Here is a 57,671-nt window from a genome sequence, read left to right on the forward strand (position 1 = left end):
CAACGGCGCAACCGGTGGATGGGCATTGGGGAATTCGTTCAGCCCTTTTAATTCGCCGTCCATTTTATGGGTGAGAATCAAGCTCGCCATCTTGGGAATTTCAATTGCGAATTTGTTGGATTGCGTTTCCTTATCGGGGATTGCAAACAGCACCAGCGGCGCGCCTTTTTCGGTGTGCCATACGGCTTCAATCGCGGCGACTTTGGCGGGTTGGTGATGCAGAGAATTTAAGCCGTGCATATCGCCCAGAAAAATTTGGATGGGAATTAAAATCGCTGCAGCAATCGTAGCGGTTTTTAATGCAAGGCGCGGTGCTGGTTTGTGATCGCCTTTAAGAATGCGGTAAGCGGAAATTCCGGCAATTAAAAAGGCAGCAGTTAAGCCCGATGCGACCAGCATGTGCGACAAGCGATAAGGCATGGACGGATTAAAAATAATCGCCAGCCAATCAGTGGGGTAGGCAACACCATCGCGCATTTCAAAACCGGTGGGCGTTTGCATCCAGGAGTTCAACGCAATAATCCAGAAGGCAGACATGCTGGTGCCGAAGGCCACTAAAAACGTGGCGAAGGTATGAATGCGGTTGGATACGCGATCAATCCCAAACAACATAATGCCAAGGAATGTGGCCTCCAGAAAAAAAGCGGTCAGCACTTCATAACCAAGCAAGGGCCCCGCAATATTACCGACGGTTTCCATGTAGCCCGGCCAGTTGGTGCCGAATTGAAAACTCATGGTAATTCCGCTGACCACGCCGAGTGCAAACGTCAGGGCAAAGACCTTGACCCAAAAGCGATAGGCGCGCATCCACACTTCATCGCCGCTGCGGTTGTAGCGAATTTTGAAATAAAACAAAAACCAGCACAGCGCGATGGTAATAGTGGGAAACAAAATGTGAAAGGAAATATTCGCCGCGAATTGGATGCGCGAAAGGATAAATGTGTCGAGCATAGCGGGTACCTCGGTCAATTAGGTCGTGGATTCTTTTTTACCGCCGAGCAGGCGATCTTTCATATCCAACACTTTGCCAATACTGCTGCCGAGCTTGAGTAGCTTGCCGAGGTTGGCTGAGTCCAGACGCTGAATTTCCTGCGTCCAGAGAGTGATCATTTCAATCAGTTCATGCATTTCACGCATGCGTTGCTGGGCATATTCTTCTTCGGGATTAGCTGGCTTTTCGATCAGCAAATTGCGCAAGGTGGACAAGGTTGGGTCGATTTCGCGTTTGCGACGCTGCTCAATCAGGGTTTTGGCTATATCCCAGACATCGCCCGGCGCCGAATAAAATTCTTTGCGCTCACCGGGGCGATGCTGCAACTTCACCAGCTCCCAGGACATTAATTCTTTTAAGCCCATGCTCACATTGGAGCGGGAAATACCCAGCGCTTCAGTCATATCATCCGCGCAGAGCGGTTCTTTACTCAGCACCAGCAGCGCATACATTTGCCCCACGGTACGGTTAATCCCCCAACGGCTTCCCATTTCGCCAAAGTGAAGGATGCAGGATTGGATCATCGGGGTCAGAGCAATGGGCATTTGCGGGATTCCTGTAATTTCAGTAATTACTGAAATTACAGGAATCATTGATGTGGGTCAATATAAATTGTGGTGAGTGTGGTTCGTGAGTGAAGATTCCAGTCTCACGGGAAGATTTGTTGCCCCTGCAATTTATCCATGGAAACAACAACCTTACCCTTGGCTCGACCCTCTTCGAGATAAGCCAGTGCCTCTTTGGTTTGATCAAACGTGAACACCTTGTCGATCACTGGGAGGATTTGCATAGCCTCAATCAGTTTGCCAAGTTCGGCAAGCTGGCGTCCGTCCGGATGTACAAACAGGAATGAATACTCCGCAGCGCGTTGTTTCGCTTGGCGAATTATTTTGCTGCTTAGCAACCCAAACACAAATTTCATCAAAAAGTTCATTCCCCGTGCGTGGGCAAAGGCGATGTCAGGTGGCCCAACCAGCGAAATCACATTGCTGCCGGGTTTTACAATCTGCAGCGATTTTTTGATTTCGTCGCCCCTGAGAGTACCCAGTACCAAATCGTAGCTTTGCAGTACCTTTTCAAAGGCCTGCTTCTTGTAATCAATGATTTCATCCGCCCCCAAGCGTTTAACTAAATCGATATTGGTTGTGCTGGTGGTGGTGCCTACGGTTGCGCCAAGGTATTTGGCGAGTTGAATAGCAAAGGTGCCAATACCGCCGGAACCGGCGGGGATAAATACTTTCTGCCCGGGTTTGATCTGGCCTCGCTCTTTCAGTGCTTGCCATGCGGTAAGTCCGACCATGGGGATCGAGGCTGCTTCTGCAAAATCCAGATTTGTTGGTTTTAAAGCAGCCGCGTGCTCGGCCACCACGGCATATTCCGCAAGGGTTCCATTACCTGAATCAAAGGTGCTTGCAAAGATCGCATCACCCACCTTAAAGCGGGTAACTTGGCTGCCCACTTCCACAACAACACCGGCGACATCGCTACCCATCACTGCCGGTAGCTGGAATTGGAGAATCGGCTTGAACATGCCTTTCGGGATCATGTTGTCTATTGGGTTCAAGCCAACTGCATGAACTCGAACGAGTACTTCGTTGGGCTTGATGCTTGGCTGGGCAATATCGGCAAAGGCGAGCTGATCGGACTTGCCATAGCGTTTGAGGATAAGTGCTTTCATTTTTCTGCCCCTATTCAAGCATCAAGTTGCAAGCTTTTGCGAATGCCAGAATCCAAAAGGCCTGTCGGCGCGAAGCGGCGCATAAACTGCAATTGTGCGGCGGCTTTGCCAGCGGTGTAGCGGCGCCTGGGTTTTTCGGCGCGAATGGCAGTGAGTACTACATCCGCCACTACTGAGGGTTCATCGGCATTTTTCATCGCCTCGCCCACGACCTGTGCCAGGTGTTTGCGCAGTGACTCGTATTCGCCACGCTTGGTATCTGGCTCGATATTGTTCGCCTCGAACTTGGTTTTGGTATAGGCGGGTTCAATCGCCGAGACTCTGATGCCCTGAGTACGCAATTCATGATCCAGCGATTCCGAATAGCCTTCAACCGCATGTTTGCTGGCGACATAGAGCGCCACGTAGGGCATTGGCACCACACCGAGAATAGAACTCATGTTGATAATCCGGCCGCTGCCTTGGCGACGCATTTGCGGTACCACGGCGTGGGTCATGCGTACAACGCCCAGAAAGTTGGTATCGAACAGCGCCTTGGCCTGCTCGATGGAGCTTTCCTCGGCCACCGCTGGTGCAATACCAAAACCGGCGTTGTTTACGAGCACATCAATCCGCCCTTCACGCGCCAACAACTTTTCAACTGCGGTGGCGACGGACGCATCGTCAGTGACATCCAGCTCCAGCATCGGGAAGCGATGCTGGCCAGAGGTGGCGCCGCGTCTGCTGGTGCCGTAGACCTTGTAACCCTCGGCAATCAGTTTGTTGGCGATGGCTTCGCCGATGCCCGACGACGCGCCGGTAATGAGTACGACAGGTTTAAGATTTTTCATAGATGTTATCTGCGCAAATGACAGTGAGAGGTTCTTGTTAATCAGCGTGTTGATAGCGCTCGGCGGCTTTGGCCTGATTGATGTCAGCCAGCAGCGTTTGCCGCGCGCCATCAAGAGCGTCCCAGCGTGCCGCGTTTTGCAGCGGTGGTATGGTGATCCGTTCGCGGCGATCAAAGCCGACTAGTGCCGCATCCACCAAGTCATCTACTTTCATCATTGCTGGGAAGCTGCTGATGTCGATGCCTGCGCGATCCCAAATTTCGGTGTAGGTTCCGGCAGGAAGTACTGCTTGGACATAAACCCCTTTAGCTGACAGTTCCACTTGCAAACCTTGCGATAAAAACAGCACAAAAGCTTTGGTCGCGCCATACACCGACATTTGGAATTCGGGCGCGAGGCCAACCACAGAGCTGATATTGACGATGGCGCCTTTACCTGCTTGTACCAAGCGCGGCGCTATTGCGTTTGAAAGTCGTGTCAGTGCGGTGATATTGAGTGCGATCAACTGCTCAATGGCGTTAGGCGTCTGCTCGATAAAGCCGCCAGACTGGGCGATACCGGCATTATTGATCAGTGTTCCGATGTGTTCGTCATCGCGCAGGCGCGCTTCAACAATGGCCAGATCACCGGCTTTAGTCAGATCGGCAGGCAGGACATCGACCTTAACGCCGTATTGTTCATGCAGGCGATCTGCGAGTGCATCCAGTCGCGCTTGGTCGCGTGCAACCAACACCAGATCATGGCCGCGTTGTGCGAAACGGTCGGCATAGGTGGCACCAATGCCAGTAGAGGCGCCGGTAATCAGAACAGAATTGAGTGTAGTCATGGGATTTGCTCCGGGTTAATTTGCATCTGCAAAGGTTGGGTAATCGATATAGCCTTCCGCGCCGCCGCCAAACAGTGTTGCCGGGTTGGGGCTTGCCAGCGGTGCGCCCGCCTTAAGGCGTTCCACCAAATCGGGGTTGGCAATAAAAGGGCGACCGAAGGCGAACAAATCCGCCTTACCGTCGGTTAGACGAGTGGTTGCCAGCTCAAGGTTGTAACCATTGTTGGCCAGGTAGGTGTGTTTAAAACGCTGGCGCAAGGCGTCGTAGTCAAATGGCGCCACATCGCGCGGACCACCGGTAGCGCCCTCGACTACATGCAGGTAAACAATCCCCAGTGCGTTGAGTTGCTCCGCGATGTAGTTGTATTGCGGTTGTGGGTCGTTGGATGAGATGCCGGAAGCGGGCGATACGGGCGAAATACGCAGGCCGGTGCGCTCTGCGCCAATCTCCTTCACTACTGCGGCGGTCACTTCCAGCAGCAAACGTGCACGGTTTTCGATAGAGCCGCCGTAAGCATCAGTGCGCTGGTTGGCGCCATCTTTAATGAACTGCTCCAACAAATAGCCATTGGCGCCGTGGATTTCTACACCATCAAAACCTGCTGCAATCGCGTTGGTAGCAGCCTGGCGAAAATCATTCACTATGGCGGGAAGTTCGGCGAGTTCCAGTGCGCGGGGTTCGGAGGTATCCGCAAAGCCATTGTTGAGAAAAATCTTGGTCTCCGCGCGAATAGCAGACGGGGCGACTGGTGCAGCACCATCAGGCTGAAAATCCACATGGGACACGCGACCCACATGCCATAACTGGATAAAGATGCGGCCACCTTTGGCATGCACGGCATCGGTGACCTTGCGCCAACCGGCGATTTGCTCGGCAGTGTAAATACCGGGGGTATCCTGATAACCCTGCGCTTGGGCAGATACCTGAGTTGCCTCGGCGATGATCAAGCCTGCTGAAGCGCGCTGGGCGTAGTAGGTCATGGCCAGCTCGTTGGGAACTAAACCGGCACCTGCCCGGCTGCGGGTCAGGGGCGCCATAACGATCCGATTGGCGAGGGTTAGTGAGCCAAGGGTGTAGGGTTGGAACAAGCTATTGTCGGTCATGTTTATTCCCGCATTGATTGATATCTGGTGGGTGATTAGTTGTTGTTTTAATGATGATGATCGTAATCTAAGTTGTCAAGCGGTTTGATTATGGTTGTCATCAATGTATTATGAATGTCATGTTTTGTGGGTTGAGGGTCAGGCAATGAAGGTTTCAAAAGCACAGGTACAAGAGAATCGGGCACGCATCGTTGCGATGGCTGCGATGCTGTTCCGCGAGCGCGGCTATGACGGTGTGGGGGTGGCGGAGTTAATGGCGGCTGCCGGTTTAACCCATGGTGGTTTTTACAAGCATTTCAAATCCAAAGCCGATTTGATGGCGGAGGCAGCGGCTGAGGGGCTGGCGCAATCAGCAGCCAATACGGCTGAGCTGGATGTAGTCGCGTTCGTGAATCAATACCTGTCCCGGCAGCACCGCGACGCGCCCGGTGTTGGTTGCACTATGGCGGCATTGTGTGGTGATGCTGCACGTCAGCCGGAGTCCATTAAGGCGATATTTGCAGCCGGTATTGAGCGTCAACTCGCGGTGCTGGAAACTCATCAGAACGTGGATGAGGATGCAAAAAAACACGCGCGTGCGATGATGATTGAGACTATGGCTCAGGCGGTGGGCGCAATCGTGTTATCGCGCGCTTGTCCGGATGATTCCCCATTAGCGGATGAAATTCTGGAGATTTGTCGAGCGCGGATTCTCGGTCAATATGAGCAGGAGAATGAAATGAAAAAATCATCGGAATAAATTCTGATGCACTGTTTCCCGTGGCTCATCGCCTGCGACAATTTGCCTCATTGTTGTTGTCGTTTCTTTTATCTAACCTTGTCCAAAATTTTTATTATTGATAATGGGCAAGGTTATGGAAAAAATAAATTCTGCAAATATTTTTAAATCGTTGGCAATTAAATTATCACTCGCCTGTATTGCGGGCGCATTGTTAACGGCGTGTGGTGGTTCCAGTTCTGGTTCATCTTCCTCCAATAGCTCATCCAGTTCTTCATCAAGTGTGTCGTCATCAAGTTCAAGTGTGAGCAATGAGCCGGTGGCGATTACTATTCCATTTTCTGCTGTTTCCGGCAGTACGGATATTAATTGTGCCGCCACGCTCGAAGGCTTGGGTACAGTGAGCACTCGCGCAACGATTGCCGATTTCCGTTTCTACGTGCATAACCTGCGCCTCGTAACGTCAACTGGTGAGGAATTGCCAATTACGTTGGATGAAACGGGTGTTCAGGCAGACAATATTGCGCTGCTGGATTTCCGCGATAAGTTGGGCACAGGGGCAACAGCATGTCAGGGCGATGCTAACCCAACCATGAATAAACAAGTAGTGGGCAAGGTATTGATTGGTAATAACACCATTGCCAGTGTGCGTTTTGTATTGGGTGTTCCTGCAACGCATAACCATGCCGATCAAACACTTGCCAAAGAGCCGTTAAAAACGCCGGGGCTTTCTTCCGGTATGCACTGGGGTTGGAATGTAGGTTATAAATTTACAGGCCTTGATGTATTTACAGCGGTGCCCATTACGCGCCCGAGCGATGCTAATTGGACTAACTCGCGCTGGAATATCCATTTGGGTAGCACCGGCTGCACGGGTGATGCCGTGAGCGGTGGTGCAGTGACCTGTACTGCTGGAAATCGTGCAGAAATCACTTTAACGAATTTTGTGGTGGGCGAATCTACCATTCAGTTGGATTACGCCAAGTTGGTTGAACACAGCAACATGGGCGAAGACGGCGGCGGTCCGGCAGGTTGTATGTCGGGTGCCACTGACCCTGAATGCGCCACTATTTTTGCCAGCCTTGGTTTGGCGCACGCGACACAAACAACGGCACCTTCTGCGCAAACTGCATTTTCTATTGTGAATAAATAATCGGGGCAGCGGTTGCTGATGAGCGCTGTGAAAATTATTTATCTGTTAAGCGGCGCCTTGTTGTTGAGCGGTTGTTATGGCGGAAGCCAAACAACCGTGAACGATACCGCTGCTACTGCTACGGAGTTCAACTGGAATTTGCCACCACAAATGGCACTTCCCGTTGAGCCGTTAAATAACCCGGTTACCGAAGCAAAATTTCAATTAGGTCGTCACTTGTTTTATGACAAGCGGCTGTCCGGTGGTGGTGCGATTAGTTGTGCATCCTGCCACGAGCAAAACAAAGCCTTTACCGATGGCAAGGTGCGCCCCCGTGGCGGCGCTGGTGATTTACATCCGCGCAATTCGCAAGGATTGGCAAATGCCGCTTGGTTTGCCACAGTCACCTGGGGCAATCCCTCTCTCACCACACTTGAGCAACAAATCATGTTGCCGCTATTTGGTGTGGATCCTATCGAACACGGTATTAACGAAACCAATCATCCGTCCATTTTACAATCCATCGTTATGGATGATCGCTATCAACAATTATTTGCTGCGGCTTACCCGAATTCCGCGCCGATGGAGTGGTCGCATATTGTTGAATCCCTCGCGACATTTGTACGCGGCATAACGTCTTTTCGCAGTGCTTATGATCGTTACGTTGCAGGTGACCAAAGCGCATTAAGCGATAGCGCAAAACGCGGGCTGCAATTATTTAACAATGAGCGACTGGAATGTTTTCATTGTCACGATGGCCATTTATTTACTGACTCGGTGCGCGACCGTTCCATGCGCGTGGTGGAAACGCCATTTCATAACACGGGTTTGTACAACATAGATGGCCTTGGTGCCTACCCTGAACCCAATACCGGTGCCCACGAAGTGACCGGGCGCGCCGCTGAAATGGGCGCATTTCGTGCCCCGAGTTTACGCAATGTGGCGGTCACTGCGCCCTACATGCACGACGGTAGTATCGCCACCCTGGAGGAGGTTATTCGCACCTATGCGGCGGGCGGGCGAAATATTACTGAAGGCGAATTGAGTGGCGATGGACGGCGCAATCCCTATAAGGATAGTTTTATCGTCGGGTTTAGTATCAGCGAGGAAGAAATCGCCGATGTAATCGCGTTTTTAAACAGCCTGACCGACGAACAACTTCTTATCGACTCTCGTTACGGAAATCCATTTGAATGAGCTGCCCATCGCGTTTGTTAGCCACTGCCTACGGCAGTGCACTCTTGTCTTTCTCGGCGAATCTCTTTGCACACGGTTTAGCAATGGATAGCCCCAGAACAACGGCGCTGGATGCTGCGGTAGTGGGTACTTGGCGCTCGGCAGCTGCGGTGGATGACAATACCGCATGGCGCATGCCCGGGTTTTTAATGGGTGGTGAAAGCTGGCCAGTGGATGAAGGTGTCAGTCTCGATGAGGTGAACCTGAGCGGCCAGTATGCCATCGACCCGAATGTGTATGCCGTTGCTAAAGCGGGTATACACGGTGGAGGCAAGGGCAGTGATCACGGCGACACACTGGAAGTGCAGCACGCCTATTTGGGCTGGCGCAATACCTGCGCACCTTTTTGTATCGCCGTTGAAGCGGGAAAAATGTCGGCATTGTTTTCCCCTGCGATGGCAGAGCATGCATCCACGCGGTTGCTGAGCGAATCCTCTTTGTTGTTGGATACCTTGTTCGGACGCGACTTTCACGATCAGGGGGCGCGTATTTTATGGCAGTCCCCATGGGGAATCAGTGGCGGTGTAGAGCATTGGCGCGGTCAGGCTTTTCCATCAACAGCGACTGACGATGGCGGGAATAACGATATTTTTATTCGCTACGATGTTCACAGCGACACAGTGACCGCTACGCTGGGTGGTTGGGCGATGCGCGCCGATGCGGAAAACCGTATTGATCATCGCTACAGTGCCGACCATTCCCATGGCAATAACACTACGCCTTTGTTTCCGTCGGTAGGTTTTACAGGCGCCACCGATTTGCAGGGGCTGCACGCCAGCGCGCGCTGGAAGTTGTCGCACGCCTGGGCCTTGAGTGTCAGCGGTGAGTGGATGAATGCGGATGCAGATGGTTTTTTACAAAACAATCAGCGCACGGCGAATCTGCGGAGCCAAATTCGTGGCTATTGGGTACAACCGGCTATTCACTGGCGCGCTCATACCCTCGCTCTGCGCAGTGAACAATTGCAGGCAGACAATTATCTGGAAGGGGCTGGTGCACCGGCTCTGACCTTGGATTCAGGCCTATCCACCAATGGCTACACGCCGGAGCGCCTTTCATTAGTCTGGTTGTGGCAGTGGAAGTCTAACCTCGCCCTGCGCGTGGAGGCGGTTGATGATCGCAGCTTGCCGGACGATGCGTCGCGCATGGCCATCGGCATTGTGTGGCGCCAAAACCTATGGCGCGCCAAATAACGCCGTGTGTGTGCAATTGCCCCCATAAAAAAGGGAGAGCCAGTAGATCGGCTCTCCCTTTTTTATTCACCGGCTAACACCGGCAGCAAAGCTTAGTTACAAATTTCGCGGCCACCGCCTGCGCCCTGGCTATTACAGGTCGCGGTGGTAATACAGCTGCGGTTGTTTTCCCAGCCCCAACCGCTGGCGGTATTTTTACAGGTTGGGTAGAGCGTGCCCCACCAGTTGCATTGGCAATTGCTGCCTGTACCACCGGTACTGCTGGCGACACTGCTGCTGGAGCGTGGTGCGCTGCTCGTCGTTGCGGTGCTACTTGCTACTGCAGTGCTACTGGTGCTGCCACCGACGGGTGCCACGGCGCGACCGGTATTGGGGTCAATTCTGCCCGGGCACAGTCCTTTGGCGCGCAGGTTGGCGGCGATTTGGGGGATGGCGGCATTGGTGTTGTTGTAGTTGGCGTCGTGCATCAGGATAACCTGACCGTTTTGCAACCGGTTAACGGCGTTGGCGATTGCTGAGGCGCTGGCGCCATTCCAGTCTTGCGAATCCACATCCCAGGTAATGACACGCATCCCCAGCGCTTGCGCGGCTTGCTGCACATTGTTGTTGCTTTCACCGTAGGGTGGGCGGAACAGTGTTGGTTTGGGGGCGCCGGCATTTTGAATCGCCTGACTGGTGCGATTGAGCTCATCGTAAATCTGTTGATAGCTCATGCTGGTCAAGTGCGGGTGGGTATAGCTGTGGTTTTGCACTTCGCCAACTGTGCGCTCCAGGGCGATTAGCGATGCGTTATTCGCTACGTTCTGGCCTTGGTTGAACCAGGTAACCGGAGTGAGGTTGTGTTGCTTGAGCAGGTTGATCAGTGTGGTGGTGTTATTGCCGGGGCCATCGTCAAAAGTGATACCGACATAACCGCTGCAGCTGGGATTGCCGCCAGTGTTACCGCTACTGCTGGCAACTGAACTGCTGGTGTTGCCGCCGGTATTACCACTGCAATTGCCGCTAAAGCAGTCATAGGTGTAGCCAAACCCTATGGCTCCGTTACAGTGCATAGTTTCGGAGTTTCCACCGCCGCCACAGGAACCGTTGGCATAGAGCCCGGTGTTGTAGGTCATATCCTCCGCTTGACGGATTTCGCCATTGACCTGGATATAGTCCACAAATACATCGCGACCGGTGGCATCGTTATCAAACTGCACCTGGATATCGCCCGAAGCGCTGCCGCTGTAGATGTAGTTTTGATAGCTGGTGCTCAGTGTCCAGTCTGCCACCACAGCGCCACCCACGCGCAGATTGATATGCTCGCTGCCCAAGGCGCCGCGCGCACGAACCACAATGCCGCCGCTAGCGCCAGGGTTGCCACCGCCTGCGTTGCTGCTTGCCGCCGAACTGGTGGCGCCAGTGCTGCTACCAGTGCTGGTGCCTTCACTGACGGTGATATCCGAACTGCCGCGACTTTGATAACCCTCCGTCGCCAATACCATGTAGTCATGGGCGCCCAGGTTCAGGCCTTTGCTGGCCCAAAAGTTAAAGTGGTTGGCAACGGTAATCGTACCCGAGATAGCACCAAAACCTTTTTTGGGATTGCGCACACTAAAGTATTGGTAAAAGGTTTGATTGCCATCGATAGATGGCTGGTTAACCCGCTGGCAGCGGCGCACATTGTAGGTGGCGCCATCGCTTTGGAAACTGCCGTAGTCGGTGCCTCCGCTACAGGATGCCGGGTTGTAGGAGCCGTAGCTTTCAATGACGTAGTATTCAATCAATGGGCTGCGGGTCCAGCCATAAAGGGCGAGGTAGGAATTGTCCTGTGCAGTGATGTTAAAACTGCCCGTGTAATTCACGATCTTGGCACCGCCGGGATTCCACCCTTTACCGCCCACCCAATTGTTGGTGCTATTGGACCATTGGGAGGTATAGCGGCCACCGGCTTGCAGGCCGAAAGAGGCATCGCCAGAGTCTTTCCAAAACGAATAATAAAATCCGTTGTGGGTGCCGGTGGCGTTACTGGTCAGTGTTTGTGCATGCACGGCTGTGCTGCACAGGAGTGTTGCGGTGCAAAACACCGCGGTGTTAATCAGTGCCGAAAAGACACCTTTGCCGACTGTTGTGAATGTCATTATTGATCTCCAGATTAGTCCCTCAACCAATACCGCCTGTAGAGGAGGTGGGCTGCTGTCGTGCGGATCCTGTTTATTGCAAACAGGCGTTTTTTTCGGGCGCTGTACGGCATGTTATTGTTGTAAAAAAGCAGCGCGGTGATTCCGAAGTGCGCTTGTATATATCCCGGATTTACTTATTGTCAATAAAACCATATTAATATGGTCACAATAACTATATGTTGTTTATTGGTGCGACAAATTGCTCACATAAAAGCGCCAGTGAGTAACATTTTTTTGCGGTTAAATCGATTAGCACATTGGCGCGATTATCCTCAGTGCGTGTATATTCGGCGCCGTTTTTCTTCTATTGAGTAATGTTATGGCTGGTCCAAATTGCAATCCGGATGTCGACGTTTTCTTGCATGACCTGCAACAGGCGTTCAAGGCTGGTGCCTTGCAGCGTTTGGTGCTGTCCAAATACAAAGGTGGCGATGCGGATTTGAACCGTATCACCATTCGCCCGGTGCAGATTAAAGAGCAAACATTGTTATCGTTTTTATACGAATATCGCACCAACCATGTGACAAAAAATGTCGCGCTGGAGGAGGTAATAGCCCAGTTGCAAGCCTGGCTGGGCAGCGATTTTCACAATGCCCATTTGATTACCGATGACTGGGAAATCCAGTTAAGTTTCAGCAAAAAAGGCAAGGTGCTGATTAATAAAAATCGCAACAAACAGCCAGTGATCACGAGCGATAGTAAAACAACGCCGCTGGAGTTGGCGCACAATCGTAGCAAGCTGCGCTATGTAGAACAGGGGCGACCCTATTTGCGAGAGCTGGGCATCACCGATGCCAATGGCCAGATTATTCCGGCTATGTCGCGCAAGTGGAAACAGATCAATAAATTCATCGAAGTCTTATCTACCGCCATCCAGCAAACAGGGCTGGATAAGCGCGATGAATTGCATATCGCCGACTTTGGTTCAGGTAAAGCCTACCTAACCTTCGCCGTTCACGATTATGTGAGTGCAAATCTGGGGGTAAAAACCCAAGTGACGGGTGTGGAGTTGCGGCAGGGACTGGTGGATTTATGCAATCAAACTGCGCAAAAATTATCGCTTGTGGGCATTAAATTTGAGCAGGGCGATGTGCAGCATTTCGCCGCGCAGAACATCAATATTATGATTGCCTTGCACGCTTGTGATACCGCCACCGACTACGCACTCAACATGGGTATTCGCACCGGTGCCGAGATTATTATGTGCTCGCCTTGCTGTCACAAACAAATTCGACCGCAATTAAAAAGCCCCGCGTTGCTCGCACCTTTGTTGCAACACGGCATTCATCTCGGGCAAGAAGCAGAAATGCTCACCGATGGTTTGCGCGCACTCTTGTTAGAGGCGAACGGCTACGATACCAAGGTGTTTGAATTTATCTCGCTGGAGCACACCAGCAAAAATAAAATGATCCTCGCACAAAAACGCAAAACGCCACGCGACAATAGCGAAATATTGCAACAGATCGCTGACATCAAAGCGTTCTATGGGATTACAGAACAGTGTTTGGAAACACTGCTGCAGAACTAGCTGCGTACGCGGATTGTGTTAGCGTTTGTATTGTGTGGGGCAATAGCCGCGATTAATTTCAGGTGAGCGCAATTGCAAATGTTTGGTTTTTCGCCCGCTGACCCGTTCGCGCCACAAGCGAAATGATGAGGGTTTTAGCTCGCGCCGCATCAATACACGCACATCCGGCTCGCCTAAACCATAAAGTGTTTTTATGGCTTCAAACGGTGTGCGATCTTCCCATGCCATTTCAATAATGCGCGAGATGTCGGCGGGGCTAAGTGTGGAATATGTAAGCATGCTGCCACCTGTGAACTTTCAGGCTTTTACGTTCCCGTAGCAATGTGGATCATCCTGGCTTCATAAAAATCCCGGCCATCAGCGATGGTCGGGATTTTTGTTTTTTATCATTTGTTATTATTTCAATTTCATGCAGCTCGCGTAATAACTTACGCTTGCTGGCCAATCAGAGAAAATACCGATCACGCCGACATCCTTCGCCAGCACATGCAAGGCATCCATCATGTCGCCATCGTTATTAATTGCAGCGTTGATGGTTTGGTAGTACCAACCGCCACCGTTTTTCAGCGGGCCGGAGCGTTCGAAGGACCAAGTTATCATTTTCAGACCGGCCTTTTTGGCGTTGCGCGCGTATTCGGATGGAATAATTTTATTGTTATTGTCTAATGCCAGCAGAGCCCAAATCGGCGGTGCGACAATCTTGAAGCCTTCGTCGGCATACATTTGCAAATCATTGGCGGTCGGCAAATCGGCGGTGGTGTTGGCATCATCCAAATAGACGGCTTGTTTGCCAAATGTCGGTTCGTTTTTGATCCAGTAACGAATATCCTGAATGTCGAATGACTGCGGCCAAACGTCGTGTGCTTTTATGCCAGCAGCTTTGTATTCGTTAATCATTTGTTGTGCGTACATAGCTTGGGTGTAGCTTCCGTCAAATGGCATGGGCACGCTGGCCGATTTTAATTCCGGGGTCATTTTTACGCCTAGTTTTTTAAATAATTGGATGCTTTCAGCGTGAGTCAGTAGCGTCCCTTTGCTTGCGTATAAATCAGTGCGCCAGTTAGCGGTACCTTTTAGATATTCATCAACACTTGTGGCTTTTGGATTGAAGGCATCCATTTTGCCCTGCAAGGTTTTAAATTCGGCGAGGGTGATATCACTGGTGCAGCAATTAGCACTTGCAGCTTTACCGCTTACCGGATCAAACGGCGAAAAATTCTGGCTGCATTTGCTGGCGAGTGGTGTGGCGAGAATATTGGTCGTGGTGTGCAGATCGCATTGTGAATGGCGACACACGAGTTGTTTATCTTTGGTGAAGGTAACATCGCACTCCAAAATGCCGGCGCCCATTTTAGCGGCGGCTTCGTAAGATTCTTTGGTGTGCTCAGGAAATTGCAAAGGTGCGCCGCGATGGCCAATAGAGAAATTCGTTTTTTTGATGGGGCTATTTATGCAGCTCTGTAATTTCTTTTTCAGTGCGCTTTCATCCATATCATTGACTAAAAAATAGGGGCGAGGGCCGAGCTGAAGGGTGGTATTTTTTTCATCATCTTTGCGGGGTTGGTTGTCCTTATCGCCATGAGCGCAGGCGGTGACGGGGACAATCAACCCCAGTAATAGCGTGATCGCCAGTAAATGAATTGTGCGCGACATTGGAACCTCCTTGGGGTGGGATGGGTGTTTCACTGCAACCCTAGTGGTCGAATATGACGGTAATTTTCTGATTTGATGACAGATTAGTGATCTGCTGTGTTACTGAGCGGTGCGTCGCATCTTGGTGAAATACCGTGAAATAGTAAACTTCTCAAATTGCGCTAGGATAAGCACCATTGTATCGCTGCCGTATTAAGGATTCGGATCTATGGCTAATAATATAAACCCCCTGATTACCCAATTACTCGCGTGCACTACCGCAGGCGAGGCCAAACCGGTGGTTGATGAACTGGTACGGCAACTGTGTGAGATTACCGCACTGGATTTACACCCGGCGCTGTTTCTGGATGAGCACGCCACCATCACCCCACAGGGTAAAGCGGTGTCACCTACCACGGCAGCGCAGTGCGCCGAGGATGTGCAGCGCACGCGGGTATTTATGCAGGCCGTTTATGCGGCTATCCAGCAAAAGTTGCAACACAAGGATTCGCAAGGCATCTCCCTACTGTACGCAGGAACCGGCCCTTTCGGATTGTTGTTAATCCCTCTTTTACCTCTGCTTGATGCGGCGCGGGTGCGCGTTACTCTGTTGGATATTCATGCCGAGTCCCTGGCAAAACTACAGCAGGTGATTGATTATCTGGGCGTTAGTCATTTTGTTGCCCACAGTGAACAAACGGATGCCTGCACCTGGCAAACCGATCAGCGGTATGACCTGATTATTTCTGAAACCATGCGCCAAGGCTTAATACAAGAACCGCAGGTCAGCATTTTTAGTCATCTGCAACAATTTTTAAAAGACGATGGATGGTTGTTGCCGGAAATTATCCGCCTGGATTTATGGCTGAGTTCGGGTGGTAGTCCCGCGCTGGGTGCGAGCGGCCCCCCGGATGTGCATTTGGGGCGCGTGTTGCAACTGGATAAAGCCAGTGCGATACAAATAGGACGTGGCGATATGTCTTGTGCGCAGGGCAGTTTATGGGTGCCGGACTACGCTAGCCGGTTGAAGCACTTGAAGTTAACTACCTTTATTCAAGTGTTTGGCGATTATCAATTGCACGAGAACCAGTCGCAGCTCACGCTGCCATTATTTGAGCGCAATGCGCGAGTTCAGCCGAATTCCCTGCTGCGCTTTCACTACGAATTGGGCGCTTATCCCCAGTGCGTATTTGCCTATGAAAAAATGCCCGCGCTGACAGTGCATTCCCTACCCGATAGCCTGGAAAAAAATGTGCAGGGCATTTATCACTTGCCACGGCTATGGCACAAGGTTCAATTGCGCAAACAGGCCGGCACCTCGTCTGACATTGCGCAGCAGTTAGCGGATATTCCCGCCAGCGAATGGCTGTTGGATCGCATCTTGTTTGATCAGTTGGGGGCGGGTTTGGAGCCGGCGTTGCAAAAATGCTATGCGGCGCACGAACTGGCGGAGTTTGAGCATTGGTTGGCCAATGAAACCGTGGGTGATATGACGCCTGAGAAAATCCAGCGTGCTAATCAAGCGATTCTGCACTTTATCAACAATGGCACCAGCGGTTTGGATGACAGTCTCGCGTTACCGCTGGATGCGCAACAACTTGCTCACTGGGATGAGCAGGGCTATTTGGTGGTGCCTGGTGTGTTATCGCCTGAAGAGACTGCAGCAGTGCGCGCGGCCATTTGCGAGGAGTTGCAAATCCGTGAAGATGATCCGGCGACCTGGTACCGGCCTGCGATGCCGATGCAAAAAATTATGGTGCAATTATTTACACACCCGGCGTTAGAGGTGGCGCGAAAGTCTGATTACATTCGCCGTATTTTCCAGCAACTCTGGCAGCGCAATGACGTGGTGATGGCGACGGATCGCGTCAGCTTTAATCCGCCGGAAACCGCGACCTGGCAATTTCCCGGGCCAGCCATGCACTGGGATGTTGACTTGGTTGCGCCCATTCCTTTTGGTACCCAGGCGTTAATTTACGTGACGGATGTGGCTGAAAATCAGGGCGCGTTTTCCTGTGTGCCAGGGTTTCATAAACAGATTGATGAGTGGTTGGCGCAACAGCCGCGGGGTGTTGATCCGCAGCAACAGGACTGGTCGCAATGGTCGATCAAGCCGATTGCCGCCAAGGCCGGTGATTTGATTGTCTGGCATCACGCCTTGCCGCACGGCAGTAGTCCCAACCGCGCGCAGCTGCCGCGAATGGTGCAATACCTGAATATGTATCGTTAAAGCTTTTATGTCGCCCTGTTTTGGCAGGGCGAGGCTTCGCTAGTATTTACTCGTCATGGTTATAAGGATTGAACCACAGGGATGCATCATCCACGGGTGTTTTTTTCGGTAGGCCCGGGTTTTCCAACTGGATGAGGGTGCGGTTTTTCAGGTTGGCTTTGGTCATTACATCTTTTACGGTAGGGTCGTTAAAAAAGTATTCTTCAAAACTGCCGTCAGCAATCGCAATTCGCAAGCCCCGTTCAATATCTGCTGCCAATTTAGTGTTGGATTTATTCACAAAAAAATAAAAAGGATTGATATAAGAGAGCAGCAGGTTTTGTTCTACCTCCAGCGCGAGGTTGGGGTAACGTTGCATTTCCGACCAGGGCTCATGGGCTCCACGGGGAAAGGCATCAAAGCGCCCGCCATCCAGCATGTAAAAAAGCCCTTCGTACTTTAATACCTTCACCACATTGAGGTTGTTAGCGGTAAGCACGTTAGTGTCTGCCCAAAAACGACCTTGGCCGAGTGAGAGACCTTGCAAATCTTTCAGGGTCTTAATGCCATCAAACCGTGATTGGGTACCTTTTTTAATCAGCATTACCCGGTAGCCCAGTAAGCCGCGATAGATAGGAATACGGATAGGTTGCAGGCGCTCTTCAAGGTCATTGGTAGTCGCGTACCAGACAACATCCAACTGATTGTCCATCAGCAAACTGACAATCCGTTCTTCACTGGTATTCTGTGCGGCTTCTTGCAGTTCGTATTTCTCTGGCAGTTTGCTAAGTGCCAGTGTCAGCAAGCCTTTTGCATAGACTTCGATGCTGTTGTTGCCTTGCACTACGCGCAGTGTGTTTGCATGGCTGTTCATTGACGCACTAAGAAACACGCAAAACAGTATTGCGCAGAGTATTAAACAGGTATTACGGTTGGGACTCTGGGGCGTTTTTGCGTACATGTTATTTTCATCCACAAGTTTATTTTTATGGTTTATCCACTACGGCAAGCAATAGCAAATAGTTATATGGTGATAATGACAATAACACAAGAAAATGAAAAAACCACCGCACCCGTTGAGGTTCCATAGGAAAGGTGCGGTGGTAAAAGCGATTCACCAGTGGTCCCGCTTGTGGCTGACAAGTCGGGTACTGGCGAATGGTTGGAAGCCGGTGGGTAATTGACGCGTGCAACAACTGCTGGGGAGTAGTGATCGCACGCGGCAAAAGCACACCTGAACACGAACAAACCGCTGAGTGGTGATTCAGTTGTTTGTGTGGTTGTTAATGGCTGTGTGGGCGGCCATTAACGGTGCGGGTGTTGTGGGCGCACCCGCCTTACAGAAACCGCTGCTGCCTAGTTGTCCTTGTCCGTGGCGGCGCCGGTTTTGCTGTTCAGGGTTGCAGGTTTTTCATAGGTAAACGGCTGCAATAATTCATCGGGTTTGCCTTTGCAGGCTTTGGCTAATAATTCGCGACGCTGCGCCAATAAAAGCCCAATCGCTTCGCTGTGTTGCTCGTCAATACCGGGGATATTGTCTTCAATTAACTGGGTGATGTTGGCAGCGAGTTCCAGATACTTATCGTGCTCTTCTGCGATTTTTCTGTCTTCAAACATACTGCCATCCCGATCACATAACCAAACGGCGACTACTGCCATGGGGTAAATCCTCAAAAGGTTGTTACTGTTTTTATATACAGTATCTGCGAGGGGGAGGATTGTCAACCCTGTTTTCCGGCGGTGGCATCAAAAGCTCAGGCCGGCTCCCAGGGTGTAGCTGTAATCGCGTTGGTCAATATTCTGTGTGATCTGTGCTAAAGCGGTGGGCGGCATTGCTGGCGGTTCAGCGTGTTGTTTTGCACACAAACTCCGGTGTGTCATAGCCCCATACTACACGTGCTTCGCCCTGGTGCTCCCAAAAGCTCTCGTTGCGCCCTTCGTACTTGCTGCCGCTGGCGGCGGGAACCTGATACATCAGCGACACGGAATCGCCGCGCTCGGCAATGAGGGTAGGTGAATCGCTCTCGTAAAAGGTTACGATGAGTTCATCGGCAGGGGAATCGCCGCATTGGAATCGAATGGGGCCAATGCTTTCTACCAGTTGATAGTGGGCTTGCAGCTCGGCAATCCGGCGCTGATATTCGGTTTTGGCACAGCCTTTTTTATCATCTGCCTTCCAGCAGTCGTTGCGTCCTTTGATCCAGCCGCGCTGCCCAGTTGTCAGGAGTGGTGATTGTTGTTCCTGTTCCTGGACTTTTTGGCTGGCGGCGGCATAAACGGCTGCCAATTTTATATCCAGTGCGGCCAGTTCGCTGTCCTGGCAAATCAGGGTTTCAATACTGCTGTCGGTTTTGGTGCAGTCAAAGGTTGGCGCAATCGATGGGCGAGGTTGTGAATAATCGACAGTGTGATCGCAGCTGCCGTCATTTTCGCAATCATTGATGCCGTCCTGATCGGCATCCCAACTTGGGTGCATGGTTTTGGCGACGGCAGCGGCGCTGGTAGAGGGCGACGTGGCATGGCTGTCCTCCGTCTGTTGGTTGCAGGCTGCCATCAGTGCAGCGGTGCTGATAATGACGGCAGCTCCAACGCGCGATAGGTTACGCATAAGATTCTCCTTGATCCCCATGACTAGGTGTTGTGCCTGAGTATATCAGCCGTTGATAATGCTGCATCTTTTTACCCCCTGCAGGATTTGCTGTGTCTAACGCCGAGTTGCCCTCAAGCCCATCCCCCGAAAAGCCAGCCAAGCCCAGAAGCCTGCTGCGTTCCAGTTTGCTCACCGGCTCCATGACCATGATATCGCGGGTGCTGGGATTGGTTCGCGATATAGTCCTGGCAAGTGTGTTGGGCGCGGGTGGAGCGATGGACGCTTTTGCCATCGCGCAGAAAATCCCTAACTTCTTTCGCCGCTTATTTGCCGAGGGCGCCTTTTCCCAGGCTTTTATTCCGGTGCTCTCGGAGTACCGCGAGAAAGGGACCCATGCGGCAGTGAAGGAGTTGGTTGATAAGGTGGCCGGTTGCCTCGGGTCAATCTTGTTGTTAGTCACAGTGATTGGTGTGGTTGGTGCAGTCGGTTTTGCCTATATCTTCGGTTATGGCTACGCCGATGAGCCGGAGAAGTTTTCGCTGTTAACCGACTTGGTACGGATCACTTTTCCCTATTTGATGTTGATTTCGCTCACCGGGTTTGCCGGGGCAATCCTGAATAGTTACGACCGCTTTGCGATCCCGGCCGTGACACCGGTATTTCTCAATATTTTTATGATCGCTGCCGCGCTTCTTGTCGCAGATTTCTTTCCTAATCCCGCCTACGCATTGGCGTGGAGTATTGTGGTGGCAGGTATTTTTTCGCTGCTGTTCCAATTGCCGTTTTTGCGGCAGATTCATCTGCTGCCATCGCCCAAGCTGGATTGGTCGCACCCCGGTGTTAAACGCATTTTGGTGCTCATGGCGCCGGCACTGTTTGGGGTGTCGGTAAGCCAGTTGAACCTGTTGCTGGATTCGATTATCGCCACCATGCTCGGTGATGGAGCCGTGAGCTGGTTGTTCTATTCCGACCGCTTGGTAGAGCTGCCGCTGGGGGTCTTCGGTGTGGCGATTGCGACGGTGATCATGCCCGGCCTCTCGCGCTTGAGTGCGGCACAATCGGGGGAGAAATTCAGCCAGATGCTCGATTGGGCGATTCGTTTTGTGGTGCTGATTGCACTGCCTGCAACGCTCGCGCTGATCATTCTGGCCGAGCCGATTCTTTACACGCTCTTCTATCACGGCAAGATGGAATCAAGTGATATTTTGATGTCGTCCTACAGTCTCAAGGCCTACGCGCTCGGCCTGTTCGCCTTTATGTTGATCAAGGTGCTGGTGCCTGGTTATTTCGCGCGTCAGGATATGAAATCGCCCGTGCGTATCGGGATTATCGCCATGTTTGCCAACATGCTGATGAAGCCTGTTGTGGTGATTCCGCTGGTGATTCTGTGGGGGATGGGGCATGTCGGTCTGGCTTTCACTACGGCGATGGCCGCCTATGTCAACGTTTGGTTGCTCTACCGTGGATTGCGCCGTGCGGGCGTATATACGCCCGCCGCCCAGTGGCCGCAGATATGGCTGCGCTACGGCGCTGCCAACCTGATGATGGTGGCGGTGCTGGCGGTATTCCTGCTGTTGTGGAATGGCTGGCATGAATGGTCTGTGCTGGAGCGGGTGCTGCGCTTGGCGATAATCTGCGCGATCGGCTTTGCCACCTATCTACTGATGCTCTTTGCGGTAGGCGTGCGTTTGCGCGACTTCAAGGCGCAACAGTGATTGGGACAGCGGTAACCGCTTTCGGGGTAGGCTCAGGTGCCACGGCTCCTGTATACTGCCCGCCTTCATTTTTCAGGCAATTTGGCTAAGGGCAGAGCACAGCGTGAATCCAGCGGCACATGCGTTTATTCGCGGGTTACATAACCTGCGCCCCTGGCACCGTGGCTGCGTGGCAACCATCGGCTCCTTTGATGGCGTGCATCTCGGTCATCAAGCCATACTGCGTCAGTTAATGGATGTCAGCCGGCATTACAACCTGCCTGCCGTGGTCATCGTATTTGAGCCTCAGCCACACGAATTTTTTTCCGGCGATAAGGCCCCCGCGCGGCTCATGCGCCTGCGCGAAAAAGTACAAGCCTTATTGGCTGCCGGTGTGGCGCGCGTCCTCTGTGTGCAATTTAACGAGGCGCTGCGCAAGCTGACCGCTGAAGCCTTTATCGAAACTGTCTTGCTGGATGGTTTGGATATCAAGCATCTGGTAGTGGGCGACGATTTCCGTTTTGGCTGTGATCGCCGCGGCGATTTCGCCCTGCTGCAAAAAATAGGCGCTGAGCGCGGGTTTGGCGTAACCGATACCTGTACCCTTGAAATAAATGGTGAGCGCGTGAGCAGTACACGTATCCGCCACCTGCTGGAAATGGGTGATTTTGCCCAGGCAGAAACCCTGCTCGGCAAGCCCTACAGCATTAGCGGGCGTATTGCTTACGGCCAGCAGTTGGGGCGTAAGCTCGGTGTGCCAACTGCCAATGTGCACTTGCGTCGCTACCGCTCGCCTTTGCACGGTGTATTCACCGTCAGTGCCCGCTTTGTGGATGGCAGTGTGCATCAGGGCGTCGCCAATGTGGGGGTGCGACCCACAGTGACTGGCGACAAAAAACCACTGTTGGAAGTGCACCTGTTTGATTTCTCCCGCAAAGTCTATGGCGCGATGATTGATGTTGTGTTTCACACCAAATTGCGCGATGAAAAGAAATTCAACTCGCTGGATGAACTGCAAACACAGCTGCAAGCCGATATTGCCCAAGGACAGGCTTTTTTCCGGCGCGACACTGCTCCTATGAACTAAGGTCTTGCCGCAATTCGCTGTTCTTTTTTGACGTGTACCTAACTGGGATTCGGAATATGAGTAGCGTATGGCAGCAAATATCCAATACGGTAGTGATAGAGTTTTCTGACCTCAAGGACGTCACTGAAATTACCACCATCACCGTCCGTTTATTAATGGCGGCGTTGTTGGGCGGAATCCTCGGTTTTGAACGCGAGCAGCGTGGCAAAGCGGCCGGGATTAAAACGCACATGCTAGTGTCCATTGGCGCTGCACTGTTTGTGTTAATTCCCATGCAGGCCGGGCTCTCCGAGTCTGAATTGAGTCGCGTGGTACAGGGTATTATCGCCGGTATAGGTTTTCTGGGGGCGGGCGCCATACTTAAGGGCACCGATGAAAAAGACCTGAAAGGCTTAACAACGGCCGCCAGTATTTGGCTAACTGCTGCCATCGGCGTCGCGGCTGGTTTAGGGCGCGAATCATCGGCAATTCTCTGCACCTTGTTGGCGCTGATGATATTAATCGTTATTCCGCGTGTTGCAGAGCTGATGGCCGCCAAACGCAAATTGTAAATGTGTATGGCATATTATTGCCGCCGTATATTTTTAAACACCTTTGTTAACAAGTTGACCGTGAATCATGACCGATTACAAAACAACACTGAATTTGCCCAACACCGGTTTTGCGATGAAAGCAAACCTCGCCCAGCGCGAGCCGGACATGCTCAAACAATGGCAAGCGAGTGATCTGTACCAACAGATTCGCGCTGCACGTGTTGGTCACGAGCAATTTATTTTGCACGACGGCCCACCCTACGCCAACGGCGATATTCATATCGGTCACGCGGTTAACAAAATCCTCAAAGACATTATCGTCAAAAGCAAAACCTTAAGTGGTTTTGACGCGCCCTATGTGCCGGGTTGGGACTGCCATGGCCTGCCAATCGAACACAATGTCGAGAAAAAAATCGGCAAGGCAGGCGATAAGGTTGATGTAAAGACTTTCCGCAATAAGTGCCGCGAATATGCCGCCAAACAAGTCGAAGGCCAAAAGGCTGATTTTGTGCGCTTGGGAGTTTTAGGTGAATGGGATAAACCCTATCTCACTATGGATTATAAATTCGAAGCGGACATTATTCGCTCGCTCGGAAAAATTGCTGAAAACGGCCATCTACACAAAGGTTTTAAACCTGTGTACTGGAGTGTTGTCGGTGGCTCCGCGCTCGCAGAAGCTGAAGTGGAATATCAGGATAAAACCTCATTTTCTATCGATGTAAAATTTGCATTTGTCGATCAAGCTGCAATTGAAAAAGCAATTGCCGAGTTGAGTGGCAGTGGGAAAATCTCGTTGGTGATCTGGACAACCACTCCTTGGACTTTACCTGCGAATCAAGCGGTTTCTGCCAATGCAGAAGTGGACTACGCCTTGGTGCAAGTGGGCGACGAACGTTTGCTGGTGGCTGAGACGTTAATCGGCAGTGTGCTGGCACGCGCAAAAATTGAAAACCATGTAATCGTTGGCCGTGTAAAAGGCGCTGTATTGGAAAACTTGTTGCTGCAACATCCTTTCTACGCGCGTCAGGTTCCAGTGATTCTCGGTGATCATGTGACTACTGATGCCGGTACTGGCTTCGTGCATACCGCACCAGATCACGGCGCCGACGACTTTAATGTCGGTGTGAAATACGGCATAGGCACGCTTAACTACATCGATGATCACGGCACCTATCGCCCGAACGTAGAAATCTTTGCGGGCGATCACGTTTACAAAGTGGATGAAAAAGTAGTTGCGCTTTTAATTGAAAAAAATGCGCTGCTCGCGCAAGGCAAGATTACCCACAGCTTCCCACACTGCTGGCGCACCAAAACCCCGCTGATTTTCCGTGCAACACCGCAATGGTTTGTGAGCATGAGCAAAAACAATTTGCGTGATCAAGTTGCGCAAGCGGTGGAGTCGGTTGAGTGGGTGCCGGATTGGGGTAAAGCGCGTATCGATGCCATGCTCGCAACGTCACCGGATTGGTGTATCTCCCGCCAGCGCACTTGGGGTGTTCCCATTGCGTTGTTTGTGAATAAAGAAACGCAAGAATTGCATCCGGAAACTGCGCGCTTGATTGAAGCCGTTGCGCAAAAAGTCGAGCTGGCCGGAATGGATGCCTGGTTCGAACTGGATGCTGCCGAATTGCTCGGTGCCGACGCCGATAAGTATCAAAAAGTCACTGATACCTTGGACGTATGGTTTGATTCCGGCGTAACGCATTACGCGGTACTTGAGCAACGCGGTGGTTTGCGTTTCCCGGCAGATTTGTATCTGGAAGGCTCAGACCAGCACCGCGGTTGGTTCCAGTCATCGCTAAAAACCTCCATGGCGATGCATGGCGTTCCTCCTTATAAAACCGTGCTGACTCATGGTTTTGTGGTGGACGCGCAAGGGCGCAAAATGTCCAAGTCCATTGGCAATGTAATTCCGCCACAAAAAGTAGTGAACGACTTGGGCGCGGACGTATTGCGTTTATGGGTTGCTGCAACGGATTTCAGCACTGAGATGAGTGTGTCCGATGAAATTCTGAAGCGCACCGCTGATTCCTATCGTCGCATTCGCAATACCGCGCGCTTTATCTTGTCCAACCTCACCGGCTTTAATCCGGCAACTGATGCTGTTCCTGTTGAAAATATGTTGCAGTTGGATCGCTGGATTGTGGCGCGTACAGCACAATTGCAGCAAGACATTATCGCTGCTTACGACAGCTACCAATTGCATTTGATCTACCAAAAACTGCACAACTTCTGTGTGGTTGAGTTGGGCGGTTTCTATCTCGATATTATTAAAGATCGCCAATACACCGTAAAAGGTGACGCGCTTGCTCGCCGTTCCGCGCAAACTGCATTGCATTACGTGATTGAAGCGATGGTGCGCTGGATTGCACCGATTCTAAGTTTCACTGCCGATGAAATCTGGAAAGAAATTGCCGGCGAGCGCGAAGCGAATGTGTTTGTCGCTGAATGGTATCAATTGCCTGCAATGCCTGTAGATTCCTTTGCTGACAGCTACTGGGAATTGATCGCGCAAGTGAAAGACGCCGTAAACAAAGTGTTGGAGGCAAAACGCACTGCAGGCGAAGTGGGTGGTTCATTAGGTGCTGAAGTCATTTTGTATTGCGACGAAAAGTTGCACGGCGAATTGCACAAACTTGCCAACGAATTGCGCTTTGTATTGATCACATCTACCGCTGAAATTCGCCCACTAGGTGAAGCGCAAAATGCTGAAGCAACCGATATTGCCGGTTTACAAGTGGCAGTGAAAAAATCCGAACATACAAAGTGTGAGCGCTGCTGGCACCATCGCGCTGACGTGGGTGCCAATGCTGCGCATCCCACTATTTGTTTGCGCTGTGTTGAAAATGTGGATGGTGCGGGCGAAACCCGTCACTTTGCTTAATGAATATCAGTGAGTTATTGCCGTTGAAAATTTATCAGAAAGCCTGGTTTTGGTATGTCGTTGCACTTGTGATAGTGGCATTGGATCAAGTCAGCAAGCATGCAATCGAAGCCGCATTTGAGTATGGCGAAACCTTGGTGTTTACGTCGTTTTTCAATTTTACCCTGGCCTATAACACCGGCGCGGCATTTAGTTTTCTTGCCGATGCTGGTGGTTGGCAGCGCTGGTTCTTTGCAGTGATTGCGTTAGTCGCGAGTGTGTTGCTGAGCGTGTGGATCGCGCGTTGCGCCCAACAAAAGCCGCGTGAAGCTTTCGCCCTGGCGTTTATTTTGGGTGGTGCCCTGGGAAACTTGTACGACCGTATCGTACATGGCCATGTGGTGGATTTTATTGTTGTGCATTACCAGGATAATTATTGGCCTGCATTCAATCTTGCTGATTCGGCGATCAGTCTGGGCGCTGCCGTATTGATTATTGATATGTTGTTTAGCAAAGAGAAAAAAGAGAATGCGTGAATTAGCAATTGGTCCTGGTACTAAAATTACCCTGCACTTTGCCCTGCAGTTGGACAATGGCGAAATGGTGGACTCCAATTTTGAGCGCGATCCAGCCACCTTTACCGTGGGCGATGGCAACCTTCTGCCCGGATTTGAAAAAGCCTTGTTTGGTATGTTGGAGGGCGAGCACAAAACCCTAGTGATTAAACCTGAGGATGGTTTTGGTCAGCGCAATCCCAATAATATCCAGGAAATTGCACGTAGCCAGTTCAGCCCGGATTTGGAGCTGAGTGAAGGCCTGATGCTGTCCTTTGCCGATGCACAAAAAACCGAGCTTCCTGGTGTCGTGGTGCGATTTGATGACGATGTTGTAGTGGTGGATTTTAATCATCCATTGGCGGGGCGCGATATTTTATTTGAAGTGGCTATCCTTAAAATCGAACCGGTTCAGGTGCATTAATCATGACCCAAATCAAGCTCGCTAATCCCCGTGGTTTTTGTGCTGGCGTCGATCGCGCAATTGATATTGTAAATCGCGCCCTTGATGTATTCGGTGCGCCAATTTATGTGCGCCATGAAGTGGTGCACAATAAATTTGTGGTGGATTCCTTGCGCGAGCGCGGCGCCATTTTTGTTGATGAAGTCGAACAGGTTCCCGATGATGTTATTTTGATTTTCAGTGCGCACGGTGTATCACAAGCTGTGCGTCAGGAAGCAGAAGCGCGTGGTTTGCAAGTATTCGATGCAACCTGTCCGCTGGTCACTAAAGTGCATATTGAAGTCACTCGCTATAGTCGCGAAGGGCGCGAATGTATTCTGATTGGTCACGAAGGACACCCCGAAGTAGAAGGCACCATGGGGCAATACAGTGCTGAAAATGGCGGCGCTATTTATCTTGTGGAGGATGAGGCCGATGTTGAGGCACTACAGGTAAATGATGCAGAAAACCTAGCGTATGTGACCCAAACTACGCTCTCCATGGACGACACGGCAAAAGTCATTGAAGCATTGCGCAATAAGTTTCCCAAAATTCAGGGGCCGCGTCGCGACGATATCTGTTACGCCACCACTAATCGCCAGGATGCCGTACGCCAATTGGCCCTGGAGTGCGATCTGGTTCTGGTTGTTGGCTCCCCCAACTCCTCCAACTCCAACCGCCTGCGAGAGCTGGCCGAGCGTTGCGGGACAGAAGCCTATCTTATCGATGGCCCCGAAGACATTAATCCTGAATGGATTAAAGACCGCGTTAGCATCGGCATCACCGCAGGCGCCTCCGCCCCTGAAATATTGGTAAAACAAGTAATCGATAAATTAAAAGCCTGCGGCGCACAAGCCCCTATTGAAATGGATGGCACACCGGAAAACATCAGTTTTTCTTTGCCGAAGGCGTTAAGATTGTAAAACCATGAATCTGCAGGGCTATTTGATTTGGTCACATTGCGCCACTGTTAAGGTTTTTACTCGCGTTCTTCCTCCTCTGGAGATTACCAAGCCATAGCCCTTGCCCTTTATGGTCGGGCAAATATTGAATGTTCCCAGTTGCAATACGCCCCCATTGCTCTTCCCTACTTTTCGGGCTTCTCCTGTACTTATGAAGGAGATATATTCTTTCACATGGCTATTGGCTTCAATTTTTATTTTGGAAGTTACTGCCGTTACCTGCTGTAATATTTCATCATTATTTAATACCCCATCATTATTCTTATCAATAAATAAACTCCAGCCTTGCGTCCAGTCTTTTTGATTTGCAAATAAAATGGTGCGACTGTTGCTGCTTACTGCCAATGTGCGTGCAGACTCTATGGCGCGTAGTAAGTCATGCATGACGATTTTTGTCTGTGTATGTTTGATTTGTTCAGAAAAAGTGGGGGCAGCAATAGAGATGGCTATTGCCAATATAGAGAGTACTGCGATTAATTCGATGAGAGTAATACCCTGCTGTTTCATAAGGTGAACCTTTCCTTGGTATTGGTCGTTGATGCTAACCAGGCTCCTATCAGGGGCCGTTCATACGTCCTTGTTGACCGGATATCGCACTACCAGCTCCATTAGAAGCAAGATGTGGTACCGTTAAGCTAAATATAATCAGTGCCTGTTTTGTTGTCTATCCATCTATGAGGGCATTATTGCTATATTAGCTAATCGTCACAGTTTTCCTGCATATAGGCAAAAAATAATGAATAGAAACAAAGGGTTTACATTAGTTGAGCTTATGGTGACGGTAGTGGTGGTTTCTATCGTCGTCGCGGTTGCAATTCCCAGCTTTTCAGATCAGATAAAAAATAATCGTTCAGAGGCGTTGGGCGAAGAATTTGCATCTGCCTTAAATTTTGCCCGCATGGAGGCCGTAAAGCGCGTTGGCAGAGTATCGTTATGCCCAAGTGACAATGGCGCCGCTTGCACTAATTCTGCTTGGACTGATGGTTGGATCATTTTTGTTGATTATGCTGCTGCCGATAATGCTGCGCCCTTAACTACGCAAGGCGGCATAAGTAATATTCTTCGGCGATGGAATAAGGCCGCTACTGATAGCGAGATTTCCGTTCAGACGAATAATGCTGCGATTAATTATATTCGATTTACAGGTTTGGGGGCTTTGGCCAGATTAAATAATCCTCCTACCCCGGTGGTTGTTGAAGCAAAGCTCAATGGGTGTAAAGGTGATAAGGCACGGCGAATCACTGTGGGTGTTTCAGGAATTGTGAATGTGGCGAAGATCGCTTGTGATGCCAATCCTTGAGGAATTTTTATTGTGACGAAAACGATTGATTTACAGCGGGGCGTAGGCCTAATTGAGGTGCTGGTAGCAGTGCTTTTGATGGGAACATCATTGCTGGCAATTTCCGCTCTACAAGTCCGATCTCTTCAACAAAATCACGAGGCGTTAATAAGAACACAAGCCAATATTTTGGCTTACGACATATTAGAGCGAGTAAGGATGGCTAGCCCCATGGCTCCCGGTGCTCTTGTCTTGCCTGTCCAAGATGATATGGATGACCTTGCAGAAAACTTACTCCCTAATGGGGTGGTAAATTTGAATTGCAATGCGGGTCGATTGTGTACGATTACACTTACCTGGAGTGAGTTTACTCGTACAGAAGATGACGCAGATCAGCAGGCATCCACATTTACCTATAGCACACGACTTTAGGATTTTTTATGCGCTTCCAAAAAGGCTTATCTCTCGTTGAGTTGATGATAGCAATAACCCTGGGCTTAATATTGATGACTGGGGTAATTCAGTTATTTATATCCAGTAAAGATACGTTTCGTACTCAGCAGGCAACATCTAGAGTGCAAGAGACAGGGCGCTTAGCGGTAGAGTTTATTAATCGTGATCTGCGAATGGCTGGCTTTACTGGTTTTCGGGGAAGAATATCCGCAATAAGCAATAAAATTGCGCCAGTCAATTATGCAAATGATTATGTAAATGGTGTTTCTGTTATAGCGAGCAATTCTGCAGCCGATATAGCACCGATGAATGGTACTAATGTACTAGTTATTCGGGGGGCGCTGGCAGGTGAGAGTTCAGCATTGATTTTGCCTGCAGAAGCGGGGTTGCTTACTGTCACTTTGAGAAGTACAGAGGTTGGAGCATGCAGTGATGGTGCTACTCGGTATAACGGGCTTTGCCCAACTGATGATTTAATGATAGCTGATTATCAGAAAACTGTTGTGTTTAAACCTACATCCATTGCTCCTAGCGGTGCTACGTTACAAATAAAATATGCAGGTGGATGGGGGGGCGACTATCTAAACTATAAAGAGTATTTCACTATAGGTGCTCAGATATCTTCTGCTCAAACTGTCTCTTATTTTGTTCGCGAAGGTGTATCAGGGCGACCAAGTTTGTTTCAGCGCATTAATTCAGGAGCTGCAGTAGAGTTATTGGAAGGTGTTGCCAATATTGCCGCTAGCTATAATCGTTTTAGTAATCCGAATGCTTATTTAGATGCGATTGGAACACTCGATGGATTGTGGAATAACCAGAGTGACCCTGTCATCAGTATGCAAATAGAGCTGCTTGTCGAAAGCATTGACGATCGTGTGTTGGATGAAAAACAAACCTACCGGTTTAATAATCAAAATATTCCAGCAGATGACTTCCGGCTACGTCAGGTTTTTGCAACCACGGTTGCATTGCGGAATCAATTGCCTTAGTAGGTGAAACAGATGCAATTCAAATTACACAGCAACACAATGAAACAACGCCAAGCAGGTGCCGTTCTGATTGTGGCATTGGTAATGGTGCTTTTAATGACAATAGTAGGCGTGTCGGCAATTAAAGGAAGTAACTTGCAGGAATTAATGGCGGGCAATGTGCGTGATAAGCAAATATCTTTTCAAGCTGCCGAGGCCGCTTTGCGTGATGCTGAGGCATCTGTTAATGGTGTAAATCCCCCAAACATTGGTGGCGCTACAGTGGGGTTCGTTGAGCAAATTGCTGCCGGCTCGGTGTCGTCTCATTGGCGCAATAATTTTGTGTGGTTTGATAAAACAACACAATTCTCTGTTCTCACTGATATGGATTTGAAGATGATCCATGACAAACCCCGATATGTGGTAGAGAAGCTGGATGTTACTTATGTGCCGGGATCAGATGGTCGTGCAGTTGATCTCCTTGGTGTGCAAAATGCGCCAGAAATTATGATTTATAGAATTACTGGGCGGGGAGTTGGAGTAACCGATAGCTCTATTACCTATTTGCAGTCGCTATACCGGCGGCAGTAATAGAGATACCTGCTGTAATTCTATATTTTCCCTGAAACTCTTTTTGAACCCGCAGTGAGGCAATCTCCATGGGCAGTCTGAAAATTGGTGCCATATTTGTGCTGTATTGTATTGGGGTTATTTATTCTGCCAATACTCATGCAATTGCGCTTTCACAGAAACCATTATTCCTTACATCGGGTGCAGAGCCTAACTTGATGTTTATATTAGATGATTCTGGGTCGATGCAATTTGAAATTACACCAGAAAAATACCGTATGGGGAGTTCTGCGAATACTGTTTTTGCATTTCCTGCTGCGAATGGGTATTACGGAAATAATGCATTCAATACACGTGCGGTGGCGCCGGGAGATCGATCTGTCTACGGTAAGTTGTTTCGCTCCAAAATTAATGCAAGCTACTATGATCCATCCAAGCGCTATACCCCTTGGGTGGCTGCGGATGGCTCCACTATGCCTAATGCCAGCCCAACATGTGCATTGCATAATCCTATGAACTCAGGAACAGATGAGACTAAATGTCGCAATTTGACAAGCAATGGTACTCGTAATTTTGCAGGCAGAACTTCTATTTGGGTCAGCTGTACCGGGCTTGGTAATTGTTCAACCATCGCGGCCAATACCAATAATAGCTGGACATACTATCCTGCAACCTATTATTGGTACTCTGGCTCTAGTGCCGCAGGGCAAGAATGGGTTGATGCGAACTATACAGAAGTAAAAATCCAAGGCGCAACAAGTACCTATACTGGGCACGGACGTACTAGTGAAAACCGTACAGACTGTAATGTTAATGCAGGAATAACTGTTTGTACTTATGCACAAGAAATTCAGAACTTTGCAAATTGGTACACTTATTATCGTTCACGAGTGCTCACCGCTCGAGCAGGAATCGGGCGCGCCTTTTCAAGCCAGCAGGATGATATCCGTGTTGGTTTTGGAACAATCAATCGTGGCTCTAATACTATTGATGGTGTTAGCACTGCCATTATTAAAACAGGTGTAAGGAAGTTTGATTCTGCGCGGAAAACATCGTTTATAAATGAACTTTACACAGTACCGATTGATGGTGGTACACCTTTGCCCTACGCCCTTGAAACAGTAGGAAAGTATTTTGAGCGTGCAGATAACAACGGTCCATGGTCAAAAAGCCCGGGAAGTGGTGATGCAACAGCACACGTAGCATGCCGAGCTAGCTACGCGTTACTGATGTCCGATGGTTATTGGACTAGTACAGTTGACTCGGTAGGTAATGCCGATAATGCCAATGGCGATGTAATTACTAATCACACGCCTGGTACTGCTTTCAATACAACTTATCAATACAAGCCATCAGCTCCATTCGCTGACAATCAATCTAACAGTTTGGCTGATGTGGCTATGGCTTACTGGAAAAAGGATTTGCGTCCAACTCTTGCAAATAAGGTGAAACCCAATCAGGTTGATCCTGCTTTTTGGCAGCATATGACAACTTTTACAATTGGTTTGGGAGTTGAGGGAAATATATCTCCTGTACCTAATGTTGCAGAGTCAATCTTAAAAGGCATCAATATTCCTTGGCCTAACTTAGTCGCCTCCGCTGAAGATGGGACTAAGGTTGATGACATGGTGCATGCGGCAATTAATGGAAGAGGCGACTTTTTTAGTGCAAGTGAGCCTGATATTTTTGCAAAGCGTCTGTCCGGATTATTGCAGGATATTAGTGCTAGAAAAAACAACAATGCGGCTGCGGCCGCGGCCAACTCAACTAGCTTAAATACTGGTAGCGTTATTTATAATGCATTGTTTGATAGCACCAATTGGACTGGCGAATTGAAGGCAACTTCTTTGAAGCCCGATGGTACTTTTGGTAATTTACTGTGGAGTGCTTCTATTCCTAATGCATCTAACAGGAATATATATACTTTCAATGGTGTAGTTGGAAAAGAGTTTCGCTGGGGAAATTTGACTGCTGATCAGAAGACTGCATTAAATGCGGGTGGTGACAATACTATCGGCGAAGCTCGATTAAATTGGGTGCGAGGCGTTAATGAGATTGCGCCAACTAATCCAGCTGATTTGCGTTCAAGGCTTGATGAAACATCAAATAGCCTTAAGTTGTTAGGTGATATTGTTAACTCCGATCCTGCTTATGCAGGTACGAATAATATGCGTTACGATAGATTGCCAGCTGAGTTGGGCGGTAATGATTACTTGGAGTACTACAATACTAAAAAGAAAAATCGACGCGAAATGATTTATGTTGGTGCAAATGATGGAATGATGCATGCGTTCAATGCTCGTACTAGCATTAGTGATGCAGTCCCTGCGGGTAGAGAAATGTTTTCATATGTGCCTACGCAGGTAATACCACATCTTCCTAATCTGGCTTCAGCTTCTTACGGGAAAGATAATGCGCATTTGCATAGGTATCTGGTAGATGGACCTATTTATATCTCCGATGCCTACATCGGCGGTAAGTGGCGTAATATTCTCGTTGGTTCTTTAGGTGCTGGTGGTAGAGGCATTTATGTACTGGATGTAACTGATCCTGACAACTTTGGTGCATCAAATGTATTATTTGAGCTTACACAGGCTCAATACCCAGAATTGGGAAATATCACTCGTCTACCAGTTATTGCACCTGCTAAAGATAATCGCTGGAAGATTTTTGTTGGTAATGGATATAACTCTAGTAAAGACGGTCTTGCTCGTGCTTATTTGGGCGTGATCGATATTGAGGATGAATGGAAGCGTGCGTCTAACAATGGTATAGGTGCTACTCGTACTGTATTTATCGCAACAGATGGCGTTAGTGAAAGCGCTTTATCCCAACCTGCATTATTACCTGACCCCAACGGTTATATTACATATGCCTATGCTGGGGATATGAGAGGAAACCTGTGGAAGTTTGACTTGTCTTCATCCTCAGGTGGATCATCATGGAAGTCTGCTTATGGAACAACGCCATTATTTGTGGCTAGTCGAAATGGTGTGCGTCAACCTATCACGGCAAGCCCAACACTGGGTTTTAACTCGGAGATTAGCCCGGCAAGAGTAATGGTATATTTTGGTACTGGGCAATATGTTGCTGCGAATGATAACCAGCCATCAAGTGATGTGCAGAGCTTTTATGCAATAGCCGATAAAGGTGCGGTTATTCCCGTCGCTAAAAACCGTTCATCATTGCATCAAAAGGCAATAGCAAGTAACTCAACAGCGGCACAGCGTTACATCTCTAACGAAATAACAGCAAGTAAAACCAATGCTGTCAGTTGGGGGACGGTTGATGGATGGTATTTGGATTTTCCAGCGAATGAACGAGTTATTACTAAACCTTTATTGTTGTTTGATCGTCTGATATTCCCTACTGTCATTCCAAGTGAGGATGCTTGTGAATCCGGTGGATCTGGTTGGTTTATGGAGTTGATTGCTGTTGGTAATACCAATCCAGATTACAAGGTGTTAGGAGTCAATGGGAATATTAAATTGAATGTTGCTATCTTTGGGCAACCTACCTCGATTGAGGGGACCTATCAGCTTGGTTCTGTTGGTGGGAATGGTGGTAGTACAAGCTCAGGTTCTTCCAGTTCAGCCAGCAATGATTGTGGTGCTGTGGGAGGCGGAAGTGGTGTGGTTGCTGTTGTTGGCATCCAAAGTGATGGTACTCAGGTTAGTAATACCGGAAGTCGCCCTTGTGAATTGTTTAATCGCCAATCCTGGCAGGAATTAGAGTGATTTTATGAAAAAATACAATAAGGGCTTTACGTTGACGGAACTGATGGTTGCTACTGCAATTGTTGCCATTTTGGCGGCAATTGCTTACCCATCGTATATGGGGTCAGTGAGAAAAAGTAATCGCACAGAAGCTAAAACCGAGTTGACAGATGTGGCTCAAAGGCTTCAAAAATGCTTCACGACCTATGGTCGTTTCGATGATCCAAATGGGGAAAACTTGTGTCCGGTTTTTGAAAGGTTAACGACCGGTCCTGTCTATAAAACTCGTGGACGTGGATTGTATGAAATCACCATAACAAATACTGCAGCGACTACTTATACATTAACTGCAACAGCGGTCGCCGCGCCGCAACTGGCGGATACTGGCTGTGAAGCGCTGACACTTGATCATATGGGGCAGGCATTACCTCAGGAATGTTGGTAGTATTTTTATATGAGTAATGGCCCTCGTTAGTAAGTGGGGGCCTTACTCATCATCCAACCCCAACTTCTGCAATCTGTAACGCAAAGATCTAAAACTAATCCCCAAATGTTTTGCTGCCAGTGTTTTATTCCACTTCGCTTGTTCCAGGGCATGGCACAGAATTTCTTTTTCAACATCCTGTAAGTATTCATCTAATGATGAATATTCTGCACAACGTGCGGGATAGTCGACTATATTGCTGCGTGATGATGTACGTGTTCCGCTGCCATAGGTTTTTTCGTGAGAGCTATCGGGGTTTACGCCTTGGCCGCGTAATTGTAAATCCTGTGCTTCAATGATATTGCTGTCGCAGAGTGTAAATGCGCGCTCCAGAATATTTTCCAGTTCACGCACATTGCCGGGAAAATGATAATTTTCCAGCACGCGCTGCGCATCTATAGAAAGCCTGGGCGCGGGCATGCCAATATCAGTCGCGAGTTTATTGAGTAGGTGCTGGGTTAGCAGGCGAATATCTTCGCGTCTTTCTCGCAGCGGGGCGACAGCTAGTTGAATAACATTCAGGCGGTAGAATAAATCCTGGCGAAAGCGTCCTTCCTTCACTTCCACTTCAAGATTTTTGTGTGTCGCACACAAAATGCGTACATCGGTGGCGAGTTCTTCTGCGGCGCCAACGGGGCGTACAGATTTTTCCTGAATGGCGCGCAAGAGTTTTACTTGCATGTCCAACGGCAAATCGGCGACTTCATCAAAAAATAAGGTGCCGCCTTCTGCCGCCTGGAACAGGCCAATCTTGTCTTGGTGTGCGCCGGTAAAGCTGCCTTTTTTATGGCCAAAAAACTCACTTTCCATTAATTCGCGTGGTATGGCTCCGCAGTTTACGGCGATAAACGGATTGCTGGCGCGGGGGCCCAAGTCGTGGATAGAGTGGGCGACTAATTCTTTGCCCGAGCCCGACTCGCCACTGATGTAAACCGGTGCTTGTGAGCGCGCCAGTTTTTCAATGCTGCGAATCAAATCCTGAATCGCTTTTGACTCGCCGATAATCGGTGTTAGCTTGGGCAATGGTTGCGGTGCAAGTTGGCTTGATTCGATTGCCGTATTTACCAGTTTGCGCAGTGTCGCGAGGTTAACCGGCTTGGAAATAAAATCAAAAGCGCCGGCTTTCATGGATTCAATGGCGGTATCCACACTGCCGTGGGCGGTGATTACAGCAACGGGTAAGCGTGGATAGCGCTGTTGAATGAGTTCAACAATTTCCAGGCCTTTGCCATCGGGCAGGCGCATATCTGTGAGGCAAAGATCGTAGCTGTGGTTGGACAGCATCTGTCTTGCGCTGCTGACGGAATCTGCGCTGTCTGTATGAATCTGCATACGACCCAGAGTAATCTCCAACAATTCGCGGATATCCGGTTCATCATCAATAATTAAGGCGCGTTTTTGTGTCATTCGTTATTGCTCGCAGCGGCATTCAATAAACTGTTATTCAGGTTAGGAGGCTTTTTCCGGGTGGGCGAGTTGTAGGTGAAAGCAACTTTCGCCCTGTGATGTGCGTGTGTAGGAAATGATGGCCTGATTGGCCTCGCACAACTCTTTGCAAATATAAAGTCCTAAACCTGATCCGGTATTTTCGGTGGTAAAAAAGGGTTCGAATAAATGTTTGGCATTGTCATCACTGATGCCTGGGCCGTAATCAATGACGCGAATATAGGGTTGGTAGTGGCCTATGTCTACTCCAATTTCCAAACGTAAATCGGGGCGCCCGGTTTTTTTAGTACTGTAGCGTAGACCGTTATCGCACAGGTTGCTCAATACTTGCCCCAACTGGCTGGTGTCGAATTTGGCTTCAAGTGCCCCTACTTTGAGGATATTTCTGTTGTGTGATTCGCTGCGGCTATCGCGCAAGTTTTTTTCGAGTAAGGCAATTTCCAGTTGCTGTCCGTTGCTCTTGCCCGCTTTATAGTCGCGGATAAAGGCAGGTATCCATTCGCGTAAATTAATGGGCAGTGTTTGTGTGGGTCTGCGGCGGGAGAGCTGCAGAATATTTTCAATAATTTGGTTAACACGCCGGCTGTGGTTATTGATGATGTCCAGTAGCCGAAGTTCACTTTGGGGAAGTTGTGGCGATTCTCCCAGTAGTTGACTAGCGTGGCTGATGGCACCGAGCGGGTTGCGAATTTCATGGGCAATGCTGGCGGTCAGTCGCCCGAGGGATGCCAGTTTTAATTGTTGCGCCTGTTGATTGAGTGAGCGCACGTCCTCTAAAAAAATTAATACTTCATTCGTTTTGTCGGGTTCCAAATAGGCAAAATTAACTTTTATTTCATTGGGTGTGTCGCCGTCAATTTTTAAAAAGGGTGAGTGGTCATTGCTGTGACGCTGCCAGGATTGGTGTTTTTTATAGAGTTCAGGAAATTCACTGAGCGACAGGTTTTCGATACTGTCACTGTTGGTGCCGAGTAACTTGAGTGCAGCGTGATTGTGCAGTTCAATGGTGAGTTGATCGTTCAGCACAAGAATTCCTGTACGCATTCTTTCAACAATGAGTTGTGCCAGTTTTTGTAAGTGTGCAGCTTGTTTGGCTTGGGCTTCTGCCTCGGCATAGGAGAGGCGAACTTTTTTGGTGAGATGTTGGAATAGCAGGGCAGTGAGAAAAGCGAGTGCGCTGAGTATGCCCGAGGTAAAAACGGCTTTGCTATCTTGGGTGAGGATGACAAACCTATAGGCTCCTTCTCCAATCACGACAATCGTTGTAATCGCCGCGAGAAAAAGCGATATGCGCTCGCGCAGCATAATGCCGCCTGCGGCAATCGCAATCAGCAGCAAATAACCCAAGGCACTGGTCGCACCGCCACTGGCGTGCATCAATAAACTGATCGCCACCACATCAATCAGTAGCGAGCCAAACAGTTTGGTTTGCGATGGAGCGTATTTCACTCGCCACATGACAACCAGTGTTATGAAATTGATGGCGGTGTAGCCGATAGAGCAATAGAAAAACAGCTGGGGATTATCGTGACCGAGAACTTGCGGGGCGAACTCGATTTGGAACATCAAGAGCAACACACTGCCGAGCAGGGTGCGATAGTAGGTGTAGACGCGCAGTAAATCGTAGGGGTTATAGCCCTGCGGGCTGGCTAGTTGAACCTGAGACATGATGTATGGATAACCCTTTTTAGATGGCTGACAAAATCCGCTTGGCTTTACCGGTTTATTTCACGGACAATGTGCGCCTGTAACGACAGAACCTGTTTCAGAGGCGGTGCGATTGCACCAATTCTGCCATTTTCCCATGACTTGTGCTGCCCAGTGGGTAACGATTCACGAGTTATTGTTAAGCCTGTCTTTTTTCCCCTTGGATAAGCACGAATTTCTATGTCTGTATATTTGACGATTGCCCAAATTAATACGCTGGTTGGTGATATCCCCGGTAATACCGCAAAAGTATTGGCTTCTGCCCGCGCCGCAATAGCGCAGGGCGCGGTGGACGCTGTGATCTTTCCCGAGCTGACACTGACGGGCTATCCCCCGAAGATTTACTCTTGCGTCCGAGCCTGGGCTTGCGTATTGAGCGCGCTCTGAATGAACTCATCGCCGCTAAACTGCCGGTGGCATTGATTGTGGGTTATCCCCGCTTCAAGCAGGGGCTGCTATTCAATATGGCGGGTGTGATTGCCGATGGCCAATTGGTGGCGGAATATGCCAAGCAATACCTGCCGAATTATCAGGTGTTCGATGAAAAGCGCTATTTCACGGCTGGCGATTCTGCGTGTGTGTTCTCCCTGAAGGGCGTGCCAACGGCGCTTAGCATCTGCGAGGATGTGTGGTACCCCGAGCCTATGGCGCAAGCCAGGGCGGCTGGGGCGCAACTGATGATTAGCCTCAATGCGTCGCCCTATCATCAGCGCAAGCAGCTTGAGCGCGAGGATATTGTTGCCCAGCGCGCGCGCGAGGGGGGAATGCCGGTGGTTTATGCCAATCTGGTCGGCGGGCAGGATGAGTTGGTCTTTGATGGCGGCTCCATGGTGGTAGATACCAGCGGGGCCACACAGTTTCGCGCCCCTGCATTTGCCGAGGGTGACTTTTCCGTGGAGCTCAATAGCGACTCGGGTAAGGTTGCTGTGCCTGCGCAAGCGCTTGCGCCCATTCCGGAAAATACGGCGGCGGTGTACCAGGCTCTGGTGCTGGGTATGCGCGATTACGTGAATAAAAACCGCTTTAAAGGTGTGGTGTTGGGGCTTTCCGGGGGAATCGATTCGGCCCTGACGCTGGCCATGGCTGTGGATGCTTTGGGCGCTGATCGTGTTGAAGCCGTTATGATGCCCTTTCGCTACACCTCCGACCTTAGCAAAAATGATGCAGCTGATGAGGCGGCGCGGCTTGGTGTGCGCTACAGCTCAATCAGCATCGAGCCTATGTATGAAGCTTTTATGGCATCGCTCAGCGATGAGTTTGCTGGCGCCAAGCGCGATACGACGGAAGAAAACCTGCAAGCGCGCTGTCGCGGTGTTGTGTTGATGGCGATCTCCAACAAAAAAGGTTATCTGGTACTGACCACCGGAAACAAAAGTGAGATGGCCGTGGGCTATTCCACACTCTATGGCGATATGGCCGGCGGTTTTGATGCCTTGAAGGATGTACCCAAAACCCTGGTATTCGCCCTGTCGCGCTACCGCAACACCATTAGCCCGGTGATTCCCGAGACGGTTATCACCCGTCCGCCGTCCGCCGAATTGGCGCCCGACCAAAAAGATGAAGACAGCTTGCCGCCCTACGATATTCTTGACCGTATCCTGGAGCTTTATGTCGAGCAGGATTACAGCGCCGAGGCCATTATCAGCGAAGGGTTTGTTCGGGAGCAGGTGGAGCGAGTGGTGCGATTGGTGGATATCAATGAATACAAGCGTCGTCAGGCGCCGGTGGGGATTCGCATCAGCCAGCGTGGTTTTGGCCGCGATCGCCGCTACCCGATTACTTCTGGTTGGAAGCTGGGTGACTAACGGGTTCTACAAATAACGTGCTAGAAACAACAAAGGCCGCATTGCGGCCTTTGTTTGCTGGATTAATTAACCCGGGTTACGCGAGTGCTTGGTTTCTGGAATTGCGGGTCGTACAGGGCGCGAGTATCAAAGCCCGTGACTTCGTCTTTGCTGAACAAGCCCAGTGTCAGGTAAGCCAGCCAGCGCGATTGACCATTGTTGTACATGTATTCCTGATTAAATTCCCCTTTGCTGTTCAGGGCGGGGTAATCGGCATAGTTCAGCTTGAGAATTTCCAGCATTTCTTCGGCCTGAGCATTCATTTTCATCAGGTAATAGCCTTGTACCATCACCGCCAATGCATCGGGAATAGCGGGCGATTGCGGGAAGTTTTCCAGTACATAACGGCCGCGCGATATGGCCGCCAGATAGGCGCCGCGTTTGAAGTAATAGTTCGCCACATGAATTTCATAGCGCGCCAAGTGGTTGCGCAGGTGTAACATGCGCTTCTTGGCGTCCGCCGCGTAAGAGCTATCGGGAAAACGGTTGAGTAATTGGGTAAAATTGGCGAGTGATTCACGAGCTGCCCCCGGATCGCGCTTGGAGGTGTCTACCGGCATCACTCGCTCGAACATGCCTTTATCTTTGGTAAAGGAGCTCATACCCAGCATGTAGTAGGCATAATCCACATTGCGATGTTGCGGGTGCAGGCGAATAAACCGGTTGGCCGTGGCGATGGCGGCATCTGGTTCACCCGAGCTGTATTGGGCGTAGATCAGTTCCAATTGGGCCTGTTCGGCATAGGTGCCGAAGGGGAAGTTTTCCTCGAGCGAGTTAAGGTTCCGGATGGCGGATTCCCACTGGCTGCGTTCAAGTTGCTGCTCGGCGGCATTGTACAAATCCGCTTCGGTGGTGTATTCGGGCTCTTTGGAAGAGCAGGCAGTCAGCAATACCAGGGTGCTGAGCATCAAACAGGGCAGGACGCGCATAGGGTTATAGACTCTTATCTCAATAAACAAAGGCCCCTTTGGCGGGGCAGGGTATTTAAACACAGAGCTTGGCGGATACCAATCTGGCAGCAATAAAAGCTCCCAATTTCCGGTTTTTGGCAAATCATCAATAGCCAGAAACACATCACTAGAGGTTTTTTAATGAAAGATGTTTTTGACCTGAGCGCACAGGTGCCGATCCAGATGAGCGGCATGCGCTTCGACCAGATCGCCTCGGAGTTGTTCCCTGACTTTTCCCGCTCGCGTTTGCAGAGTTGGATTAAAGATGGCCAACTCAAGGTGGATGGCCGTGTCGCCAAGCCGAAAGACAAGTTGATCGGCGGCGAACAGTTGGAATTAAAGGCTGAGCTTGAGGCTCAGGGCGAGTGGGAACCGGAAGAAATCACGCTTGATATCGTTCATGAAGATGACGACCTGATTATTATCAACAAACAGGCAGGGTTAGTGGTTCACCCGGCGGCGGGCAACTATACCGGCACTCTGGTTAATGCGCTGCTTAACCACATTCCCGGCCTGATCAACCTGCCCCGTGCAGGCATTGTGCATCGCTTGGACAAGGAAACCACCGGCTTGATGGTGATTGCCAAAACCCTGGAAGCCCATACCGATCTGGTTGAGCAGTTGTCCGATCGCACTGTGAGCCGTGAATACGAAGCGGTGGCCGTTGGTGCCATGACCGGCGGTGGCACTGTGGATGCTCCCATGGGGCGCCATCCTATCCAGCGCAAACTCATGGCAGTGCTCAGCGCGGGCGGTAAACGTGCAGTCACTCATTATCGCGTGGCCAAGCGCTATCCCCATCACACCCATATCCGGGTGAAGCTGGAAACAGGGCGCACCCATCAAATTCGTGTGCACATGGCGCATATTGGCCACCCGCTGGTGGGCGATCAAACCTACGGCAATCGCTTCAAGATCCCCAAGGGGGCCAACCAGCATTTGGTCGATGCCTTGAAAAGTTTCCCGCGTCAGGCGCTACATGCCTATAAATTAGGGTTGGAGCACCCGGGTACAGGCGAGTACACCGAGTGGACAGCACCGATTCCGGAAGATTTTAAAAATCTGCTGGCGGCGCTGGATCAGGGTTATATCCGCGACGATGAATAAGCCAGCCAATAATTGGCAGGCGCTGGGCTGGATCGCACCGGACTGGCCTGCACCCGCCAATGTGCACAGTTGCATTACTACCCGTGATGGCGGAACCAGTCTGCCGCCTTATGCCAGTAATAATCTTGGTTTGCACGTGGGCGACGATGCCCGGGCGGTTGCGCGCAACCGCGAGCAGCTGTCCGCACACTTGGGATTGCAAAATACTCCTCAATGGTTGGAGCAAATCCACGGCATAAAAGTGGTGGATGCACAAAGTGATGGCCTGGTGCGAACTGCCGATGGCAGTTACACCGCGCAGTCTGGCATTGCGTGTTTGGTGATGACCGCCGACTGCTTGCCCATTTTATTGTGCGATAAACAAGGCACCCAAGTGGCTGCACTGCATTGTGGTTGGCGCAGTTTGGCGGGCGGCATTTGTGAGCGAGGGCTGGAAAAATTCAGCGGCGCGCGCGCGGACCTACTCGCCTATCTTGGCCCGGCAATTTCGCAAGCACATTTTGAAGTGGGCGTAGATGTGTTGGAGGCATTTTTTGCCGTAGCGCGCAATCCCATACATGCCGATGAGATCGCAACCGCGTTTACACCCGGTGCCCGTCCCCTGCATTTTTATGCGGATATTTATGCGCTGGCTCGCGCCGAGCTCAAGGCATTGGGGGTGACGGCTGTTTATGGTGGCGGTGAATGCACTTTTGGAGATGAGGCGCGTTTCTTCTCTTACCGGCGCGACAAGACAACCGGGCGCATGGCCAGTTTGATCTGGCTGGAATAAAAATAATCACCAACTGAATCTGTTTTCCCTTGAGGCTTGTCCAATTGTGAAGAGGCCTGGCTTCGGGCTATGCTGTTTGTCGTATGACTGTACGTCTATTTATTATTCGCTATTTGGCCATTCCATCCACCATCAGGAGTTTTCATGGATCTCGATCAAATTGAAAAATTGAACGACCTCAAACAAAAAGGATTAATCACCGAGGAGGAGTATCAGCAGGCCAAGGCCCGCATTCTGGGCGCGCAATCCAGCACTGACCAGCCACACACCATCCTGCAAACCAATAATTACGACTACGCGTTGGTGTTGCACCTCACCCAGTTTTGTTCATGGCTGGTTCCCTTCTTGGGGTTGCTGGTGCCGCTCATTATGTGGCAATCCAAAAAAGACGATCCCTACATCAATGAGCAGGGCAAAGTCGTGATGAACTGGATTTTCAGCTCAATGATCTACTTTGTTGTGAGCTTGCTGCTGTGCCTGATCGTTGTAGGCTTTTTCCTGATCGCAATACTGTTTGTTTGTTCGATTGTGTTTACCGTGATGGGCGCCATGGATGCAAACAAAGGTGTTATTAAAAACTATCCGCTCACGATCAAATTTTTTGATGTGAAAGAAACACCACGGGTGATATCCCCGCAAAATTGATGTAGCGCAAGCATTTCTGCTCTATCTGCATTAAACCCGTCAAGCAGGCCGTCGCCTGCTTGAAATCGCCCCGTCTGCCCCCACGTCTGCTTCAACCGAGTCACCTGTCACGACACGTTTTGTTCGCAGAGGTAAACCATGCGCATTGACCGCTTAACCAATCAATTACAAGTTGCTCTTTCTGATGCCCAGTCCATCGCACTGGGGCAGGATCATAGCCAACTGGATACCAGCCATTTACTGCTTGCCATGATCGATCAAAAAGGCGCTGCCAGTGTTCGTTCGCTGTTGAGTCAGGCCGGATTTGATGTGGCAGGCTTGCGCACCGCCTTGAATGAAGTGGTGGAAAACCTGCCGCAAATTAAAAACCCGACTGGCGAAGTCACCATGTCGGCGGAGCTGGTGAAGTTGCTCAATCTGGCAGATCGCCATGCCCAAAAAGTCGGCGATAAATTTGTCTCCAGCGATTCAGTGCTGTTGGTATTAATGAATGAAATGCAAGGTGCTGTACCCGAATTGCTAAAGAAATTTGGCAATGCACAGCGTTTGCAACAAGCCATTCAAAAAGTGCGCGGCGGTGAAAAAGTGGAAGATGCCGATTCCGAGGGTAATCGTCAGGCCCTGGAAAAATATACCGTGGATTTAACCGCCCGCGCCGAAGAGGGTAAGCTTGACCCGGTGATTGGTCGTGACGATGAAATTCGTCGCACAATTCAAGTATTGCAGCGCCGTACCAAAAATAACCCGGTATTAATTGGTGAGCCGGGTGTAGGTAAAACCGCGATTGTCGAGGGCTTGGCCCAGCGTATTGTGAATGGTGAGGTACCGGAAGGCCTGAAAAACAAACGCCTGCTCGCACTCGATTTGGGTGGTCTGCTGGCCGGTGCCAAATTTCGCGGCGACTTTGAAGAGCGCTTGAAATCCGTCATTAATGAACTGGGCAAACAAGAAGGCCGGGTTATTTTATTTATCGATGAAATTCACACCATGGTGGGGGCCGGTAAAGCGGAAGGTGCTATGGATGCAGGCAATATGTTAAAGCCTGCGTTGGCGCGCGGTGAGTTGCACTGCGTGGGTGCAACCACACTCGATGAATATCGTAAATACATTGAAAAAGATGCGGCGTTGGAGCGTCGCTTCCAAAAAGTGCAAGTGGATGAACCCAACGAATCAGATACCATCGCGATATTGCGCGGTTTGAAAGAGCGCTATGAAGTGCATCATGGTGTAGATATCACCGATTCGGCCATTATCGCCGCGGCAAAGTTGTCCCAGCGTTACATTACCGATCGTCAGCTTCCCGACAAAGCCATCGACTTGATCGACGAAGCGGCAAGCCGTATCCGTATGGAAATTGACTCCAAGCCGGAGGAAATGGATCGTCTGGAGCGCCGCCTGATTCAGTTCAAAATTGAGCGCGAAGCGGTGCGAAAAGATGAAGACGAAGCAAGTAAAAAACGCTTGGCAAAACTCGATCAGGATATCGATAAAGTTGAACGCGAGTTAAATGATCTGGAAGAAATCTGGCGTGCGGAAAAAGCAGCCTTGCAAGGCTCGCAAGAAATTAAAAGTCAGTTGGAGCAGGCGCGTCTGGAGTTGGATGAGAAGCGACGTAAAGGCGATCTGGCACGCATGAGCGAGCTGCAATACGGCATTATTCCGCAGTTGGAAAAGCAATTAGATATGGCAAGCCAAGCCGAAATGATGGAAATGAAATTGCTGCGCAATAAAGTCACGGAAGAGGAAATTGCCGAAGTGGTTTCCAAGTGGACAGGTATTCCCGTGTCCAAAATGTTAGAAGGGGAGCGTGAAAAGTTATTGCGCATGGAAGAGTCGCTGCATAAGCGGGTAATTGGTCAGGATGAAGCTGTCGTCGCGGTTGCCAATGCGGTACGTCGTTCGCGCGCTGGCTTGTCGGATGCCAATCGCCCCAATGGCTCATTTCTATTTTTAGGGCCAACGGGCGTAGGCAAAACGGAGCTGTGTAAATCTCTCGCCGAGTTTTTATTCGATACAACCGATGCCATGGTGCGTATCGATATGTCGGAGTTTATGGAGAAGCATTCAGTTGCCCGTTTGATTGGTGCACCACCCGGTTATGTGGGCTATGAAGAGGGCGGTTACTTAACCGAAACTGTGCGCCGCAAGCCCTATTCAGTTGTTTTGCTCGATGAAGTGGAAAAGGCGCATCCCGATGTGTTCAACATTTTGTTGCAAGTATTGGATGATGGTCGTCTGACTGATGGACAGGGCCGCACCGTTGATTTTCGCAACACTGTCATTGTCATGACTTCCAATTTAGGTTCGGATCGTATTCAGGAATTGGCCGAGGATCGGTCCTTTGATACCGTTAGTTTCGATACCTCAGTGACAGCGGAGATGAACAACTCACTGAATAATGAAAATCGCTACAACGCCATGAAAGAAGCGGTGATGGAAGTCGTAGGCAATCACTTTCGTCCGGAATTTATTAACCGTATTGATGAGGTTGTGGTATTTCATCCGCTAGGTCGCGAGCAAATTCGCGGCATTGCTGACATCCAGTTGGAGTTGTTGCGCAGGCGTTTGGCGGAACGCGAACTGAGTTTGGAATTGGATGACAATGTGATGAATAAACTGGCCAGTGTTGGTTTTGATCCTGTTTACGGTGCGCGTCCTTTGAAACGCGCCATCCAGCAGTTGATTGAAAACCCCTTGGCGCAGGATATTCTCAGTGGCAAGTTTTTACCGGGTGCCATTATCCATGGGAAATTATTGGGCGATAAAATTGTGTTTGATCCCAAGCGTCTCAACTGACGATGCGAATAAAAAACGGCCGCCCATTAGGCGGCCGTTTTTTTACAAGGTGTTAAGATTATTTTGCCGCTTTGCGACGGCTCCAACCCAGTGCAGCCAACATTAAACCCAGCAGGGTCAATGATGACGGCTCAGGTACCCCCACAGGGGTATCAGCAAAGGATTTGGCTTCAATAAAAATCCAGGAGTCCAATACTGCGTCACCCGCATCCGCAATCGCAAATTCCATGGTGTGAAGGCCTGCGCTCAATCCTTTCAGTGTGATCTGCAAACTCTTGGTAAAACCATCCATTTGGGTGTTGTAGATGCCGGTTGTGTTATCTACAAACAGACCGCTGTTTTGCGATGTGTTGATAGTGTTGATGGTGATGGGGTCGCCAGAGCCTGGTGTTAATGCAACGTTTACACCGTCAACAAAGAAACCAAAAACATCGTTATAGCTGCTGTTAACCCACTCCAAATATTCTTCTGAACCAAAAACAAAATTGAAGAACAGGTCGCCACCAGTGCCGCCATTAAATTCAAAGTCGAATTTAAGGATGCTGGCATTGAAGGTGGTGAATCCAGAGATATCGGTCAGCGGTGCATAACCCGCCGCTCCATTATCAGTGCCAGCGCCATTAGTGGTATTAGGGCCGATAGCGTTAGTGGCTTGGCCGGTGGAAAGCACTATGCCCTTATCAATCGCAAGGCCTGCGCTATTGCCGCCGGTGAAGGTTCCCGATGCGCCATCAGCGCCGCTGTAGTTGACATTGCTGATGCTGATACCGGAACCCAGAATGGTGTTGGCAAGTGCAGTACCATTATTTTCAGGGTTGATAACTAATGCGTTGGCAGCACTGCTGAGTGCCATTGCGGTGATAAAACTTGCAGTAATGAATGAAGTCTTCATGTCATATTTTCCTTTAATAAACAAAGTGTAAGCTGGAGTTTTCCCTAGCAGCTTCGATTTGGCAGATTTTATGCCAAGTGGAAAAAAGCCTTTTGAATCAAAAAGATGGCTGATGTGTAATCGGCTGTAATTGTAAATTTAGTCGACAGTAGTTGGCGCCATCAGAATATAGTGGGGATATAAAAACGCCGGGGGATACCCCGGCGTCAGTGCAGTGTTAAAAAGGGATAGGCTATTCGCAGGCTTCGTCAATAATGGTTTGCATGGTGGTGCGTTGGGTTGCCTTATCTTCTTCCGTTAGTGTGCGCATATTGCCATCTTCACCGGCCACCCTGATCCGCGCTACGGTATTGAGCAGCTCCAGATTTTTGCGCGCGGTGTTGCAGCGTTCAGGATCTATATCTTTGGTATTTGTATTCGCCGTGGGCGCTGTGGTGCCAGTTGTATTCTGTGCTGGTGTCGCGGCAACAGGTGTTGGCTCGCTGTGGCCGGTGCGGGTTTTAATTAGGGTTGCCTGTGAGTCCTTAGGTGGGCGCTCACCGTAATGCACAACACCTTTTTCATCGGTCCAGGTATATACCTTGTCTTTGGCTGCCAATGCATTGCCAGCAGACAGGGCGAGTGCGCAGGCGCTGATCATGCCAATCAAGAAGTTTTTGTTCATCTATCTGCCCTTATTCCAAGTGTGGCCGAGTAATGGCATCAACTATAGCCCTTATGTCTGGCGAGTGAAACTGCGTGCCCGAAAACTGTGAGCAAACGCAAGTGAGGTGACCGGCGCTTGGGTGTTAAGGCTGGTGCCAGTTAAAAAATGAACAAAAACGGCGTAATTTCTTGACTTTGTTGCGTATCTTGGGAGAATTACCGCTCCGCTAGATGGCTTGCAGTTGCCCCTAAGCTTGGGCGTTTCGCTGCTTCCCGCCAAGTCACCCTCTTGGCGACCCATCTAATGGCGATGCTCCTACCAGAGCATCACCTTAGAAAACCGTTGTTTACCTGCACGGTTTTCGCTGATCCGATCCTGACCTTGCCGGGTTTTGATCGTGGATCATTCACGGTGTTGGCCTGCCCTAAGTGCCAGCACTTTCCAGTGTGATCGTTGCCAACAACCTTTTTCATATTGCGGCAAAGACGCACGCGCATTATTTGCGATCCATATCCTAAAAGGGGAATTATTGTGGAAATGCTTTCAGGCGGAGATATGCTCATCCGCGCTCTGAAAGACGAAGGCGTTGAGTACGTTTTCGGCTATCCGGGCGGCGCGGCACTGCATATTTACGATGCCATCTTTCGTCAAAAAGACGTTAAACACATTCTTGTTCGCCACGAACAAGCGGCCACCCATGCTGCCGACGGTTACGCGCGCGCGACCGGCAAAGTGGGCACTGTACTGGTGACTTCCGGCCCAGGCGCGACCAATGCCATTACTGGTATTGCGACGGCCTATATGGATTCTATTCCGATGGTAGTTATCTCCGGCCAGGTGCAAAGCCACCTGATTGGTGAAGATGCCTTCCAGGAAACCGACATGGTGGGTATCTCCCGCCCGATCGTAAAACACAGTTTTATGATCAAACACGCCAGCGAAATTCCTGAAGTAGTGAAAAAGGCGTATTACATTGCGGCCACCGGTCGTCCTGGCCCCGTGGTAATCGATGTACCTAAAGACCTGACTCACCCAGCTTATACCTTCCCTTATTCTTATCCAGAGAAGGTCAAGCTTCGCTCTTATACACCAGCGACTCGCGGTCACTCAGGCCAGATCAAAAAAGCAGTGCAATTACTGCTCGGCGCCAAGCGTCCGATGATCTATTCCGGTGGCGGTGTAGTGCAGGGCAATGCCTCGCACCTGCTGAAAGAATTGGTGGATTTACTGAATTACCCTGTGACCAATACCCTGATGGGCTTGGGCGCTTATCCTGGCACCGGTAAAAACTTCCTCGGTATGCTTGGTATGCACGGCACCTATGAAGCCAACACCGCTATGCATCACAGCGATGTAATCCTCGCCGTGGGTGCACGTTTTGATGACCGTGTTACCAACACCGTCAGCAAGTTCTGCCCGAACGCCAAAATTATCCATATCGATATAGATCCAGCTTCTATTTCCAAAACAGTGGTTGCCGATGTGCCCATCGTTGGTGCAGTGGATAACGTACTGAGTGAAATGCTCAGCATCATTAAAGACGGCGATGAAAAGCCCGATGCGCAGGCTATTGCCAGTTGGTGGGAGCAAATTAACGAATGGCGCGAGCGTCACGGTTTGTACACCAAAAATCGTTTCGATACCTCAAGCGATAAAATCAAACCGCAAGAAGTTATACAGGCGATTTGGGAAGTCACCAAAGGTGATGCTTACGTCACCTCCGATGTTGGCCAGCACCAAATGTTTACCGCGCAATATTATTTGTTCGATAAACCGCGTCGTTGGATTAACTCCGGTGGTCTCGGCACTATGGGCTTCGGTTTGCCCGCGGCCATGGGCGTACAAATGGCAGAGCGCGATGCGACTGTAGTGTGCGTTACTGGTGAAGGTTCCATTCAAATGTGTATTCAGGAGTTGTCTACCTGTACGCAATATCACTTGCCGGTAAAAGTGATTTGTTTGAATAACCAGGCGCTCGGCATGGTTCGCCAATGGCAAGACATGCAGTACTCCAGCCGCTACGCTGAAAGTCTGTATGAAGACTCACTGCCGGATTTCATAAAATTAGCAGAAGCTTACGGTCATGTTGGTATTCGTGTGACCAAAAAAGAAGAGCTGAAAGCGAAATTGGCGGAGTGTTTTGCACTGAAAGATCGTGTGGTATTTATGGATATCATGGTCGATCAATCTGAACACGTTTACCCAATGCAAGTTGCGCCCAATGGTTCCATGCGCGATATGTTGTTAAGCAAAACGGAGCGCACCTGATATGAGACGCATCATTTCTGTATTAGTTGAAAACGCTCCTGGCGCTTTGTCTCGCGTAGTAGGTTTGTTTTCCCAGCGCGGTTACAACATTGAAAGCCTGACTGTTGCACCGACGGAAGATGAAACCCTGTCGCGCTTAACGCTGACAACGCTGGGCGATGATCACAAAATCGAGCAAATCACCAAGCACCTCAATAAATTAATTGATGTGGTTAAGTTGGTGGATTTGACTGAGGGTTCGCATATCGAACGCGAACTCATGCTGATCAAAGTCAAAGCATCCGGCGCACAGCGCGCAGAAGTAAAACGCTGCGTGGATATTTTCCGCGGTCAAATCGTGGATGTCACCAGCACCCTCTACACCATCCAAATCACCGGTGCGAGCGACAAGCTCGATGCATTTTTACAAGCTGTCGGTGATGCGTCCATCATCGAAGTGGTCCGCACCGGAGTGTGCGGTATTTCGCGCGGTGAGAAAGTATTGAGTTTGTAAGTGCTTTTTGTTTGTATGATAAAGGCCGATGCTCGTGAGGGTGTCGGCCTTTTTTATACATCTAAGGTCAATCTATGGGTAATGTATTACCGCATAAGTAATGGAATAGGTTTTCAGGGTGATGCGCGACTTTATTTTAAATTGTAATCTTTTCGAAATTGCCGGTGTTGGGCTCGCTTTTTTTGGCGGAATTTATTTACTGTTTGGCATATTGAACCTGATGCTAACCCAACAATTGCTACCACGTCTTAATATCGGCTGCCAGCTTGATCCGCGCCCGCTGGGGGATGGACAGTTGCGGAGGGAGTTGTTGTTGTCTGCAAGCTCGATTGGCATTTTTGGGGTAGGGATGATTTTTCCGTGGGGATTACTGCAGCTGGGTTGGGCTGAGTTGGCGGTAAATCCTTCCGGGTTACAAATCGGGCTGGAAATTTTTGTGTTGATTATCTGGAATGAAATCCATTTTTATATCAACCATTGGTTGTTGCACACACGCTGGTTGCGCCGCTTTCATTTGCCCCATCATCGCTCAGTGGTGACGACACCTTGGTCAACCTATGCATTTCATCCGGTTGAGGCGATGATGCTGGGCAATGTGATTTTATTGCCCATGATGGTGCATGATTTTAGTGTCTATGCACTTTTCTCCGTACCCTTGTTTAGTTTGTTGTTCAACAGCATCGGCCATTCGAATTTTGATTTTAATCCCCGTTCGCCTCGCGTTATTTTTAACGGTGCGCGTCGCCATCATTTGCATCATGCCTGTTTTAATGGCAACTACGGTTTTATGTTTCCCTTTATGGATTGGATTTTTAAAACTGCCTTGCCTGCAGATGCCGCGGATAAACAAATCAATCGTTGGCGAGTGCGCTAACTTTTATGCGTAACTGGCGCGATTGGCAGAGCATCGTCTATTTGCTGGTGTTGCCATTGTTGGTTCTGTGGCAATGGCAGCAGGAATTCAGTTGGCCGCTGTACTTGCTGGAATTATTTTTAACGCTAGGTGTGGGGGTGATTCACCATAACCATACCCATTTGCGTATCTGGACTTCTCGCCGGTTAAATCGTTTTACGGATTTATGGATTACCCTTTTGCAGGGTCATCCGACCTTTGTGTTTTATCCTTCCCATATTGCCAATCATCATCGCTACCAGCACGGTGAGCGGGACATAACCCGCACCTATCGTTTTAACACGCCAGGTGCACGTGGCGACACTAATCATCTGCTGGGATATTTGCTGCATCCACTGCAGGCGATTGCAGTGCTGTATCCGGAATTTATCGTTTATTTAAAGCGTCGTTATAAATTCCAGCGCGCCTACTTTTATTATTGTGTGTTGCAGTATCTTCTCGTTATGGGTTTGTGGCTGGCGTTGGCGATAATTGATTGGGAAAAATGGTTGGTGCTAGTGCTAATCCCGCAGTTGCATGGTCTTCATTGGTTGCTGGCGACGAACTATCTCCAGCATGCACATGCCGATGGCTCAGGCAAAAATTTACACTTTGCACGCAATTTTTATGGTTTGCTTAACCCGCTGTTATTTAATATCGGGTTACATACCGCACATCACCAGCATCCGCGCGCCCATTGGGCAGAGTTGACGCAATTGCATCAACATTATGCAGCACAGGTTCACCCTGAGTTGCATGAAAAAAGTTTATTGCGCTATATGCTGCGCACTTATTTACTGGCATTGCTGCAGCCACGTTGGCGCAGCCGCTCGCTTCATAACAAGGACTAATTTATGCCCACCCGTTTTAATCGTGTTTATCTTCAGTCGGCGGGATATCACCTGCCAGGCGAGCCGGTCAATAATCAGGAGATGGATGATTTTATTGCACCGATTAATCGCATATCTCTGCGCATCAAAAATAAAATTCTGGCGGAAAACGGTATCCAAACTCGCCATTACGCGATTGATAAAAATGGCGAGACAGTGACTTCGCATACGCAGCTTGCGGCCAATGCCATTCACGATTGTTTGGCGCGCGCCAACGCGAGTTTAAGTGATGTGAGTTTGCTTGCGGTGGGCTCATCGGGAAGCGATGCATTGATTCCGGGTTTTGCGGCTATGGTGCAAGGTGAGTTGGGTGCGCCGCCGATGGAAACCTTATCGAGCCTAGGTGTGTGTGCCGCCGGTATTTCTGCACTGGCTTATGCGGCGCAATCGGTTGAACTTGGGGCGCATCAGCAAGCATTGGTTGCAACTGCTGAAATGCCATCGCGTATTTTCAAAAAAAGCCGCTTTGCCCCGCGCGGTTATAGCAGCGATTTTGATGCGCATTTTTTGCGTTGGATGTTATCAGACGGCGCTGGCGCAGTTTTGCTTACTGATGCACCACAAGCAAAAAACGGTGTGCGCTTAAAAATAAACTGGATCCATCAAAAAAGTTTTGCTGGCGATTATCCTGTTTGTATGCAACTTGGTTTAACGGAAGATCGTAGCAAATCCTTTCTCGATTTTCCCTCATCCAGCGAGGCGGAAGCGGCGGGTGCGCTTTCACTGCGGCAGGATATTCGCCTGCTGCCGCATTTGTTTGATGTAAGCATCCACGAATACGTAAAGCTGGTGCGCGATGGTTGGGTGGCTTCAGACGAGATTGATCATTTCCTCTGTCATTACTCATCTGCACGTTTTATTCCGGTGGTGGAAGAACTCTTGGATAAAGCAGGTTTAACGATTCCGCGCGAGCGCTGGTACAGTAATTTAACTACGCGTGGTAATACCGGTTCGGCATCCATTTTTATTATGCTCGCTGAATTTCTCGATACGCATCAGGTTAAACCGGGCGAGAAAATATTTTGTTTTATTCCTGAATCGGGCCGTATGACGGCGGCTTACATGTTGATTGAAGTGGAAGCGGCCAATGCGCCTTTGGTTGCTGATCTTACTCCCATAAATAATTCGATAACGTCAGAAAAAACCGCGCTGCCAGATATCGCCGCACCTCATGATCCACGATCTGCTCCTCAGCATTTACAAGACGTGTTAACGACGCTTGCGGGTATCTGGCACGACTATCGTTCGCAAGTATGGCGTAGCCCGGTTATCCACAAATTGGTGAGCCAGCAATTTGCGTTGGACGATTATCGACATTGGACTGCGCAATGGGTGCCGCAAGTGCGCGAGGGCAGTAAGTGGATGCGCGAAGCCGTTGCATCGCTCACGGGTAGCTATGCTGATCTGGCGGCATTAATTGAAACTCACGCCGGCGAAGAGCAAAACGATTTTAACATTTTGTATGACGATTATTGCGCGGCAGGTGGCACTGAACCGCTGAATAATTTGCGTCGCAATCCCGGTGGCGAAGCATTGAATAGCTATTTGCATTCGCTCGCCGCGACGAAAAATCCTATCGGATTATTGGGCGCGATTTATATTATTGAAGGTACTGGCCAGCGTATCGTGCCCGCGCTCTTGCCTTTGCTGCGCAAACAAGTGGATTTGCCTGCAAGTGCATTTCGCTTTTTGGAATACCACGGTGCGAATGATGAGCATCACCTCGCGCGCTGGTTGGCGGCAGTTGAACTGGTGATGGCGATCGATCCTAAGGCCGCAAACGCAATTATCACCACTGCCAAGCGCACGGCACAACTATATCTCATGCAGTTCGAACATATTCTGGAGTCATAGCAAATGGATAATGTAGAAAAAACAGAAAAGCTGCCAAAATTTTTGCAAACGGAATTTGATCCGCGCGACCCCAGTCCTTGGCTCGCGTTGTATTTGGATCAAAGTACGCCGCTGCCGGATCATGTTAAAAAGGCGTGGCTCGCTGATTCGGAAACACCCTCGCGCCAATTCCTGTTGCCCTTTGTGCGCCCGATTGCACGCACGCTGATTGTATTAATCCAGATTGTTAAAGTGGTGGTGCCACGCAATTGGGCGGCATCCAAACTGCTGCATTGGATTCTCGCTACCGGTTTGAAATATTTTGTTCGCCCGGAGGCTAACTGGTTAGTGTTACGCCATTTTCATATGGGCGCACAGATTCTGGAATTTATTGCTGCCAACGCACCAGTTGTAGTCGAAACCTCTCCGCTCAAGCCAATGAATCTGGACGATTTAAAAGATGAGCTTTTTTTAAAACACGATTTGAATTTATTTAATTTTGTGATTCGTTTAGGTAAGGCACTGCGCGATGCTAATAAAAAATTGACACCCGTCGCGCAACCCGATTTTAGTATGATCAAAGAACCAGAAATAACTCTGGATTCTATGCCGCGTGGAAAGCTCAACGGAATAGATTTACAAACGGCTATTGAAATGTTTACGCCTACCTACCAGCTATTCTTAACCGACAACGATTTCTGGCGCGCATCCAATTCTTTGCAACTGGATGAAACCATCGGTTTGTATGTGGCGACGATTTTAAATTCGCCGCAACATTTGGTGCTGCTGAATAACAAGCACCCACTGGTACCTATGAGCACTTTGCGCGCAGGCTATCGTTTGGTGCTGCACGGTTTATCAACCGAGATGCTGCATGCGTTATTGATGGATTTGAAACAGCAGCACATGCACCAGGATACTTAATAGGGCCGCGGCGCGGTTTTGGGTGCCTATTGCTTTATGACAATTATTTTTATTAAAGTACTTTATTTTATAAAGTAATTGTTATACATTGCTCTTATTGCCACATACGGGGTGTTCGGTTCATCTGTTGAACTGAGCGCAGGTTGGCAAGGAATTGTTCATCTGGAGAAGAGCATGGCTGATTTGTCGCGGTTAAAGGCTGATGTTGATTTTATGAAAACGCTGGCTGCGGAAGGGGCGCAGGTACCCTTGACTGCTGGTTTGCCGTTGTTTCTGGCGGGTGTGATTTTTGGCGCTGCGGCCTTGTTGCATTATGCCAGTGTGTCATTCGCTGTATTTGATGGAATATCTACGCTGTCAATCTGGGGTGGCGCACTCTTGTTGTACGCCCTTTGGGGGATAGGTTGGGGAATGAAAAATCGTGCAGCGTTTAAGGTTCAGGGAAATAAAAACCGTGTGGTGGGAACGGTTTGGGCGGGAATTGGTTTCTCAATTTTTCTCTTTAGTGTGACTCTGGCGATCATTAGTTATCGCTTACAAAATTCCCAGTTGGGCGTGTTTATGATGCCTGTGGTGTTGGGGCTGTATGGGCTAGGTTGGATTATCACTGCAGAAGTCTCTGCGCAGCGTTGGATGGCCTTGGTTGGTGTGGGGTGTTTTGTTGTTGTGCCGCTCATCGCCTGGTTGTCATTGCGCCCTGAGCAATTGCTTGTATATGCCTTGGCTTTGATTGGCTCGGCGTTGATACCTGGGTGGTTATTAATGGCGAAAGAGAAAATGGTGACATGAGCGATCTTTTCTCACTCGACTCGGTTGATGATGTTATCCATGGCCGCTTGCGGCTTGGTGTCATGGCCTACCTGATCAACGTGGGTGATACCGATTTCGCGCAGTTAAAAGCCAAGACTGCCGCAACCGATGGCAATCTGTCTGTTCAGTTGCGCAAGCTTGAGGAGGCCGGTTATATCGAGATCGCCAAAAGTTTTGTCGGTAAAAAAACGGTGACGGGTGTGCAATTGACCGAGCAGGGTAGGCAGGCGTTTATCCGCTATTTGGAAAATATGCAGCGTTTGATCAATGAGGCATCCCTTATTCGCGATGAGAATTAAGCTGTTTAGATATGAAAGATATATTTTCGCTCATCGATTTTTCCGCTCCCTCGCATGAAGTTGCGCCACAATTAATCGGTGCGCAATTTTTTGTGAATGGTGTGGGCGGAATTATTGTGGAAGTTGAAGCGTACGACCAAGCCGAACCCGCGTCCCACACATTCTCTGGTCCCAGCGTGCGCAATGCCTCCATGTTTGGCCCGCCGGGTCGCGCTTATGTTTATCGCTCATACGGCATTCACTGGTGTTTGAATTTTGTGTGTGCGCCAGACGGTCATGGTGCAGGCGTTTTAATTCGCGCGATCCAGCCCACGCAGGGGTTGGATATTATGCGCGAACGCCGTGGCGTAGCGGTTGAGAGATTGCTCTGTTCCGGTCCCGGGCGAGTCGGTCAGGCATTGGACATTGTGCATGCCTTTAATGGGCGATCCCTCACCCAAACACCTTTCAAGTTATTGCCCGCTATTGCCCCGGTCGATGTGGTTCATGGGCCACGTATTGGTATATCCAAAGCGATGGATCTGCCCTGGCGATTTTGCTTGGCTGGCTCTCCATTTCTTAGTAAGCCTTTGTCGAAATAGTGGGCGGCAACCTTCTCTGCTGAAAATTTTTTAACTCATTGTGAATGGGATAAAAGTTTCCTCGATATGATTCGAATCATTCTGGTGATTACTTCATTAAGTCACTGATTATTTACGTTACATTCCATCTTATTTTTATAATCCGAAAAATTCATAAATAAATTAAAAAATCAAATACAAAAGTTAATGTCGCTGAAATTTCTGTTCATGAAATTTTTCATTCGAATTATTAATAATTTCGCCATTTTTTCTAATACCTGAAGATGTTTTTTGTTAAATTCCTGGCGCATTTGATTGCCCTCTCCCACGCAATGTGAACGGCTTTGAATAGGCTGTAGGATACGTCGACACAGTGCAAAAAATTAATTTACAGTGTTAAGGATGGTTACTATGTCAAAGATAAAGCAAAACTTACTTGCATCTTCGATGCTGATATCAACGC

Annotated in this window: 51 protein-coding genes and 1 pseudogene (2 of these 52 running past the window's edge); 34 read left to right on the forward strand and 18 right to left on the reverse strand. The window is 49.7% G+C overall.

The window, feature by feature from the left end; all coding sequences use genetic code 11:
• The 6 genes from B0D95_RS17535 to B0D95_RS17560 form a co-directional block, all read right to left on the reverse strand.
• Nucleotides 1-951, reverse strand: the 5' portion of a protein-coding gene (locus tag B0D95_RS17535) for a cytochrome ubiquinol oxidase subunit I (RefSeq protein WP_078045103.1). 411 nt of this gene lie to the left of the window's left edge; 951 of the gene's 1,362 nt are visible here — the first part of the coding sequence; its start codon is at nt 949-951; the stop codon falls past the left edge of the window.
• An 18-nt stretch (nt 952-969) separates the two neighbouring features.
• The gene (locus B0D95_RS17540; RefSeq protein WP_210403644.1) at nt 970-1,536 is read right to left on the reverse strand and encodes a GbsR/MarR family transcriptional regulator; all 567 of its coding nucleotides are present in this window, start codon (nt 1,534-1,536) and stop codon (nt 970-972) included.
• 104 nt (nt 1,537-1,640) lie between these two features.
• Entirely contained in the window at nt 1,641-2,669 is a 1,029-nt protein-coding gene (locus B0D95_RS17545) for an NADP-dependent oxidoreductase (RefSeq protein WP_078045105.1), read from the reverse strand.
• Between the two features lie 14 nt (nt 2,670-2,683).
• Complete coding sequence (locus B0D95_RS17550; protein WP_078045106.1) at nt 2,684-3,499, reverse strand: oxidoreductase; 816 nt, start codon at nt 3,497-3,499, stop codon at nt 2,684-2,686.
• Between the two features lie 37 nt (nt 3,500-3,536).
• On the reverse strand, nt 3,537-4,325 hold the full coding sequence (locus B0D95_RS17555; RefSeq protein ID WP_078045107.1) for an SDR family oxidoreductase: 789 nt from the start codon (nt 4,323-4,325) through the stop codon (nt 3,537-3,539).
• A gap of 15 nt (nt 4,326-4,340) precedes the next feature.
• Nucleotides 4,341-5,429 carry an alkene reductase gene (locus B0D95_RS17560; protein WP_078045108.1) on the reverse strand — a complete coding sequence of 363 codons (1,089 nt, stop codon included), beginning with the start codon at nt 5,427-5,429 and terminating at the stop codon, nt 4,341-4,343.
• A 145-nt stretch (nt 5,430-5,574) separates the two neighbouring features.
• Here B0D95_RS17560 and B0D95_RS17565 point away from each other — a divergent pair, with 145 nt between their 5' ends.
• From B0D95_RS17565 to B0D95_RS17580, 4 genes are all read left to right on the forward strand, one after another.
• On the forward strand, nt 5,575-6,168 hold the full coding sequence (locus tag B0D95_RS17565; RefSeq protein WP_078045821.1) for a TetR/AcrR family transcriptional regulator: 594 nt from the start codon (nt 5,575-5,577) through the stop codon (nt 6,166-6,168).
• Between the two features lie 115 nt (nt 6,169-6,283).
• Nucleotides 6,284-7,300: an MbnP family copper-binding protein gene (locus tag B0D95_RS17570; RefSeq protein WP_168172476.1), complete on the forward strand. Its 1,017-nt coding sequence runs from the start codon at nt 6,284-6,286 to the stop codon at nt 7,298-7,300.
• A gap of 27 nt (nt 7,301-7,327) precedes the next feature.
• A complete protein-coding gene (locus B0D95_RS17575; RefSeq protein WP_210403645.1) occupies nt 7,328-8,476 on the forward strand; it encodes a methanobactin export MATE transporter MbnM in 1,149 nt (382 codons plus the stop codon).
• Nucleotides 8,473-9,708 carry a hypothetical protein gene (locus B0D95_RS17580; RefSeq protein WP_078045111.1) on the forward strand — a complete coding sequence of 412 codons (1,236 nt, stop codon included), beginning with the start codon at nt 8,473-8,475 and terminating at the stop codon, nt 9,706-9,708. The genes B0D95_RS17575 and B0D95_RS17580 overlap by 4 nt, the downstream gene beginning before the upstream one ends.
• Nucleotides 9,709-9,800: 92 nt before the next feature.
• On the opposite strand, the gene B0D95_RS17585 is transcribed toward B0D95_RS17580, so the two are convergent.
• Nucleotides 9,801-11,828, reverse strand: a complete 2,028-nt coding sequence (locus B0D95_RS17585; protein WP_078045112.1) for a glycoside hydrolase family 11 protein — start codon at nt 11,826-11,828, stop codon at nt 9,801-9,803.
• A 361-nt stretch (nt 11,829-12,189) separates the two neighbouring features.
• Here B0D95_RS17585 and B0D95_RS17590 point away from each other — a divergent pair, with 361 nt between their 5' ends.
• A complete protein-coding gene (locus tag B0D95_RS17590) occupies nt 12,190-13,398 on the forward strand; it encodes an SAM-dependent methyltransferase (RefSeq protein ID WP_078045113.1) in 1,209 nt (402 codons plus the stop codon).
• Between the two features lie 18 nt (nt 13,399-13,416).
• Here B0D95_RS17590 and B0D95_RS17595 read toward each other — a convergent pair whose 3' ends face one another.
• Both B0D95_RS17595 and B0D95_RS17600 read right to left on the reverse strand, forming a co-directional pair.
• A complete protein-coding gene (locus B0D95_RS17595; RefSeq protein ID WP_078045114.1) occupies nt 13,417-13,677 on the reverse strand; it encodes a TIGR03643 family protein in 261 nt (86 codons plus the stop codon).
• Nucleotides 13,678-13,794: 117 nt separating this feature from the next.
• Complete coding sequence (locus tag B0D95_RS17600) at nt 13,795-15,051, reverse strand: glycerophosphodiester phosphodiesterase family protein (RefSeq protein WP_078045115.1); 1,257 nt, start codon at nt 15,049-15,051, stop codon at nt 13,795-13,797.
• 208 nt (nt 15,052-15,259) lie between these two features.
• Here B0D95_RS17600 and B0D95_RS17605 point away from each other — a divergent pair, with 208 nt between their 5' ends.
• Nucleotides 15,260-17,260 (forward strand): phytanoyl-CoA dioxygenase family protein, encoded by a 2,001-nt coding sequence (locus B0D95_RS17605; RefSeq protein WP_078045116.1) that lies wholly within the window; start codon nt 15,260-15,262, stop codon nt 17,258-17,260.
• 46 nt (nt 17,261-17,306) lie between these two features.
• Here the strand turns inward: B0D95_RS17605 and B0D95_RS17610 are convergent, their stop codons facing one another.
• From B0D95_RS17610 to B0D95_RS17620, 3 genes are all read right to left on the reverse strand, one after another.
• The gene (locus tag B0D95_RS17610) at nt 17,307-18,113 is read right to left on the reverse strand and encodes an ABC transporter substrate-binding protein (protein WP_078045117.1); all 807 of its coding nucleotides are present in this window, start codon (nt 18,111-18,113) and stop codon (nt 17,307-17,309) included.
• A 482-nt stretch (nt 18,114-18,595) separates the two neighbouring features.
• Nucleotides 18,596-18,898, reverse strand: a complete 303-nt coding sequence (locus B0D95_RS17615; protein ID WP_078045118.1) for a YebG family protein — start codon at nt 18,896-18,898, stop codon at nt 18,596-18,598.
• 184 nt (nt 18,899-19,082) lie between these two features.
• Nucleotides 19,083-19,847 (reverse strand): MliC family protein, encoded by a 765-nt coding sequence (locus tag B0D95_RS17620; RefSeq protein ID WP_149867946.1) that lies wholly within the window; start codon nt 19,845-19,847, stop codon nt 19,083-19,085.
• A gap of 107 nt (nt 19,848-19,954) precedes the next feature.
• On the opposite strand from B0D95_RS17620, the gene murJ reads away from it, so the two are divergent.
• From murJ to ispH, 7 genes are all read left to right on the forward strand, one after another.
• A complete protein-coding gene (gene murJ / locus B0D95_RS17625) occupies nt 19,955-21,544 on the forward strand; it encodes a murein biosynthesis integral membrane protein MurJ (protein WP_371453692.1) in 1,590 nt (529 codons plus the stop codon).
• Between the two features lie 103 nt (nt 21,545-21,647).
• Nucleotides 21,648-22,610, forward strand: a complete 963-nt coding sequence (ribF, locus tag B0D95_RS17630) for a bifunctional riboflavin kinase/FAD synthetase (protein ID WP_078045120.1) — start codon at nt 21,648-21,650, stop codon at nt 22,608-22,610.
• A 56-nt stretch (nt 22,611-22,666) separates the two neighbouring features.
• Nucleotides 22,667-23,161, forward strand: coding sequence for an MgtC/SapB family protein (locus B0D95_RS17635; protein WP_078045121.1), 495 nt, complete (start codon nt 22,667-22,669; stop codon nt 23,159-23,161).
• Between the two features lie 67 nt (nt 23,162-23,228).
• Complete coding sequence (ileS, locus tag B0D95_RS17640) at nt 23,229-26,027, forward strand: isoleucine--tRNA ligase (protein ID WP_078045122.1); 2,799 nt, start codon at nt 23,229-23,231, stop codon at nt 26,025-26,027.
• A 23-nt stretch (nt 26,028-26,050) separates the two neighbouring features.
• The gene (gene lspA / locus B0D95_RS17645; RefSeq protein ID WP_371452553.1) at nt 26,051-26,542 is read left to right on the forward strand and encodes a signal peptidase II; all 492 of its coding nucleotides are present in this window, start codon (nt 26,051-26,053) and stop codon (nt 26,540-26,542) included.
• Nucleotides 26,535-26,984 carry a peptidylprolyl isomerase gene (locus tag B0D95_RS17650; RefSeq protein WP_078045124.1) on the forward strand — a complete coding sequence of 150 codons (450 nt, stop codon included), beginning with the start codon at nt 26,535-26,537 and terminating at the stop codon, nt 26,982-26,984. The genes lspA and B0D95_RS17650 overlap by 8 nt, the downstream gene beginning before the upstream one ends.
• 2 nt (nt 26,985-26,986) lie before the next feature.
• A complete protein-coding gene (ispH, locus tag B0D95_RS17655) occupies nt 26,987-27,925 on the forward strand; it encodes a 4-hydroxy-3-methylbut-2-enyl diphosphate reductase (RefSeq protein ID WP_078045125.1) in 939 nt (312 codons plus the stop codon).
• An 18-nt stretch (nt 27,926-27,943) separates the two neighbouring features.
• Here the strand turns inward: ispH and B0D95_RS17660 are convergent, their stop codons facing one another.
• Nucleotides 27,944-28,471 (reverse strand): GspH/FimT family protein, encoded by a 528-nt coding sequence (locus tag B0D95_RS17660; protein WP_078045126.1) that lies wholly within the window; start codon nt 28,469-28,471, stop codon nt 27,944-27,946.
• Between the two features lie 229 nt (nt 28,472-28,700).
• On the opposite strand from B0D95_RS17660, the gene B0D95_RS17665 reads away from it, so the two are divergent.
• The 6 genes from B0D95_RS17665 (at nt 28,701) to B0D95_RS17690 (ending at nt 35,395) form a co-directional block, all read left to right on the forward strand.
• On the forward strand, nt 28,701-29,264 hold the full coding sequence (locus B0D95_RS17665) for a GspH/FimT family pseudopilin (protein ID WP_078045822.1): 564 nt from the start codon (nt 28,701-28,703) through the stop codon (nt 29,262-29,264).
• Between the two features lie 12 nt (nt 29,265-29,276).
• The gene (gene pilV / locus B0D95_RS17670) at nt 29,277-29,675 is read left to right on the forward strand and encodes a type IV pilus modification protein PilV (RefSeq protein WP_078045127.1); all 399 of its coding nucleotides are present in this window, start codon (nt 29,277-29,279) and stop codon (nt 29,673-29,675) included.
• A gap of 8 nt (nt 29,676-29,683) precedes the next feature.
• Nucleotides 29,684-30,685: a PilW family protein gene (locus tag B0D95_RS17675; RefSeq protein ID WP_078045823.1), complete on the forward strand. Its 1,002-nt coding sequence runs from the start codon at nt 29,684-29,686 to the stop codon at nt 30,683-30,685.
• A gap of 12 nt (nt 30,686-30,697) precedes the next feature.
• Entirely contained in the window at nt 30,698-31,255 is a 558-nt protein-coding gene (locus B0D95_RS17680; protein WP_078045128.1) for a PilX N-terminal domain-containing pilus assembly protein, read from the forward strand.
• A gap of 68 nt (nt 31,256-31,323) precedes the next feature.
• Nucleotides 31,324-34,971: a pilus assembly protein gene (locus B0D95_RS17685; protein WP_078045129.1), complete on the forward strand. Its 3,648-nt coding sequence runs from the start codon at nt 31,324-31,326 to the stop codon at nt 34,969-34,971.
• A 4-nt stretch (nt 34,972-34,975) separates the two neighbouring features.
• Complete coding sequence (locus B0D95_RS17690; RefSeq protein WP_078045824.1) at nt 34,976-35,395, forward strand: type IV pilin protein; 420 nt, start codon at nt 34,976-34,978, stop codon at nt 35,393-35,395.
• A 42-nt stretch (nt 35,396-35,437) separates the two neighbouring features.
• Here B0D95_RS17690 and B0D95_RS17695 read toward each other — a convergent pair whose 3' ends face one another.
• Together B0D95_RS17695 and B0D95_RS17700 are read right to left on the reverse strand one after the other, a co-directional pair.
• Entirely contained in the window at nt 35,438-36,841 is a 1,404-nt protein-coding gene (locus B0D95_RS17695) for a sigma-54 dependent transcriptional regulator (protein ID WP_078045130.1), read from the reverse strand.
• 42 nt (nt 36,842-36,883) lie between these two features.
• The gene (locus B0D95_RS17700; RefSeq protein WP_078045131.1) at nt 36,884-38,548 is read right to left on the reverse strand and encodes a PAS domain-containing sensor histidine kinase; all 1,665 of its coding nucleotides are present in this window, start codon (nt 38,546-38,548) and stop codon (nt 36,884-36,886) included.
• Between the two features lie 219 nt (nt 38,549-38,767).
• Here B0D95_RS17700 and B0D95_RS17705 point away from each other — a divergent pair.
• Nucleotides 38,768-40,392, forward strand: a pseudogene (locus B0D95_RS17705) (NAD+ synthase).
• Nucleotides 40,393-40,454: 62 nt separating this feature from the next.
• On the opposite strand, the gene B0D95_RS17710 reads toward B0D95_RS17705, so the two are convergent.
• Nucleotides 40,455-41,360, reverse strand: coding sequence for an outer membrane protein assembly factor BamD (locus B0D95_RS17710; protein ID WP_078045825.1), 906 nt, complete (start codon nt 41,358-41,360; stop codon nt 40,455-40,457).
• A 162-nt stretch (nt 41,361-41,522) separates the two neighbouring features.
• On the opposite strand from B0D95_RS17710, the gene rluD reads away from it, so the two are divergent.
• The 4 genes from rluD to clpB all read left to right on the forward strand — a co-directional run bounded on the left by rluD (nt 41,523) and on the right by clpB (nt 46,701).
• Nucleotides 41,523-42,488, forward strand: coding sequence for a 23S rRNA pseudouridine(1911/1915/1917) synthase RluD (gene rluD, locus B0D95_RS17715; RefSeq protein WP_078045132.1), 966 nt, complete (start codon nt 41,523-41,525; stop codon nt 42,486-42,488).
• Complete coding sequence (gene pgeF, locus B0D95_RS17720) at nt 42,481-43,260, forward strand: peptidoglycan editing factor PgeF (RefSeq protein ID WP_078045133.1); 780 nt, start codon at nt 42,481-42,483, stop codon at nt 43,258-43,260. The genes rluD and pgeF overlap by 8 nt, the downstream gene beginning before the upstream one ends.
• 144 nt (nt 43,261-43,404) lie before the next feature.
• Nucleotides 43,405-43,905, forward strand: coding sequence for a DUF4870 domain-containing protein (locus B0D95_RS17725; protein ID WP_078045134.1), 501 nt, complete (start codon nt 43,405-43,407; stop codon nt 43,903-43,905).
• Between the two features lie 138 nt (nt 43,906-44,043).
• Nucleotides 44,044-46,701 (forward strand): ATP-dependent chaperone ClpB, encoded by a 2,658-nt coding sequence (gene clpB, locus B0D95_RS17730; RefSeq protein ID WP_078045135.1) that lies wholly within the window; start codon nt 44,044-44,046, stop codon nt 46,699-46,701.
• 58 nt (nt 46,702-46,759) lie between these two features.
• Here the strand turns inward: clpB and B0D95_RS17735 are convergent, their stop codons facing one another.
• Nucleotides 46,760-47,593 (reverse strand): choice-of-anchor L family PEP-CTERM protein, encoded by an 834-nt coding sequence (locus B0D95_RS17735; protein ID WP_078045136.1) that lies wholly within the window; start codon nt 47,591-47,593, stop codon nt 46,760-46,762.
• Nucleotides 47,594-47,825: 232 nt separating this feature from the next.
• A complete protein-coding gene (locus B0D95_RS17740) occupies nt 47,826-48,257 on the reverse strand; it encodes a DUF4124 domain-containing protein (protein WP_078045137.1) in 432 nt (143 codons plus the stop codon).
• A gap of 513 nt (nt 48,258-48,770) precedes the next feature.
• Between B0D95_RS17740 and B0D95_RS17745 the strand changes: the two genes are divergently transcribed.
• The 10 genes from B0D95_RS17745 to B0D95_RS17790 form a co-directional block, all read left to right on the forward strand.
• Nucleotides 48,771-50,507 (forward strand): acetolactate synthase 3 large subunit, encoded by a 1,737-nt coding sequence (locus B0D95_RS17745; RefSeq protein WP_078045138.1) that lies wholly within the window; start codon nt 48,771-48,773, stop codon nt 50,505-50,507.
• Between the two features lies 1 nt (nt 50,508).
• Complete coding sequence (gene ilvN / locus B0D95_RS17750; RefSeq protein WP_062061070.1) at nt 50,509-51,000, forward strand: acetolactate synthase small subunit; 492 nt, start codon at nt 50,509-50,511, stop codon at nt 50,998-51,000.
• A 121-nt stretch (nt 51,001-51,121) separates the two neighbouring features.
• Nucleotides 51,122-51,874 (forward strand): sterol desaturase family protein, encoded by a 753-nt coding sequence (locus B0D95_RS17755; protein ID WP_078045139.1) that lies wholly within the window; start codon nt 51,122-51,124, stop codon nt 51,872-51,874.
• Between the two features lie 5 nt (nt 51,875-51,879).
• Nucleotides 51,880-52,743, forward strand: coding sequence for a fatty acid desaturase (locus tag B0D95_RS17760; protein WP_078045140.1), 864 nt, complete (start codon nt 51,880-51,882; stop codon nt 52,741-52,743).
• Nucleotides 52,744-52,746: 3 nt separating this feature from the next.
• A complete protein-coding gene (locus B0D95_RS17765; RefSeq protein WP_078045141.1) occupies nt 52,747-54,636 on the forward strand; it encodes a StlD/DarB family beta-ketosynthase in 1,890 nt (629 codons plus the stop codon).
• 3 nt (nt 54,637-54,639) lie between these two features.
• Nucleotides 54,640-55,539 (forward strand): hypothetical protein, encoded by a 900-nt coding sequence (locus tag B0D95_RS17770; protein WP_078045142.1) that lies wholly within the window; start codon nt 54,640-54,642, stop codon nt 55,537-55,539.
• A 174-nt stretch (nt 55,540-55,713) separates the two neighbouring features.
• On the forward strand, nt 55,714-56,328 hold the full coding sequence (locus B0D95_RS17775; protein ID WP_078045143.1) for a hypothetical protein: 615 nt from the start codon (nt 55,714-55,716) through the stop codon (nt 56,326-56,328).
• Nucleotides 56,325-56,648, forward strand: coding sequence for a transcriptional regulator (locus B0D95_RS17780; RefSeq protein WP_078045144.1), 324 nt, complete (start codon nt 56,325-56,327; stop codon nt 56,646-56,648). The genes B0D95_RS17775 and B0D95_RS17780 overlap by 4 nt, the downstream gene beginning before the upstream one ends.
• An 11-nt stretch (nt 56,649-56,659) precedes the next feature.
• Nucleotides 56,660-57,229, forward strand: coding sequence for a DNA-3-methyladenine glycosylase (locus B0D95_RS17785; protein ID WP_078045145.1), 570 nt, complete (start codon nt 56,660-56,662; stop codon nt 57,227-57,229).
• Between the two features lie 390 nt (nt 57,230-57,619).
• On the forward strand, nt 57,620-57,671 hold the 5' end (the start) of the coding sequence (locus B0D95_RS17790) for a cellulose binding domain-containing protein (RefSeq protein WP_168172477.1). 1,562 nt of this gene lie beyond the right edge of the window; 52 of the gene's 1,614 nt are visible here — the first part of the coding sequence; it begins with the start codon at nt 57,620-57,622; its stop codon lies beyond the right edge, outside the window.

Source organism: Cellvibrio sp. PSBB023, assembly GCF_002007605.1.
Taxonomy (GTDB): domain Bacteria; phylum Pseudomonadota; class Gammaproteobacteria; order Pseudomonadales; family Cellvibrionaceae; genus Cellvibrio.

What these genes read in the sequence shown, in the direction of transcription:
- B0D95_RS17710 (WP_078045825.1), bottom strand. Translation starts at nt 41,360, where the DNA reads ATGCGCGTCCTGCCCTGTTTGATGCTCAGCACCCTGGTATTGCTGACT.
- B0D95_RS17695 (WP_078045130.1), bottom strand. Translation starts at nt 36,841, where the DNA reads ATGACACAAAAACGCGCCTTAATTATTGATGATGAACCGGATATCCGC.
- B0D95_RS17560 (WP_078045108.1), bottom strand. Translation starts at nt 5,429, where the DNA reads ATGACCGACAATAGCTTGTTCCAACCCTACACCCTTGGCTCACTAACC.
- B0D95_RS17615 (WP_078045118.1), bottom strand. Translation starts at nt 18,898, where the DNA reads ATGGCAGTAGTCGCCGTTTGGTTATGTGATCGGGATGGCAGTATGTTT.
- ileS (WP_078045122.1), top strand. Translation starts at nt 23,229, where the DNA reads ATGACCGATTACAAAACAACACTGAATTTGCCCAACACCGGTTTTGCG.
- B0D95_RS17565 (WP_078045821.1), top strand. Translation starts at nt 5,575, where the DNA reads ATGAAGGTTTCAAAAGCACAGGTACAAGAGAATCGGGCACGCATCGTT.
- B0D95_RS17585 (WP_078045112.1), bottom strand. Translation starts at nt 11,828, where the DNA reads ATGACATTCACAACAGTCGGCAAAGGTGTCTTTTCGGCACTGATTAAC.
- B0D95_RS17545 (WP_078045105.1), bottom strand. Translation starts at nt 2,669, where the DNA reads ATGAAAGCACTTATCCTCAAACGCTATGGCAAGTCCGATCAGCTCGCC.
- B0D95_RS17540 (WP_210403644.1), bottom strand. Translation starts at nt 1,536, where the DNA reads ATGCCCATTGCTCTGACCCCGATGATCCAATCCTGCATCCTTCACTTT.
- B0D95_RS17600 (WP_078045115.1), bottom strand. Translation starts at nt 15,051, where the DNA reads ATGTCGCGCACAATTCATTTACTGGCGATCACGCTATTACTGGGGTTG.
- B0D95_RS17605 (WP_078045116.1), top strand. Translation starts at nt 15,260, where the DNA reads ATGGCTAATAATATAAACCCCCTGATTACCCAATTACTCGCGTGCACT.
- B0D95_RS17700 (WP_078045131.1), bottom strand. Translation starts at nt 38,548, where the DNA reads ATGTCTCAGGTTCAACTAGCCAGCCCGCAGGGCTATAACCCCTACGAT.
- B0D95_RS17690 (WP_078045824.1), top strand. Translation starts at nt 34,976, where the DNA reads ATGAAAAAATACAATAAGGGCTTTACGTTGACGGAACTGATGGTTGCT.
- pgeF (WP_078045133.1), top strand. Translation starts at nt 42,481, where the DNA reads ATGAATAAGCCAGCCAATAATTGGCAGGCGCTGGGCTGGATCGCACCG.
- B0D95_RS17580 (WP_078045111.1), top strand. Translation starts at nt 8,473, where the DNA reads ATGAGCTGCCCATCGCGTTTGTTAGCCACTGCCTACGGCAGTGCACTC.
- ilvN (WP_062061070.1), top strand. Translation starts at nt 50,509, where the DNA reads ATGAGACGCATCATTTCTGTATTAGTTGAAAACGCTCCTGGCGCTTTG.
- B0D95_RS17785 (WP_078045145.1), top strand. Translation starts at nt 56,660, where the DNA reads ATGAAAGATATATTTTCGCTCATCGATTTTTCCGCTCCCTCGCATGAA.
- B0D95_RS17675 (WP_078045823.1), top strand. Translation starts at nt 29,684, where the DNA reads ATGCGCTTCCAAAAAGGCTTATCTCTCGTTGAGTTGATGATAGCAATA.
- B0D95_RS17755 (WP_078045139.1), top strand. Translation starts at nt 51,122, where the DNA reads ATGCGCGACTTTATTTTAAATTGTAATCTTTTCGAAATTGCCGGTGTT.
- B0D95_RS17735 (WP_078045136.1), bottom strand. Translation starts at nt 47,593, where the DNA reads ATGAAGACTTCATTCATTACTGCAAGTTTTATCACCGCAATGGCACTC.
- B0D95_RS17660 (WP_078045126.1), bottom strand. Translation starts at nt 28,471, where the DNA reads ATGAAACAGCAGGGTATTACTCTCATCGAATTAATCGCAGTACTCTCT.
- B0D95_RS17595 (WP_078045114.1), bottom strand. Translation starts at nt 13,677, where the DNA reads ATGCTTACATATTCCACACTTAGCCCCGCCGACATCTCGCGCATTATT.
- rluD (WP_078045132.1), top strand. Translation starts at nt 41,523, where the DNA reads ATGAAAGATGTTTTTGACCTGAGCGCACAGGTGCCGATCCAGATGAGC.
- B0D95_RS17775 (WP_078045143.1), top strand. Translation starts at nt 55,714, where the DNA reads ATGGCTGATTTGTCGCGGTTAAAGGCTGATGTTGATTTTATGAAAACG.
- B0D95_RS17620 (WP_149867946.1), bottom strand. Translation starts at nt 19,847, where the DNA reads ATGCGTAACCTATCGCGCGTTGGAGCTGCCGTCATTATCAGCACCGCT.
- B0D95_RS17555 (WP_078045107.1), bottom strand. Translation starts at nt 4,325, where the DNA reads ATGACTACACTCAATTCTGTTCTGATTACCGGCGCCTCTACTGGCATT.
- B0D95_RS17590 (WP_078045113.1), top strand. Translation starts at nt 12,190, where the DNA reads ATGGCTGGTCCAAATTGCAATCCGGATGTCGACGTTTTCTTGCATGAC.
- B0D95_RS17760 (WP_078045140.1), top strand. Translation starts at nt 51,880, where the DNA reads ATGCGTAACTGGCGCGATTGGCAGAGCATCGTCTATTTGCTGGTGTTG.
- B0D95_RS17765 (WP_078045141.1), top strand. Translation starts at nt 52,747, where the DNA reads ATGCCCACCCGTTTTAATCGTGTTTATCTTCAGTCGGCGGGATATCAC.
- B0D95_RS17780 (WP_078045144.1), top strand. Translation starts at nt 56,325, where the DNA reads ATGAGCGATCTTTTCTCACTCGACTCGGTTGATGATGTTATCCATGGC.
- B0D95_RS17725 (WP_078045134.1), top strand. Translation starts at nt 43,405, where the DNA reads ATGGATCTCGATCAAATTGAAAAATTGAACGACCTCAAACAAAAAGGA.
- B0D95_RS17610 (WP_078045117.1), bottom strand. Translation starts at nt 18,113, where the DNA reads ATGAACAGCCATGCAAACACACTGCGCGTAGTGCAAGGCAACAACAGC.
- ispH (WP_078045125.1), top strand. Translation starts at nt 26,987, where the DNA reads ATGACCCAAATCAAGCTCGCTAATCCCCGTGGTTTTTGTGCTGGCGTC.
- B0D95_RS17740 (WP_078045137.1), bottom strand. Translation starts at nt 48,257, where the DNA reads ATGAACAAAAACTTCTTGATTGGCATGATCAGCGCCTGCGCACTCGCC.
- B0D95_RS17635 (WP_078045121.1), top strand. Translation starts at nt 22,667, where the DNA reads ATGAGTAGCGTATGGCAGCAAATATCCAATACGGTAGTGATAGAGTTT.
- B0D95_RS17685 (WP_078045129.1), top strand. Translation starts at nt 31,324, where the DNA reads ATGGGCAGTCTGAAAATTGGTGCCATATTTGTGCTGTATTGTATTGGG.
- B0D95_RS17650 (WP_078045124.1), top strand. Translation starts at nt 26,535, where the DNA reads ATGCGTGAATTAGCAATTGGTCCTGGTACTAAAATTACCCTGCACTTT.
- B0D95_RS17665 (WP_078045822.1), top strand. Translation starts at nt 28,701, where the DNA reads ATGAATAGAAACAAAGGGTTTACATTAGTTGAGCTTATGGTGACGGTA.
- B0D95_RS17680 (WP_078045128.1), top strand. Translation starts at nt 30,698, where the DNA reads ATGCAATTCAAATTACACAGCAACACAATGAAACAACGCCAAGCAGGT.
- clpB (WP_078045135.1), top strand. Translation starts at nt 44,044, where the DNA reads ATGCGCATTGACCGCTTAACCAATCAATTACAAGTTGCTCTTTCTGAT.
- B0D95_RS17570 (WP_168172476.1), top strand. Translation starts at nt 6,284, where the DNA reads ATGGAAAAAATAAATTCTGCAAATATTTTTAAATCGTTGGCAATTAAA.
- B0D95_RS17770 (WP_078045142.1), top strand. Translation starts at nt 54,640, where the DNA reads ATGGATAATGTAGAAAAAACAGAAAAGCTGCCAAAATTTTTGCAAACG.
- B0D95_RS17550 (WP_078045106.1), bottom strand. Translation starts at nt 3,499, where the DNA reads ATGAAAAATCTTAAACCTGTCGTACTCATTACCGGCGCGTCGTCGGGC.